A 57242-nucleotide genomic window follows, 5' to 3' on the forward strand; every position below is an offset into this window, starting at 1 on the left:
CTGCTGAAAGAGACCGCAGAGAAGTATAAAGAAGCGGAATAATGCAGAAGGCCGACAACGTTGTCGGCCTTTTCTTTCACTATTCAGCAGACGCGTCGTCTGCAGATTCCTCACTGAAGGCCAGCGGCCAGCCGCCGAGACGCTTCCAACGATTTACCAGCTCACAGAACAGCGTGGCCGTCTGTTCGGTGTCATACAGCGCCGAATGCGCTTGCGTACTGTCAAAATCCATCCCCGCCGCTTTACACGCCTTCGCCAACACCGTTTGTCCCAGCACTAAGCCGCTTAATGCCGCGGTATCAAAAGTGGCAAAAGGGTGGAACGGATTGCGCTTCAGGCTGGCACGTTCAGCAGCCGCCATGACGAAGTTGAGATCGAAGGTGGCATTGTGCGCCACGATAATCGCGCGATTGCAGCCGCTGTCTTTAGTGCCTTTGCGCACCATTTTAAAAATTGCATGCAGGGCTTCATATTCGCTGACCGCGCCGCGCAGCGGATTGGTCGGATCGATCCCAGTAAACGCCAGTGCCGCAGGATTAAGAATGGCACCTTCAAACGGTTCTACGTGGAAATGCAGCGTTTCATCACGATGTAACCAGCCGTCTTCGTCCATTTTTAGCGTTGTGGCGGCAATCTCTAGCAAGGCATCGGTTTGCGCGTTAAAACCGGCTGTTTCGACGTCGATCACGACAGGATAAAAACCACGGAAGCGTTGGTGGAGAGCGTTTAAAGCGTTCGATTCAGACATCAGGATCTCATGGCAATAAATAGGGCAGCGCGCATTATGGCAAAAATTGCAGGAGGGTGCAGCAGGAGAGGGAAGTCAGCCCGCAAATAAGCAGGCTGACAATCGGCATTAGTTGCCGAGGCCGTGACCGGCATGTTTGTTTTCGATCAGCTCAATTTTGTAGCCGTCTGGATCTTCAACAAAAGCAATAATAGTGGAACCCCCTTTCACCGGGCCCGCTTCACGCGTGACGTTGCCGCCCGCGCTGCGGATGCGCTCGCAGGTGTCCGCTACATTGTCCACGCCCAGCGCGATATGACCGTAAGCATTGCCGAGATCGTATTTGTCCACGCCCCAGTTGTAGGTCAGCTCAATTACCGCGCCTTCACTCTCTTCGGTGTAGCCCACGAAAGCCAGGGTGTATTTGTATTCGGTATTTTCGCTCTGACGCAGCACGCGCATGCCCAGCACACGGGTGTAAAAATCGATGGAACGTTGCAAATCGCCAACGCGTAACATGGTGTGAAGTAAACGCATAACATCCTCTTTTTCAAAACGTCATCAGGGAATGACAAGACCACTTAGTATATACCCTGATGAAAAAACACTGCCGGACATTCTGCCCGGCAGTCTCGGTCTTACAGGGTTGGATAATCGGTATAACCTTCCGCGCCGCCACCATAGAAGCTTTCCGGACGCTGCGGATTGAGTGGCGCATCTTGTTGCAGACGTGCCACCAGATCCGGGTTAGCGATAAAGTCGCGACCAAACGCCACGGCATCAATCAGGCCGCGCGCAATCAGATCGTCGGCCTTTTCAACGGTATAAGCGCCGGCGCCAACGATCACGCCAGGGAACAGCGCGCGCACTTTCTCACGGAAGGCATCGCTATAAGGCTGTCCACCCGCCCAGTCAGGCTCCGACAAGTGCAGATACGCCAGGCCACGTTTGCCCAGTTCGGCGATATACCACAGCGCGGCTTTCTCTTCTTCCGGGCCATTTTCCAGATTCTGGAAGGCCCCGATTGGCGAAATGCGGATACCAATACGATCGGCAGACCAGTTGGCAATCGCCGCATCCACCACTTCGAGCGCGAAACGGCCACGCTTCTCAATTGAACCGCCATATTCATCGCTACGCTGGTTAGATTCTGGCGCGAGGAATTGATGCATCAGATAACCGTGCGCGGAGTGCAGCTCAAGCAGGTCAAAGTCCGCTTCACGCGCGTTGAAAGCCGCCTGACCGAAATCTTTCACAATCTGCTGGATTTCGGCCACTGACAGCTCGCGAGGCAGCGAGGTGTCTTCACGATAGACGCTACCGTCTGCCGCACGCAGAGACGTACGCGTGCCGGCGGCCAGCGCAGTTGGCGCCACCGGGGCTTTGCCTTCGGGCTGTACGCTGTTATGTGAAATACGGCCGGTATGCCACAGCTGCACGGCGCTATGACCGTTTGCGGCATGAATGCCTTCGTTAATCACTTTCCAGGCGGCAATTTGCTGCTGAGTGTGCAGACCCGGCGCACCGGCATAACCTTTCGCCTGGAAAGAGATTTGGGTGGCTTCGGTGATGATCAAACCGGCGCTGGCACGCTGCTGATAATACTCCGCCATCAGTGGAGTAGGGATATCACCCGGCTCAATGCTGCGCAGGCGCGTCAACGGGGCCATGAAAATGCGGTTAGGTACGGTAATCGCGCCCACTTTAAGGGGAGAGAATAACTGTTTGCTCGCCATGTAAGTTGCTCCAGGAAGACCGGTCGTCTAGCGACTGCGGTTTAAAAAAAATCAGTGATTTAAAAGCCACTGTTCGATGGTTTCAAGCGCCAGACTGATTGGGCCAGGCTCTCGGGAAATCTTGCTCTGCAAACTGGCGCCTAACCACAGCAAATAACAGCGCTGCGCCAGCTGATGCGGCGTTTGATTGAACGGCAACGGCTGTTCAGCCGCGGCCTCGCTCAAGCAGCGCGTATAGGCTGCGATGATGGCATTGGCGTTGAGCTGTAAAGCATCACGCATGGGTTCAGACAGATCGCACACTTCAGCCGACAGCTTGACGCCAAGGCAGCCAACAATATGACCTTGCTCGATAAACAGCGTTTCGCCATGGCGAAAATGCTGTAACAGACGTTCTCTCGGTGTTAGCCCGGATTGGTTGAGCTGCTGCTCGATCTGCTGCAAGAAGTTGGCAAAGTAGCGCTCGATTAGCGCAACGCCAAATGCCTCTTTCGAACCGAAGTAGTGATAGAAAGAGCCTTTGGTGACTTCCGCCAGCGTCAGCATCTCATTCAGGCCCATGCCGGTAAAACCACGCTGCAAACAAACCTGCTCGCCAATGGCGAGCAGATGTTCACGAGTATCATTGCGTTGCAGCGTCTTAGTCATGGGTCGCAGGTTATTAGACCAGTCAGTCTAACGCAACCCTTGAGTGGAGTTTTGGCACGATCTGATCATGTCCAACTGCGGCTGGTACGCTTGCGTCTGGATATTGAACATGCCCAAAACGGTATGGAAAAGATTGTCTTGCGAGACCTTATTATCGGCAGCTTGCTGGCGTAAACAGTTTTCATTGATGTGATTAGCTGCGGCGTAACCCGGCGACATCCACATCAGCAGTGGAATATGCGTTTGTTGCGAGGGGGCAAACAGATAGGGCGCCCCGTGCAGATACATACCGCGCTCGCCAAGCGATTCGCCATGGTCGGAGAGATAAACCAGCGCCACGTTAAAGCGATCGCTCAGACCTTTCAGTTTATCAATGGTACGGCTCAGCATATCGTCGGTATACAACAGCGAATTATCATAGGTATTTACCAGCGCCTGATGATCACAATCCTGGATCTGATTGCTATCACACGTTGGCGTAAAGCGGCGGAATTCAGCCGGATAGCGCTGATAGTAAGCGGGACCGTGGCTGCCCATCTGATGCAGCACGATAATGCCGTCGTTATGCAGACTCGCAACGTAGTTATCCAAACGATGCAGCAGCACATCATCCTGACAGAAACCATCGTGGCAATATTGCGGCAGATTCCACTGTGTCATATCGCTGTGCGGCACCCGGTCACAGGCACCTTTGCAGCCACCATCGTTCTCGCGCCACAGTACGCTCACGCCAGCATGGGCAAGGATGTCGAGCACGCCTTCCTGATGATGCGCCAGATTGGCGTCATAGTGTACGCGCGGCATATTCGAGAACATGCAGGGCACTGAAATAGCGGTTTCTGTGCCGCACGAGGTGGCATTGGGATAATAGATGACCTGCTGTTTTTTCAGCTCCGGGTTAGTTTCGCGCGTGTAACCGCCAAGGGAGAAATTCTCTGCGCGCGCGGTTTCACCCACCACCAGCACTACCAGCGTTTTCTTTTGGGCGGCGCTAATGAGCGGGCCCTTACGCGCATCCTGACCTATTTTCACCAACGCCTGATTACCCAGTAGATAGCGCTGATCGACATAGTGACCGCCGCCACTGAGGATATTGGCGGGCGTGACCATTTTTATCAGGCCTTTATTGTTGCGAATCAAGGAGGCGTAATCTTTATAAAACAGCACCGCCATCAGCAGGATCAACAAGATTGCGCCCAATGCACCGACCAGGCGCTGCACCAGATTCCACCACCAACGTTGTCCCTTACTAATCCTCACGATACACAGCAATGCTGCCGGAACCAGGCCCATGACCAACATCCATACTAAATAGTGAACGCTGATTAACGCCCCAGCCTCCTGCCGATCGGACTCAAACACGTTTTGCATCATATTGGTGTCAATCACCGTGCCAAAACTGTGCATAAAGTAGTTGGCGGCAGCGCTGATGATCACCAGCACAATCAGCACTGGCTTGCGGATATAAGGCCAGGCAACGAGGGAGAAAATCATATAAAAAGCCGCGGTCAGAACCAGCGGGATACTGGCGGCGAACAGATACGCGTGTGGGCGATCGTAGACGATCATCTCCCAGGCGTGGAGCAGAAACAGGGCGTTCAATACTAAGGCGAAGAACAGCGCAGCAATAAGATTAAATCCGCTGGTGCTGCACTGGAATATGTTCCTGAATTTCATGAAAACTCAACGGTAAGTTGTAATGTGACAATCGTATGAAGACATTATGAGGAAAACCTTAACCACAGCTAAACAGACTTATTTTAGACCTTTTGTAGGTTGGCTATTTGGTAAACAGCGGTTACCGGCTGCGGCTGGCGTATTGATTATGCGCAATTAGCGTTTACTCTTTGTACTATGTCATTAAGCTGTTATCACTGTGCTGCAAGTTGTTAACCCCGGAGTTGATGTGGCTGAGCAATTAGAGTTCTTCCCCGTTCCTAGCCCGTGTCGTGGCGTTTGCCAAAGTGACGCGCGTGGCTATTGTCGTGGCTGTTTGCGCAGCCGGGAAGAGCGCTTTAACTGGATGAAGTTCAGCGACGCACAAAAACGCGATGTGCTGCGGCTATGCCGACAACGCTGGTTACGACTGCAGCGTCAGCAGAAAGTGGATGAAGATCATGATCCTCAACAACCAGAGCTGTTTTAAGAAACCGATATTTTTCCTTTCCGTTATACTCCCGCCTTCGTCATCTGGATTCGTATTTGAGGGAGTTTAACCATGTTGAAACCGCAAGCTATTGCACCGCAGGGACCGTCCTTTTCACCGCTGATTGCGGGATACTGGCGCTTAATGGAGTGGGGCATGACGTCACAGCAGCTGGTGCAGTTTATTGAGCACCACCTTGCACTGGGCATCACCACCGTTGATCACGCCGACATTTACGGTGATTACCAATGCGAAGCCGCCTTCGGGGCCGCGCTGCGTCTTGCACCTGGATTACGCGAGAAGCTGCAAATTGTCACCAAATGCGGCATCGCGACGCGCGCTAAGCCAGAACATCACATCGGTCATTACAATACGGATGCCAGCCATATTTTGCACAGCGCGGAAAATTCGCTGCGCCATTTGAATACGGATTATCTCGATTTATTACTGATTCACCGCCCGGATCCGCTGATGGATGCTGATGAAGTTGCAGAAGCCTTTATCGCCCTGCATCAGAGTGGCAAAGTGCGCCATTTCGGCGTGTCCAACTTCACTGCCTCGCAGTTCACGCTGCTGCAATCGCGTTTACCGTTCAGTCTGGTCACCAACCAGCTGGAGATTTCACCGCTGGAACAAACGCCGCTGCTGGACGGTTCGCTCGATCAGTGTCAGCAGAATCGCATCCGACCGATGGCATGGTCTTGCCTCGGCGGCGGTCGACTGTTTAACGATCCCCATTATCAGCCGCTGCGCGATGAGCTGGAGCAGGTGAAGCAGGAAATTGGCGCCAGTAATATCGAGCAGGTGGTGTACGCGTGGGTGATGAAATTGCCAAGCCGTCCGTTACCGATTATTGGCTCAGGCAAAAGTGAACGCGTCAGCGAAGCGGTTGCGGCGTGCCAGCTCACGCTTGATCGTCAGCAGTGGTTCCGCATTCGTAAAGCCGCGATCGGTTACGATGTGCCCTAAAGCGTAAAGCTGCGTCAAATTACGGCAGCCTGGCTGAAAGCAGTCCAGGCTTACAGAGCATCTAACCGTAAGGAGACGTTATGAAGAAAACCCTCATTGTTATGCTGACCCTGGCCTGCGCCGCTGGCGCGCAGGCTGCTTCAGAAGACGTCACGCTGCATGAAACCACGGCGCAAGGTATTGGCGCAGCGATTGGCAAAGTCACCATTAGCGAAACACCGTATGGCCTGCAATTTACTCCGGCGTTAACCGGCCTCAAACCGGGGATTCATGGCTTTCATGTCCATGCTAAAGGCAGCTGTGAGCCGGGCGAATCCGATGGCAAAACGGTGGCGGCCGGTGCGGCTGGTGGTCATCTCGATCCGCAAAACACCGGCAAGCACCTCGGGCCCTATGCCGATGGTCATCTGGGCGACTTACCCGCGCTATTCGTAACGGAGGATGGCAAAGCGAGTTATCCTGTCGTTGCTCCGCGTATTAAATCCCTCAGCGAAATCAAAGGTAAAGCCTTAATGGTGCATGTGGGCGGTGACAATCATGCCGACCATCCACAGCCGCTTGGTGGCGGTGGCGCACGTTTTGCCTGCGGCGTCATCTAACCTCACGGGCGGCAATGGATATGTTGTCGCCCTGATTGTTCCGTTTGTAAAAAGTTGACCCATTTTCCCGCTACACTCCGCGTTTTTTCCGTCCTATGATATTGATTCAGGAATAAAACGCTCAGGGGCAGGAATGAAAACGCGTGGGATGATGCTGTTATGTTTATTGTTGGTGGGATGTGATCAACCAAATGACACACAGCTGCGTCTGGAGGCCGGTCGGCAATTACAGTGGACGGTAGACACCAATCCACTTCGGGCCAGCTGTGAAGATATTGCCCGTGGTCGTGAATGGTTAACGCATCGCACACTTCAACGTCTGGAAGCCAAAGGGTGTCAGAATGTATTGCGCAGTGCCAGCGAGACCAATTTCATCAATACCGCCATTTATCGTCACGGCATAACAGTGGTATGCGGTGGTATCAGCGGCAAGAGTTTTACTGGCACGCTGTTAAATCGTCGTTTTATCTACTCTTCAGAAGAGAAGGCGTTGGTGCTGGAACCGAAGTTCGATCAGGATAAAACCCGGTTTGAAGGGCAAAAATCACTGCAACAACTGCAGGAAGATTTTGAGCGCCAAACCACGCAATATTGCCAGTAATTAATCAGGTACAGCCTGCGCCAGCTGGCCCAGCGAACAGCGTAATCGCCACAAAATGCCGGCTAAGGTATTTGCTTCGTTTTCCGGCTGCTGCTGCAGTTGATCAATCATGGTGTCCAGTTCATCTAACGTGGCCTGTAGCGCGGTGTGATGGACACCACGCAGGCTCATAATACGTTGTAAATCTTGCAGGCTGCTGTCGCGCATGTGCGCCAGGGTGTGCGATGTCGGCTGCCATTCGCGCAGTTGCCAGACAATATGCGAACAGTTGAGCAGCACCACGCCCCAGCGCAGCAGCCAAACGCGCGCCTTTTCATCACGGCTGTTACTCAACTGGCTAATGTGATGATAAATCTGCGATTCAAAATGGCTCTCACTCAGACGCGGATGGCGACGTAGCTGATCGAGAAAGGCATGTCGCAAGGCACGAATATGGCGACGGCTGCGGCGGGCATCAGAACTGGGGCGCAATACCTGAAATGCCACCCAGGCCAGCAGCACGCCACATACCTTCGCTATATTGTCATTGAGAAAGCTTTGATAATCCCAGTCCGGGGGATTGGTGACGGCAATAAACGATCCCATAAAGACAATGAATTGCCCCCACATACCCGCGCGCTTCTTCTGCTGCAATTTAAATAGCTGCAGGGTGATAAGCAGCGGGAACAGCACCAGTAAAAACTGCCAGAGCGCGCTGATTTGCACCATCAAGCCGAACTGCAGCACAAAACTAAACACCGACAGCCACAGTAAGGTTTTCAGCAGCAGCGATACGCTGCCGCTGGGTGAAGGTGCGGAAGAGTAAAGTACGCAGGCGATGGCGGTTAGCGTCAGGGCGGCGGCGCCGGAATCCCATTGCGTGGTGATCCAAAATGCGCAGCCCAACATGATAACGCTAAAAGTGCGCAGCGCGCTCCAGCCCGCTTCGGCGCTGTCGCTTTCACGCGCCAGCGAAGGCGCGTAGGGCGGCTGAAAACGCGTGTCTGCGTCGGCGCGCTCAATCAGACGAATCCAGCGATTAACATTGAGGTACACCCAGCAGAAATAGCGCAGGCGCTGAACAAACGCGCGTTGGCGAAAATCACCACTCGCGGATGGCGTGATTCCGCGCAGAATCAGGGCTAGCCGATATTTGTCACATTGTGGTTGTGCCAGCTCGTGCAGCAGTTGCGTGATGGCGTTGTAGAGTTCAGGCGGTGCATCCGGCCAGTTAAGCAGCATGCGGCGCAGGCTGGAGAGCACGCTGGTAAGGCGCAGCTGCTGATGCAGCACATAGTTCAACACGTTGTTCTGGCGGCGGAAGCGATAGTGGCTCCAGAATGCCTGAATGCGCAGCAGGTTCATGGTGAGAATCTGGCTGATGACGTTCTCATGTGCGGTGCGCACGTTATCGGTACTGCCCTGCTGCAGTAGTAGCACCGCATGATCCAGTAAGCGTGCGTGCATCTGACGAAGCGAGCTCATCAATGCATTGCCATCGGAGGTGCAGGGAAGAATCATCATCATTAATCCGGCGCACAGAATGCCGGAGATCACCTCGCAGACGCGCGCCTGAGCGATATCCCATAACTGAGTGACGTCGGTGATGTTTACGCTGCTAAACGCAATAATGGCGGCGGTGTAACCCGCCAGCGAGAATGCGTAAGCCACGTTGTTTTGATAGTGATTGGCGATTCCAGTGCAGAACGCCAGCCAACCGGCCATAAAAAAGGCGAACAGCCAGGGCTCATTCAGCGTATGTCCGGCAATCAACAGCGCAGCGCTGGCACCGAGTAAACTACCCACAATACGCCCCAGACTTTTACTGATTGCGCCACCCACGGTGGGAAAACTGATCACCGCCGCCGACGTCATCGCCCAATAAGGTTCGTCGAGTTGCAGCGCATAAGCGAGGGTTAATGCCAGACACATCGCGATGCCATTGCGCAGCGCATAGCGCCATTCGCCACCGGTTGCTTTTATCCACGGCAAATTTTGCCATGCCAGCCACTGAAAATTCATGGAGGCCTCAGTGGACGATAGAGATGGTGCAGGTGGTGCCCGCTACCAGCGGCACGCCATCCGGCAGTGCATCTAAGCGAATGCGCACCGGCACGCGCTGCGCCAGGCGTACCCAGGGAACGTTGGGTTTGATATCTGGCACCAGTCCGCCATCGCTGGTCACGCTTTGGTCGTAAATGGCACGCCCGATGCTCTCCACTTTGCCCTGCAATCTGGCGCCGTTGCTGTACAACACAATGTGCGCGACCGCGCCGGGCTGAATATGGCGCAGCTTGGTCTCTTCGAAATACCCCATCACGTAATAAGAGTGGCTATCCACCAGTGCAAACAGCGGCGTGCCGGCGGTTGCATAGTTGCCGGTGCGCAGCGTCAGGTTGCTGATCCATCCATCGGTCGGGGCGGTCACGCTGGTTTGATCGAGATTCCAGCGCGCCTGATCGAGGCTGGCCTGGGCCGCTTTTGCGGTCGCCGTGGCGGCATTAGCGGTTAAACGTGCAGCATCCATATCTTCGGCAGAAATGACATTACGCGGCAGGCTGGCACGGCGATTGGCTTCATGCTGAGCTTTGGCGAGATCGGCCTGCGCTTTGGCTAATTGCGCTTCAGCGTTGGCGACAGCAATTTGCCAGGGCACCGGATCAAGCTTGAGCAAGGTGTCACCTTTATGCACAAACTGATTGTCGCTGACGTTGAGCGCAATGATGCGTCCTGACACTTCCGGCGTAATATCGACCAGTTCGGCGCGCACTTTGCCGTCACGCGTCCAGGGCGATTGCATATAGTAATTCCACATCCACCATCCCGCGAGTAGGGCCAGAGCAAAGATCACTACGGTTGAAAAATACTTAAAAGGGTTGAATTTCATAGTGATTTATCCGAGGCTCAGTAACCATAATGCGCCAGCGACGCAAAGTACAAACAGGGAAAGATCCATTAACGTGGGATGCCAGACATCGCCGGAGTAGATCCAGCCGCGCAGCAGCGGGTGGATGAGTAGCCAAAAGAAGAAACCGAGCAGCACCGCTTTAAACAACGGTGGAAAAAACAGCGAGGCGCCGAATACCAGATCGGTAAGCGGTGCGCTGGGGGAAAAAGCGGTTAGGGACACGTGTCATCATCCTTTTTGACCGGGATTCATCTAAATAGAGTCTAGACAGCAAGCATATGCGCTGGCCTGATATTTGTAATTTGCCAGGTAAACTCGCAGAATAGTGTAAAACCTGGCTTAATAGCTAGCAAGCTAATTATAAGGAGATGCAATGGATACGCCCTTGGGAACCGATCTGTCTCGCCTGGTGCGCATTTGGCGCGCTTTAATTGATCAACGTTTGAAACCGCTTGAGCTGACACAAACACACTGGGTGACGCTACACAACATTCATCAACTCCCGCCAGAGCAGTCACAGATTCAGCTGGCGAAGGCGATTGGCATTGAGCAGCCTTCTTTGGTGCGCACGCTGGATCAGCTGGAAGAGAAGGGCTTAATCACCCGCGCTACCTGCGCTAACGATCGTCGTGCTAAGCGCATTAAGCTGACCAAACAGGCCGAGCCTATTATTGAGCAGGTTGAAAATGTGATTGATGCTACGCGCGATGACATTCTATCCGGCATCAGCCTGGAAGAGATCAATCAGATGGTGACGCTGATTGCGCGACTGGAAAAAAACATTCTTGAGTTTCACAACCGCGAGAAATAAAAAAACCGACGCCCGGCGTCGGTTTTTTTTTATCAGCATGCTTAACGCGGTGAAACGGTCACCTGGCTGCCGTTTGACGCCATGACGACGCGCTGGCCAACCGAGTAACGGGTGGCAGCTTGTTTCTGCACCACCATAATCGTGTTGCCATCATCCTTACGGATTTCCAGCTCTACACCATCAGACTTATTAACCGCACCCTGCACGCCCTGACCGGCTACGCCACCGAGCACGGCACCGCCAGCAGTGGCCAGGCTACGTCCGCTGCCGCCGCCAATGGTGTTACCGAGGAAACCACCCAGTACTGCACCACCAATCGCGCCAATCACGTTGTTTTCATCACCGCCCTGGATTTTAACCGGACGAACCGATACCAGCGTACCGTAAGAAACACTTTGTACTTGTTTAGCTTCGTTGGCGCTATAAACGTCACCGGAAAGGGTGCTGTCGTTGGCACAACCTGCCAGAGTTAAGCCGGTCAACGCCACGGCTACAAAACGCTTAATCATCAGAACGCTCCTTAATGCATAAAAACGCCATATATCTCATCCTGTACTGCAAACAGTATAAGACAGAAAACTGGCAATTGACTCTAAGTCCGTATAAAACGCGGCTGGGGCGAAGCATAGACCATTCCGCCTCAACAAAAATTCAATTACGTGACGAAAATATTTTTGAGCTGGAATGCACTGCGCAGCAGCGCTGAAAAGCGGAATTTTATCATAGAATTAGCCCCGGTAATTTGCCAGGCTTAAGCCAGATGATATTAAGGGAGTGAATCGCGATGAAATCAGGGCGCTATATAGGCGTGATGTCCGGCACCAGCCTTGACGGTGTGGATGTAGTGCTGGCGGCGATTGATGGACAGATGGTGGCGCAGCAGGCCAGCTATTGCCACCCGATCCCGCAGGAACTACGTCAGCAGGTGCTGGCGATCTGTCAGGGACAAACGCTAACGTTGTCGCAGCTCGGTCAGCTGGATACGCGGCTGGGCAAGCTGTTTGCTGAAGCGGTATTAACCTTAATGCACCAGCAATCGCTGGAGGCCAGCGATATCATGGCGATTGGCTGTCACGGGCAAACGGTGTGGCACGAGCCACAAAGTGATGCGCCCAATACGCTACAAATTGGTGATAACAATCAGATTGCCGCCGCAACGGGCGTCACCGTTATCGGCGATTTTCGCCGCCGCGATATGGCGCTGGGCGGTCAGGGTGCGCCGCTGGTCCCCGCCTTCCATCAGGCGCTGCTGATGGACAGCGTGGAACGTCGCATGGTGCTCAACATCGGTGGCATCGCCAATTTGTCGCTGCTGATACCGGGCCAGCCCGTGCGCGGCTTTGACACCGGCCCCGGCAATATGCTGATTGATGCCTGGATTTGGCGTAATAAAGCGTTGCCTTACGATAAAGATGCCGCCTGGGCACGCAGTGGCAACGTGGTGCCGGCGCTGCTGGAGTTGATGCTCAACGATCCCTGGTTTGCGCTGCCGGCACCGAAAAGTACCGGGCGTGAATACTTCAATCTCAGTTGGATAGAACAACAGCTGCAGCGTTTCCCTGCGCTGGCACCGCAAGACGTTCAGGCCACGCTCAGCGAGCTGACGGCCTTGACGATAGCGCAGCAGGTACAGCTCAACGACGGTTGCGATCGACTGCTGGTGTGCGGCGGGGGCAGCCGCAATCCGCTACTGATGGCGCGCCTGGCGACCTATCTGCCGGGTACCGAAGTCGGCACCACTGACGCAGCCGGCATCAGTGGTGATGATATGGAAGCACTGGCCTTTGCCTGGCTGGCATTTCGCACCTTGAACGGTTTAGCAGGCAACTTGCCTGCAGTAACCGGTGCGCGAGAAATGAGTGTCCTGGGCGCCATTTATCCCGCCAATCCACGGCCCCTTCGTTAAGAGGTAAACATGAAGAAAATCGTCATTCTGTTGAGTAGCGTCGCGCTATTAAGCGGTTGCGGCATGCTGCATAAACAGGAACAAACACCGCAGCAGCTGCATTATCAGTGCGGCACCTTACCGTTAACGGTTACGCAGGATAATGCGAAGCAGCAGGTGAGTTTTATTCTGGATGGCAAACCGCTGACGCTGACGCAAACCGTTTCGGCATCTGGCGCGCGCTATAGCGATGGTAATTACGTCTTCTGGTCAAAAGGCAATGGCGCTTTTGTTGAACGTAATAACAAAATCGTGATTAATGATTGTGAACTGCAGAGCGCGGATATCTCCGTCAAGTAAACGTTAGGGAACAAGAAACAGCATGAGCGACAGTGACAGCTTGCAAAACATTGCCCATTTGCGTCGTGAATATACCCGCGGCGGGCTACGGCGTAAAGATCTGCCAGATAATCCTCTGGCGCTGTTTGAACAGTGGTTGCAGCAGGCCTGCACCGCACAGTTGCCCGATCCCACGGCAATGACGGTAGCCACCGTTGATAGTAGCGGACAGCCGTATCAGCGCATCGTCTTGCTCAAGCATTACGACGAGCAGGGCATGGTTTTTTACACCAATCTTGGCAGCCGTAAAGCCCTGCAACTGGCCGATAATCCGCGCATTTCACTGCACTTTCCGTGGCATTTTCTCGAGCGTCAGGTGATGGTGCTGGGTGAAGTGGAGAAGCTATCCCCGCTCGAAGTGCTGAAGTACTTTAGCAGCCGCCCGCGCGACAGCCAGATTGGAGCCTGGGTTTCAAAGCAGTCGAGTCGTATTTCTGCACGCGGTGTGCTGGAAGGTAAGTTCCTCGAGCTAAAGCAGAAGTTCCAGCAGGGTGACGTGCCGCTGCCCAGTTTCTGGGGCGGTTACCGTGTTAAATTCCACAGCGTGGAGTTCTGGCAGGGTGGTGAACATCGCCTGCACGATCGCTTCCTCTACCAGCGCGCGGACAATGGCTGGACGATTGACCGTTTAGCCCCGTAAAACTGCGTTTTATCCCCTTTCAACGCTGGCGCAGTTGGCGCCAGCGCTTTATGCTATAGCCCTCTTTTTTCGTCTCCGCACGTCAGCGGAAAGCTGTGTACCAGCCTAGGTGCAGTCTGATCAATTTGGAGTCAGTGATGACCAGCAGTAACCTGATACAACAATTGCAAGAAAGGGGCTTAGTCGCCCAGGTAACGGATGAAGAAGCGTTAGCAGAGCGACTGGCGCAAGGGCCAATTGCACTCTATTGCGGCTTCGATCCTACCGCTGATAGCTTGCATTTGGGCCATCTGGTGCCGCTGCTCTGCCTGAAACGTTTTCAGGATGCCGGACACAAGCCGGTCGCGCTGGTGGGTGGTGCCACTGGTCTGATTGGCGATCCCAGCTTTAAAGCAGCAGAACGTAAACTTAACACCGCTGAAACCGTGGGCGAATGGGTCGACAAGATCCGCAACCAGGTCGCGCCATTCCTTAGCTTTGACTGTGGCGATAACAGCGCCATTGCTGCCAATAACTATGACTGGTTTGGCGGCATGAATGTGCTGACTTTCCTGCGCGACATCGGTAAGCACTTCTCGGTAAATCAGATGATCAACCGCGAAGCGGTGAAACAGCGTCTGAACCGTGAAGATCAGGGCATCTCATACACTGAGTTCTCCTACAACCTGCTGCAGGGTTATGACTTTGCCGAGCTGAATAAGCGTCACGATGTGGTGCTGCAGATTGGCGGTTCCGATCAGTGGGGCAACATTACCTCAGGTATCGACCTGACGCGTCGTCTGCATCAGCAGCAGGCGTGGGGATTAACCGTACCGTTGATTACCAAATCAGACGGCACTAAGTTCGGTAAAACCGAAGGTGGCGCGGTATGGCTCGATGCGAAGAAAACCAGTCCGTATAAGTTCTACCAGTTCTGGATCAATACGGCGGATGCGGACGTGTATCGCTTCCTGAAATTCTTTACCTTCATGAGCATTGAAGAGATCAATGCGCTGGAAGAAGAGGACAAAAACAGCGGCAAAGCGCCACGCGCGCAGTACGTGCTGGCTGAGCAGGTGACGCGTCTGGTGCACGGCGAGAGCGGCTTGACCGCAGCAAAACGCATCACCGAAAGTCTGTTCTCCGGCAGCCTGAGTGCCATGACCGAAGCTGACTTCGAGCAGCTGGCGCAGGATGGTATGCCAACCATTACGCTGACGGCAGCAGACGATCTGCAGCAGGCGCTGGTCGCTGCTGAACTGGTGCCATCGCGCGGGCAGGCACGCACCATGATCGGCTCTAATGCGGTAGCGCTGAATGGTGAAAAGCAGTCAGACGCCGAGTACCGTTTTAGCGAAAGCGATAAACTGTTTGGACGCTTCACGTTGTTGCGTCGCGGTAAAAAACATTACTGCCTGATAAACTGGCAGTAAGCGTTCAGGGCCGGCATCCGGCCCTTTTTTATGGCAAGGCAGTACAGGGCAAAATGAAAAATATTCTCGCAATTCAATCTCACGTTGTTTACGGACACGCGGGTAACAGCGCCGCCGAATTCCCGATGCGCCGCATGGGCGCAAACGTTTGGCCGCTGAATACCGTGCAATTTTCAAATCATACACAGTACGGTCACTGGACCGGCACCGTGATGCCCGCCACGCATTTAACTGACATTGTTAAAGGTATTGCGGCAGTTGACCGCCTGAAGACCTGTGATGCGGTGCTGAGCGGCTATTTAGGTTCAGCGGAGCAGGGCGAACAGATTCTGGAGATCGTGCGTCTGGTTAAAGAAGCCAACCCGAATGCGTGGTTCTTCTGCGATCCGGTGATGGGCCATCCGGAAAAAGGCTGCATCGTGGCGCCGGGCGTGGCGGAGTTCCACTGCAAAATGGCGCTTCCCGCCAGTGACATCATCGCGCCGAATCTGCTGGAGCTGGAAATGCTCAGCGGCCATGAAGTCGCTAACGTCGAGCAGGCGGTAGTCGCGGCCCGTGAACTGATCGGCAAAGGGCCTAAAGTAGTGCTGGTGAAGCATTTGGCGCGTGCCGGACGTCGCAGCGATCGTTTTGAGATGCTGCTGGTGACCGCCGAAGAGTGCTGGCACATCAGTCGTCCGCTGGTGGACTTTGGCGTCCGTCAGCCGGTGGGCGTTGGCGATCTCACCAGCGGCCTGCTGCTGGTCGATCTGCTGCACGGTAAATCGCTGCAGGATGCGCTCGAGCACATCACCGCAGCGGTGTATGAAGTGATGCTGAAAACCCACGAAATGGGCGAGTACGAATTACAGCTGGTAGCAGCGCAGGATGCGATTGCCAAACCGACGCAGCACTTCGCGGCTGAAAAGCTGTAACCCTCTTCAGGCCGGTTTTTTACACCGGCCTTACTCGGTTAAACCAAACCTTCCGCCTGCAACGCCGCCTGCACTGCCGGGCGCTCCGCGACGCGACTGAACCAGGCTTCCAGCGCATCCAGTCCAGCCAAATCCAGCTTGATGGCTTTAGCCCAGCGGGTCACCACAAACAGGTAAACGTCGGCGACGGTAAAGCGTAATCCCAGCAGCCACTGCTTATCCTGCAAAGCCTCATTCACCGCCTGATACTTCTTCTCCAGCTGCGCGCGCACAATGGCTTTGTACTCTTCTGGTGTATCCGCACGGAACAGCGGGCTAAAGCTTTTATGCAATTCACTGCTCACGAAGCTAAGCCATTCCAGTGTGTGATAGCGCGTCAGGCTGCCGGTGGGCGCCAGCAGATTACGATCCGGCTTGAGATCGGCCAGATATTGCACAATTGCGACACCTTCGGTCAGGATGCTGCCGTCATCAAACTGCAACGCAGGAACTTGTCCTTTCGGGTTAATTTGCCAGTAATCCTCTCCCTGCTCGGTAACCTTCTTCTGCAGATCGACGTTCACCTGAGTAAAATCCAGTCCACATTCAAGCGCGACAATATGCGGCGACAGTGAACAGGCGCCGGGCTTGCAATAGAGTTTCATCATGGCTTCTCCTTGAGTGTTGTGGTGATCGAAGCAGCATAAATCTGCCAGTAATTTTTACCAGTGACAGCGATCAGGATTTGCGGTCACCCTTGAGGTTTTGTTCAGCAAAGCATGGCAGTAAAGGCAGTTTTTCGAGCGCAAAATTCCAAAATTGCCTCACCTTGGGTGTCATATTCTTTACGCGTTGCGTCACCAACTGTACGGGAAGCGGGGTCGGTTCCCATTCAGGAAGTAAACGCTGGAGTGTGCCACGGTGGATATCATCGATAACCTGATACGACAACAGGCGTCCGATTCCGTGAGCATTACGCAGCGCTTCCCGCTGGCTCTCCACGTCGTTGACGCGCAGGCGCGGGTTAATGCGGACACGCAGATCCTGCGCAAAACGCCATTCGCGCGTATGCAGCAAACTCGCCACTAACGCATGCTGAGCGAGTTCAGCGGGATGGGTGGGGATGCCGGCTAGCGTTAGATAATCGGGGCTGGCAACCAGCGTTGAGCGTACGCTACCAACCTGACGCGCCACCATGGAGGAGTCCTGCAATTCGCCAATGCGCAAGGCGATATCCAGGCCGTTTTCAATCAGGTCCTGATAGCTATCACTTAGCACCACTTCAATCTGCATCTCGGCATGCTGCTGTAAGAAGCTGCTCACCAGCGGCATAACATGATGGCGACCAAACTGCACCGGCGCAGTGATGCGCAATAGCCCATGCAGGCCACTATGGTGAGCGCTGTCCAGCGCACGCTGATAGTCGCTCAGCAGGCGTTGCGCCTGTTCAAACAGCTGCCAGCCTGCTTCAGTAGGCGCCAGCTGACGCGTAGTGCGTTCAATCAACGTGGTGGCCAGACGCGCTTCCAGCGTGTTAAGGGTGCGGGTGATCACCGGCGGCGAGCGCTGGAGCAGACGTGCGGCACCGGCCAGGCTACCCTGCTGAATCACCGCGACAAACACCTGTAGCTCATCGAACCTGTCCATGATTATTCCACTCTGATTAACAGTGACGGGTCATGATGAAGTTAAGTGAGCAAAAAGCGAAGTGTGTTAGACGGAAAAGCGTAAAGAAAAGAGCAAAGAGAGTGGAATAGCGAGGGCAAGAAAAAGCCGGGACTCGCCCGGCTATTCATTTACTGATTCGCGTTCGCGCGTTTCAGTTCAGTCTGCGTATCATCCTGCGTCATGCGGTTCAACAGTGGGGCGGTGAACAACATCACCAGCGCAATCACGCCTGTTGCGATACCAATCTGCTGGAATACCTGGCTGTACACTGCCAGTGAAGCATGCGGATCGGTGACATCGCTGGGTACGGCCATCAGATTCGCCACTTTACCGGCAATCATTGCCGCACCGGCGGTAGTCAGGAACCATGATCCCATGATGAAGCCCATCAAGCGCTGCGGAACCAGCTGGGCAACCATCGCCAGACCCAAACCAGAGATCATCAGCTCGCCGATACTCTGCAGCGCATAGCTAAGGATCAGCCAGTTAACAGAAACGATGCCGGCTTCGTTGGCAAATTTGGCACCAAACGGCAGCACCAGGAAGGCTGCAGAACACAGCACCATACCGAAGGCAAATTTGTGCGGCATCGGCATTTTGTCGCCGAGTTTGTTATACACCGCGGCCAGAATCGGGCTCGCCAGCATAATCCAGAACGGGTTCAACGCCTGGAACTGCTCCGGCTCAAAGGTGATGCCCAGAATCGCGTGCTCAACGTTACGAATAGCGAAGAAGTTAAGTGAAGTCGGCATCTGCATGTAGAGCACGAAGAACACAATCGCTTCGACCATCAGCAGGAAGGCAACAATCATCTTACGGCGCGCTGCGCCCTTCAATGCGAAGGCTTCTTTAGCAAAGATCAACACAATACCTGCCGCGATCACACCCAACGTCATACGCGCGATGCTTTGGTGATGCAGCAACCACGCCGCCAGCGCCACCAGCGCCACCACGCCAACCAGCGTCATCAGCAGTTTGCCGACCTGCAGCGGGGCGAAATCCGGCTTGGAGCCGTAGTTTTTCACCAGGCGCTGGCAGAACATGAAGTTCAGTAGCGTGATGACCAGGCCCACCACCGACAGCGAGAACGCCGCGCCCCAGCCATATTTCGCAGCCAGCCACGGTGTCAGCATCATTGAGAACAGCGAACCAATATTGATCGACATGTAGAACATGGTGAAGGCACCGTCGAGGCGCGCGTCATCTTTCTCATAGCAGGTCGAAAGCAGGGAAGAGGGGTTGGCTTTAAATAAGCCGCTACCGACGGCGATGGTCGCCATGCCGATATAGACCATTGAAGTATCGTGGCCAGAAAAGGCAATCAGCGCGTAACCCAGCGCCAGCACAATCACCCCAAGGACAATCACGCGTTTGGTACCCAGTACTTTATCGCCAAGCCAGCCGCCGATAGCGACTAAACCATAAACCAGGGCGCTAAACGAGGTGAACAGCGTAATGGAATCCGCTTCGGACATTCCCAGCTGTTTAACCAGGTAAACCGCCATGATGGCTTGCAGACCGTAGTAACCAAAACGTTCCCATAGCTCGATGGAGAAGATCAGATAGAACGCTTTCGGTTGCTTAAAAGCGTTGAGGCTTGGCGCCCCGTCAGTGTGTTTGTTTGCAGTTGACACTTGTACCTCAGTTTTAACATAGCCTGTTTTGTGACAGGAATTAAGTCTGCGTCGGGCTGGGTAATCCCGCGCAACATTGTTATTAGAAAGGAAAAACGGCGACTAATTTGGCTGAATCACGCCATCAGGGCAAGCATTTTTTGCACGCTGAAATACTTGTCATAGGTAGGGTTAATGCCGTTATACAAAGTTGTAAATCAGTGTTAAATCTTGCTGCGTGGCATTATATCAGGATAAAGATGCTAAATGCAGATCTGGAAGATCATTTTCCTGATATAAACTGCTCAGGCAGGCTTTATTAGAATATATCGCTGGAGGTTATGATTTATACAGATAATATTATTATCTCTGTTCACAATGTAAGCATAATAGCTTGATTGGTGAGCGTAATAAGCAGTCAAAAGATTCCAGAACGCTAATTTGTTGATCCTGCGCACAAAACCGCGAATTAATTAAAAGGGTAAAAGAAGTAAACGTTTGCCTGGCTGACAAGTGACGAATAATCGCGCGATTGATGCTGCGTTTTGCCAGATAAAAAAGCAGTAATAAGTGCAATCGTCAGCAACGCCGTCAGCATAAATCGCCATTTTTGGCCCTTAGACAGCCCGGCCGCTTTGCTGTAACCTCGCTTTTTCCCTGAAAGGACGTAGTCATGACGAAGTCGATTCGTGTCGCCCTGATTGGCGATTATCGTGCCAGTGCCGTAGCGCATCAGGCGATTCCTCCTGCCGTAGAACTCGCTGCAAAAACCCTCTCCCTTGATGTCAGCGCCGACTGGATTGCCACGCCTGAGCTCGATCAGCACAATCTCGCCGATTACCAGGCGAGCTGGCTGGTGCCGGGCAGCCCTTATTTGAATGATGAAGGCGTGTTTGCTGCGTTGCGCTGGGCACGTGAAAGCGCTAAGCCGTTTTTGGGCTCGTGCGGGGGATTTCAGTACGCCATCGTTGAATACGCGCGCAATGTCTTGGGCTGGGAAGATGCCACCCATGCCGAAACCGATCCTGGCGGTCGTTGGGTGATTGCGCCGCTGGCCTGTTCGCTGGTGGAACAGCGCGGAACCGTCACCTTTGCGCCGGGATCGCGTATCGCCCAGGCTTACGGTGCCTTGCAGAGTGATGAAGGTTACCACTGTAATTTTGGCGTCAATGCCGAATTCAGTGAGGCGCTGGCAACGCAAAATCTGCGCATCACTTCATGGGATTTGGCGGGCGACGTGCGCGGCATTGAACTGATCGATCATCCGTTCTTTGTCGCGACGCTGTTCCAGTCTGAGCGCGCGGCGCTGCAAAATCGGTTATCGCCGCTGGTGGTTGCCTGGCTGCAGGCGGCCGCAGGCTAAACCTGCACCTGACAACAATCGCGGAAAACACCCGTAGGGTCGCCATTCATGGCGACCGTTATTACAAGAGCTGCAACAACGGCTTACGATCCCGCCCCGATTGGTGATAGCTGTGGATTGCCTCGCGCCACTGCACCAGCGGGAAAATCGCTACCTCACCGCAATGACTGGTGCGTAACAGTGGCCAAAGCGTGCAAAACAGCTGTTGCCAATCCTGCTGCGCTAATCCTTCAAGCGTATGCCGCACGTGGAACCAGTGCAGCGCCGGGCAGGGCGCATTCACCCGCACCGGCTTGCCGCTCAGCACGCCGTAGGCAACAAATTGTGCCTCGGCGGGCAGGGCGTGCCAAATCAACTGACCGATCTCGCCACCTACTGCATCAAACACCACATCGCACTGCTGTGCGACGGCGGCGATCGCTTCACGCTGGGTTTCGCGCAGTGATGTGATACCTAACGCCTGCAAAAGCGAAGCATGTTGCGGCGCACGGTGCACCACGGTGATAGCGGCCGCGCCCCATTGGCGGGCCCACTGCGCAAGTAATAAAGCACAGGCGGAACCGCCCGCGGTGATCAGCACGCGTTTAGCTGTAGGCGGCCATTGCTGCAGCATCAACAGCGCCGCCAGCGGATTAATATAGGCACGCGCAGCCAGCGCACTGTCGATGTCACAAGGTACCGGCACGGCCATGTGTGGGTCACAATCAATATAACGTTGCCAGGTGCCGGTGCTACGCAGCGGCAGCACGCGCTGGCCGAGTAAAGAGGTGAAAGCGGCGGGCGCCTCAATGACTGTGCCCACGCCTTCATACCCGGCGACCTGCGGCGGTATAACGCGATGGCGATAAGCACCGGTAACCGGAATCAGGTCGGACGCATTGATGGGAGCAAATTGCATCGCGACGCGCAGCAGACCCGCAGCGCGAGGCAGTAAAGGGGCGGATTCAAGAGTGAGGACGCGAGCGGGATCGCCAAACTGCCGATAAACCAGCGCAAGATTGCCCGTGGTTATCGGCAGTGAGTCAGAGTTCGGTTTTGGCGTCGAACTCACACAAATCTTCAATCAGGCAGGAACCGCAGCGCGGCTTGCGCGCCACGCAGGTGTAACGGCCATGCAGAATCAGCCAGTGATGGCAATCGACCTTGAACGCCGAGGGCACCACTTTCAGCAGCTTATCTTCCACTTCTTCCACATTTTTACCTGGCGCAAAACGGGTGCGATTACTGACGCGGAAAATATGGGTGTCGACGGCGATAGTCGGCCAGCCGAAAGCGGTGTTCAGCACCACGTTAGCGGTTTTGCGGCCCACGCCAGGCAGCGCTTCCAGTGCCGCACGATCTTCCGGCACTTCGCCTCCGTGCTGTTCCAACAGGATGCGGCAGGTCTTGATGACGTTTTCGGCTTTGCTATTAAACAGGCCGATGGTTTTGATGTACTCCTTTACGCCATCAACGCCCAGCGCCAGTATCATTGCCGGCGTGTTTGCCACCGGATAGAGCTTCGCGGTGGCTTTATTAACGCTAACGTCTGTCGCCTGAGCCGATAGCAACACCGCAATCAGCAACTCAAACGGCGAGCTGAAGTGTAATTCCGTAGTGGGATGCGGATTTTCATCACGCAGGCGCGTGAGGATCTGCGCGCGTTTCTCTTTATTCACACCGCTTTCCCGGTTGCGCCTTGCGGCTCGGCTTCAGGAGCGGCGGCGCGAGTAGCGGCGCGCTGTTTCATCTTCTGGTCAATCAGGTATTTGGCCGCCAGCAGCATGCCGAGACCAATAAAGGCGCCCGGTGGCAACATCGCCAGCAGCATTGGCGAATCAAAGTGCACCACTTCAATGCGCAGCGCTTTGGCCCAAGGGCCAAGCAGCTGATCTGCGCCGTTGAACAGCGTGCCGCTGCCAATCAGTTCGCGAATCGAACCCAGCGTTACCATCGCGCAGGTCGCGCCCATGCCGATGGCAAAACCATCCAGCGCGGAGAGCGGAATGCTGCTCTTTGAGGCGACTGCCTCAGCGCGACCCACCACGATGCAGTTGGTGACGATCAGCGGAATAAAGATGCCGAGTGACTGGTACAACCCATAGGCATAGGCGTTGATCAGCATTTGCACACAGCTCACCACTGAGGCGATGATCATCACGTAAATCGGGATACGGATTTCCGCGGGCACCCAACGGCGCGAGGCGGAAATCGAGCTGTTGGTGATGGTGAGCACCAGCGTGGTCGCCAGGCCTAAACCGAGGGCGTTAGTGGCGGTAGAGGTGACTGCCAGCAGCGGACACAGGCCAAGCAGCTGGACCAGCGCGGAGTTATTTTTCCACAGGCCGCCGACCAGTAAATTCTTCGCTTCACTCATTTGCATCTCCACATTCAGGCAGCGAAGCGAGCTTCGCGGGCAGTGTTTCAATTAGCAGCGCGGTACGCTTAGTGGCATTTACCACGGCGCGCGGTGTAATGGTTGCGCCGGTAAATTGGTCGAATTCACCGCCGTCTTTTTTCACCGCAAAATTTTTGTCATCAGCGCCATGGATCACTTTGCCATTAAAGCTGTTGATCCAGTCTGAAATACGCAGTTCGATTTTATCGCCTAGGCCCGGCGTTTCATGATGCTCAACCACACGTACGCCCAGCACTTTACCGTGAAAATCGGCCCCGACTAACATTTGAATCGCACCAGAATAGCCGTCTGGCGCGGTGGTCTCAAGCGCTGCAGCGACGGGCTGATCGCCTTTGCGTGCTAAATAGAGATGATGTGGCCGGTCATTCCCCAGCGCAGCGGCATCCGTTACCAGAAAACACTCCTGCTGAATGTGATTGTCGTACAGATCGGTTGGCACCACCTGATCTAACAGATTTTTCTGTTGCAGCGCAGTTTGATGCTCCACCGTGGGCTTGGTGACATAGTTGACCACCGCCGTTACCCCGGTGGTGATCACCGCGAAGGCTGCCAGCGTTACCGCATTTTTACGAATAGCGTCGATCATCTTCAATCCTTGCGATGGCCGTAAACGCGCGGCTGAGTGTAGTAATCAATCAGCGGCACGCAAATATTGGCCAGCAGCACCGCGAAGGCGACGCCATCCGGATAGCCGCCAAAACTGCGAATCAGCCACACCAGTAAACCAATCAGCGCGCCGTAAATCAGACGTCCACGATTGGTGGTCGAGGCGGTTACCGGATCGGTGGCAATAAAGAACGCACCGAGCATGGTGGCGCCGGAAAACAGGTGAATCAGTGGTGAATTCAGCGACTCCGGCGAGAACAGCCAGCCTAGCGTGGCGCAGAATGCCAGCGAGACGAGGAAACTGACCGGGATGTGCCAGCGAATGGCATTTTTCGCCAGCAGCACTACGCCGCCCAGCAGATAACCGAGGTTAACCCATTGCCAGCCAAGGCCGGCTAACACGCCGGTGTAAATCGGTTCGGCTAACAGCTGCTCGGCGCTGTGTCCGGCGCGCAGCCCGGTTTTAAACGTATCCAGCGGCGTCGCCTGGCTGACGCCATCTACGCCAAGCTGCAGCTGCTGCATGGTTTCACCCGCCAGCGTGTGGTGGGTGAAGATCATGCTGAGCGAATCCATCAAGCCGGGTTTAATCGCCTGCAAGCTATCAGGCGGCAGCCAACTGGTCATTTGTACCGGGAAGGAGATCAGCAGCACCACATAGCCCACCATCGCCGGGTTGAACGGATTTTGCCCCAAACCGCCGTACAGCTGCTTGGCAATCACGATGGCGAAAATCGTCCCCAACACCACCAACCACCAGGGCGCAAGCGGCGGCAGACTAATGCCGAGCAGCAGCGCGGTGAGCAGGGCGGAATTATCAGACAGCGTTGGCACCACCGGCGTTTTGCGCAGGCGCAGTATTGCGCCTTCGGTTGCCCATGCGGTCGCCGTTGCCAGCAACACCTGAATCAGAAAGCCGACGCCAAAGAAATACCACTGTGCGGCCATGCCCGGCAACGCCGCCAGCACCACCAACAGCATGATATTGCCGGTGCTGCGGCGGTTGTGGGTATAGGGAGAACTTGCAATACGAAAAGCCATTTATTCCTCAGTCGTCGAAGGCTGCTGCTGCGCTTTACGCGCTTTGGCACGGGCGACCGCAGCGGCAATTGCCGCTTTGCGTGGGTCGGCGGAGTCAGGAGAGGCAGCAGCCTCCACTTCAGGAGAAGATGTTTCAGTCTGCTGCGCGGCGGCAGCGGCGGCTTTTTTGGCTTTCGCACGCGCAATCGCTGCTTCAACGGCGGCTTTACGCGGATCGACCTCAGCGGCAGGCGCAGCGGCTTCGGGCTCAGCCGGCGCAGTGTCAGCAGCTGGCGCGGCAGCGGCGGCTTTTTTCGCTTTCGCGCGCGCAATCGCCGCTTCGACTGCGGCTTTGCGCGGATCGACCTCAGCGGCAGGCGCAGCGGCTTCTGGCTCAGCAGTCGCAGTGTCAGCAGCTGGCGCGGCAGCGGCGGCTTTTTTCGCTTTCGCACGCGCAATTGCTGCTTCCACGGCGGCTTTGCGCGGATCGACCTCAGCGGCAGGCGCAGCGGCTTCGGGCTCAGCCGGCGCAGTGTCAGCAGCTGGCGCGGCAGCGGCGGCTTTTTTGGCTTTCGCACGCGCAATCGCTGCTTCAACGGCGGCTTTGCGCGGATCGACCTCAGTGGCAGGTGCAGCGCTTTCCGGTGCAGCCGGTGTGGTTTCAGCCGCTGGTGCGGCAGCTTTCTTCGCCTTGGCGCGGGCAATCGCCGCTTCCACCGCCGCTTTACGCGGATCGCCTGACTGGCGGCTCAGCGCCTGGGTTTCAGCTTGTTTCTCGGCCTGCTGCGCCAGAGCTTGTGCGTGACGCGCTGCGCGCTCTGCCGTTGCTTGCTCGGGTGTTTTTTCCTGACGCGCTTTCACACGCGCCACGGCGGCATCACGTTCACCCTGATCGCTACGTGCCACGCGCTGTTTGGCCTGTTCATGACGCGCTTCACGCGCCTGTTTTTCACGCTCTAAACGTGCCAGACGGGCTTCAAAGCGGGCTTTAGCTTCGGCGGTACGTTGCGCTTCAAGGTCGATGGCGCGCAGTTCGGCCTTCTCCTGGCGATAATATTGCACCAGCGGAATATTGCTGGGGCAGACATAGGCGCAGGCGCCGCACTCAATGCAATCATCGATATTATGCGCGCGTGCTTTATCGTGATCGCCGCCTTGGCTGTACCAGAATAGCTGCTGCGGCAGCAGTTTCGCCGGGCAGGCATCCGCACAGGCGCTGCAGCGAATGCAGGATTGTTCGTCCTGATCGTTGCCCATCTCGCTGGCGGAAGGCGCCAGAATGCAGTTGGAAATTTTCACCAGCGGCACATTCAGTGATGGCAGGGTAAAGCCCATCAGCGGACCGCCCATGATCACCATTTGGCGTGAACCCGGAGTGAAACCGGCATGTTGTAGCAGATGGCTCACCGGCGTGCCGAGACGTCCCCAGACGTTGCGCGGGCGGGCCAGCGCTTCACCGGTCAGCGTCACTACGCGTTCGGTAATCGGTTCACCGTCAACGATGGCGCGTTTCACCGCCCACGCGGTGCCGACGTTTTGCATCAGCACGCCAATATCGGTGGATCGTCCACCGTGTGGCACTTCAAGGCCGGTGAGAATCTGAGTGAGCTGTTTGGCCCCGCCAGAAGGATACTTGGTGGGGATAACGCGAATCTGCAACTCACGATCGCCGCCCAGCGCCTGCTTAAGTGCGGCAATCGCTTCAGGCTTGTTATCTTCAATGCCAATCAACACGCGTTCGGCCTGTAGCACCCACGCCAGAATGCGGCAGCCTTCCAGCACTTCGGCGGCGCAATCCTGCATTAAGCGGTCATCGGCGGTGATATAAGGCTCGCACTCGGCAGCATTAATGATCAGCGTTTTAACGCCGCGCAGGCCGCCGCGCAATTTGGTGGCGGTCGGAAATCCTGCGCCGCCTAAACCGGCGATGCCGGCATTGTGGATGCGTTTAACGGCATCTTCACGGGAGAGCGCGCGGTAATCGGGCTGTGGATCAAGCGTGGTCCAGCGATCTTCACCGTCGGCACGCAGAAAAATGCACAGCTCAGATAAACCAGAAGGGTGCGCCGTCATGTGCGGCGCAATCTCTTCAATGGTACCGGAGGTGGGCGCGTGCACCGGCAGCATGCGTCCGCCGCCAAACGTCAGCGGCTGACCGCGCAGCACTTTGTCACCCGGTGCAACACAAATCTCGCCTTCATGACCGATGTGCTGTTTTAACGGAATGATGAAGCGATCGGGCAGCGGTAGCTGACTGAGCGGCGTACCGTTTGACTGGGTTTTCATTTCCGGCGGATGAATGCCGCCCTGAAAATCCCACAGCTTCTCTTTGCGGAACAGGTTTAACAAATTAAGCATGGGTTTCTACCGGGATCACCCGTACAGGAATGGTGTCGAGATTCCACTTCCAGTTCGCCGTGGTGGTGGCCACTGGGCGCATCTCAATACAGTCGGTTGGGCAAGGCGCAACACAGAGATCGCAGCCGGTGCAAACGTCGCTCAGCACGGTATGCATGGCGCGCGTGGCACCCACAATCGCATCAACCGGGCAGGCCTGAATACATTTGGTGCAGCCGATGCAGTTGGCTTCATCGATCCAGGCAACAGTACGAATCGGTTCCAATACGTCTGCGCCGCCGTCCAGCGGTTGCGGTTCAACGTTGAGCAGCGATGCCAGCTTCAGCATGGTTTGCTCGCCGCCCGGCGCGCATTTATTGATTGCTTCACCGTTGTTACCCACCGCATCCGCGTAAGGACGGCAGCCGGGATAGCCGCATTGTCCACATTGGCTCTGCGGCAAAATGGCATCGATTTGCTCAACAATCGGGTCTTCTTCCACCTCGAAGCGACGCGAGGCGTAACCGAGCAGGGCGCCAAATACCAGGCTCAGCGCAGCGAGTACCGCAATAGCAATCCAAATCGCAGTCATTAGAATTTCACCAGCCCGGTGAAGCCCATGAATGCCAGCGCCATCAGACCTGCGGTAATCAGTGCGATCGAGTTGCCTTTAAAGGGCGCGGGCACATTAGCCAGCACCAGACGTTCGCGCATGCCCGCGAACAGCACCATCACCAGCGAGAAGCCGAGTGAAGCACTGAAGCCATACAGCGCGGCTTGCAGGAACGTGTGATTCAGGTTGACGCTCAGCAACGGCACGCCCAGCACCGCACAGTTGGTGGTAATCAGCGGCAGGAAGATGCCGAGCAGGCGATAGAGTGACGGACTGGTTTTGCGCACCACCATTTCGGTGAACTGCACCACGACCGCGATCACCAGGATGTAGGCCATGGTGCGCAGATAAACCAGATCGAGCGGCACCAGAATCAGGTGATTGACCAGCCAGGCGCAGATCGCCGCCAGCGTAATCACGAAAGTGGTGGCAAGTCCCATGCCAATGGCCGTTTCCAATTTTTTTGACACGCCCATAAAGGGGCAGAGGCCGAGGAATTTGACCAACACGAAGTTGTTCACCAGCACGGTGCCAATAAAGAGAAGTAAGTAATCGGTCATTTTTTAACCTGGGAAGCCGAAAGGCGTCTATTATCCGGAATTGAGAGCTGCATCTCAACCTTCACGCGGTTTGTGTGGGGGTTGAGAGCACTCAGAATTAAATTGCTGACGAAACTCCCGCCATTACGACTGGATAAACGTCTGTTTAACCCGCTGTGAGCGTTTGAAATAGGGGACAAACACCGCAGCGGCCAGCAGTGACAGCAGTAACGTCTGAATCGCTTTACCATCCGCAACCGGGGTAAAAGCGAAGGTTTTTAGCGCCAGCAAAACCGTCATCAACAGCCACAGGATGTAGTGGCGCGGTAAACGGCGGGAGCGTTTACAGAAAATCCAGCAAACCCAAATACTGTAGGCCCAAACGACGGCGGCGGTGAGCAGCGACACTGACCATTGCGTCAGCAGCGTGCCGTGTGAAAACAGCGTGGGGCGCAATTCGGGGTTGAACAACGGGCTCAGATACATTGCTACCACAAGGGCACTGGTTAACATCGTCATAATCAGCCACGCCAGCGGCAGCAACAGCCAGCCAGCGATACGTGGCGGGAAAACCTGTTCGGTCATCGAGAAGATCCTGTTTACAGAAAAGAGGGCGATGCAGAGCGTATCATGTCCAAACGGGGCACGCCCGACCTGGACAACGCAAAAGCGCAGATAAAGCGGGGATAAATCAATTAGATCACGTAACGCCAGACGGTTTTTGGCACCCGGCCAAGATCGTACAGACGTCCGCCGGAGACCAATTCAGCACGTCGATGGTCGGCAGCGCGATACATATTGATGATCTCGTTATCATCAGTCAGGGAATAATTAAGATGGTCGTAGAGTTTTTCCAGACTATCGAGATTATTCACTTTACGAAATTTCATCAGGTAATCTAACGCAGTCATGATTGCCATTTAAAAATAAAGTACTCGGAAGTGCCCAAGTATAGGGAGCACGCAGCCAGAGTCCATACGCTGGACTTAAAAAAATACAAAATTCAGACAACATGCGCTAATTCGCTCATGAAACGACACTTTTTTGGCTTTTTAGTCATTTAAACGCGCATTTAAAGGGCAATTTAAGCCACTTTTAGGCCCGTCAGCGGTGGGGTTGTTAGAAAATCTCACAGCGTTTATGCGTTATTAATATGGCCGCTGTTTATCCGTCTCTATAATAGTATTTCACGACCGTAATGCGGCTGAATCCATTATTTATTCCTGACTGGTCAGCAAATTTATGTACACGCCATGAAACACCAAATCACAATGTGTGCGAATAATCACAAAACTAATAATTGTTGTTGTGCTCAGGCAGTAACCATTCTTTACGCATCTGCTGTAATCGTTTCCAATGGTGTGATGCATAAGCGATTCTGTTTATTACATTTATTTAACCACCTTCGCTTTGATCTGCAGGCATTTTGTCCATAAGTCTGCTGCCACCTATGCATTGCTCGTTGCCGTAACTCCTTTAATTCACTCTGATTTGTGAAGTATGTCGCGCTTGTTTACGCGCTTTTCAGCCAGGCTTAATTCGCGTTTTGTACCCCTACAACACACTCCCTTCAGAGGAATGAAATCATGTGGAAACGTTTACTCTTGACTGCCATGGTGAGCTCGGCACTCAGTACATCGGTGCTGGCTGCGGATATGACCGTGGGCTTCTCACAGGTTGGCTCGGAATCTGGCTGGCGTTCAGCGGAAACCAACGTGGCGAAAAGTGAAGCGCAGAAGCGCGGTATTACCTTGAAAATCGCCGATGGTCAGCAGAAACAGGAGAACCAAATCAAAGCGGTACGCTCCTTCATTGCGCAGGGCGTTGACGCAATCTTCATTGCGCCAGTGGTGCAAACGGGTTGGGAACCGGTGCTGGAAGAAGCCAAAGACGCCAAAATCCCGGTGTTCCTGTTAGACCGTGCCATCGTGGTAAAAGATAAATCCCTGTATATGGCGGTGGTCACCGCTGACAACGTGCTGGAAGGCAAGTTGATTGGTGACTGGCTGGTGAAAACCGTCGCGGACAAAAAATGTAACGTGGTAGAGCTGCAAGGCACGGTTGGCGCCAGCGTGGCGATTGATCGTAAGAAAGGCTTCGCCGAGGCCATCGCCGGCCACGACAACATCAAAGTGATTCGCTCGCAGTCCGGTGACTTTACCCGCAGTAAAGGTAAAGAGGTGATGGAGAGCTTCATCAAGGCGGAAAACAACGGCAAGAACATCTGCATGGTTTACGCGCACAACGATGATATGGCGATCGGCGCCATCCAGGCGATTAAGGAAGCTGGCCTCAAGCCAGGCAAAGATATCCTCACCGGTTCGATTGACGGTGTACCGGATATCTACAAAGCGATGCTGGCCGGTGAAGCCAATGCCAACGTGGAGCTAACGCCAAACATGGCCGGTCCAGCCTTCGACGCGTTGGAGAAATTCAAAAAAGACGGCACGCTGCCGCCAAAAATCATCAAAACAGAATCGAAACTGTATCTGCCAGATTCCGCGCAGGCGCAGCTCGATACCAAAAAAGGCATGGGTTACTGATCCCCGCGACCGCCCTTCGGGGCGGTTTTTGATGACGTAAGGCGAGGTAGAACCTGATGAGCACCTCCGATGAAGCCGCACTGCTGACTATTAGCGGCGTCAGCAAAGGTTTTCCTGGCGTAAAGGCGCTGGATAATGTCTCGTTCAGCATCCGCAAGGGCGAGATTATGGCGCTGCTGGGCGAAAATGGCGCGGGTAAATCCACGCTGATCAAAGTGCTGACCGGCGTTTACACCCGGGATGCCGGCACAGTTACGCTGAATGGCAAGGCGATTACGCCACACAATACCGCTGATGCGCAGGAGATGGGCATTGGCACGGTTTATCAGGAAGTGAATCTGCTGCCGAACATGTCGGTGGCGGATAATTTGTACATTGGTCGCGAACCGCGGCGCTTCGGCATGATTGATCGTAAACGCATGGTGCGTGATGCCGACCTCTTGATGCGTAATTACGGCTTTGTGCTGGATGTGACGCGCCCGCTTGGTCACTTCTCGGTGGCCATGCAGCAGATTATTGCGATTTGCCGCGCGGTGGATCTTTCGGCGCAGGTGCTGATTCTGGATGAACCGACTGCCAGCCTCGATGCCAACGAAGTCGAGATGCTGTTTACCCTGATGGCGCAGTTAAAAGCCAAAGGGATGAGCCTGATTTTTGTCACCCATTTTCTCGACCAGGTTTATCGCATTACCGATCGTATAACCGTGTTGCGCAACGGCCAATTTATTGCCACACGCGATACCGCCACGCTGCCGCAGATTGAACTGATCAAACTGATGCTGGGGCGTGAGCTGCTGGAAACCGCCTTACAGCGGCAGGGCAGCACGCTACGCAGCAATCAGCCGGTGGTGTCGTTTGAGGATTACGGTAAAAAGGGCACCATTGAGCCGTTCAACCTGCAGGTGCGACCGGGCGAAGTGGTGGGTCTGGCGGGCTTGCTGGGATCTGGCCGGACGGAAACCGCTGAAGTGCTGTTTGGCATTCGCCGTGCCGATCGCGGCACCGCGACCATTAAAGGCAAGGTGCAAAACATTCGCACACCGGCGAAAGCATCGCGCCTCGGCATGGGCTTCTGTCCGGAAGATCGTAAAACTGACGGCATTATCGGCGCTGCTTCGGTACGCGAAAACATCATTCTGGCGTTGCAGGCGCAGCGCGGCTGGCTGCGACCGATTAAGCGCCGTGAGCAGCAGGAGATTGCTGAACGCTTTATCAAAAGTCTCGGTATTCGCACACCGCATGCCGATCAACCGGTCGAGCTGTTGTCCGGCGGTAATCAGCAGAAGGTGCTGCTATCGCGCTGGCTGGTGACAAAACCCCAATTCCTGATCCTCGACGAGCCGACGCGCGGCATTGATGTGGGCGCGCACGCTGAGATCATTCGCTTAATTGAGACCTTATGCGCCGACGGACTGGCGCTGCTGGTTATCTCCTCTGAACTCGAAGAGCTGGTGGGCTACGCCGATCGCGTGTTGATCATGCGCGATTTGAAGCAGGTGGCGGAAATCCCGCTGGAGCAGCTGTCGGTGGCTTCAATCGTCAACGCCATCGCCGATGGAGGAGCACAACATGCTTGAATCGCCTATGACACATGATAAACCCGAACGGCGTAAGCCGAAGCTGCCGCCCGGTATGCCGCAAATTGTGGCGCTGATTCTGGTGCTGCTGGTAGATAGCCTGGTGGCGAATAACTTTTTCGCCATTCACATTCAGGATGGGCGCCTGTTCGGCAGTCCGATTGATATCCTTAATCGTGCTGCGCCGGTCGCTCTCCTGGCCATCGGCATGACGCTGGTGATTGCCACCGGCGGCATCGACCTGTCAGTGGGCGCGGTAATGGCGATTGCCGGCGCCACGGCCGCCACCTTAACCGTGGCCGGACATAGCTTGCCGTTCATTATTCTGGTGACGCTCGGCACTGGCCTGGCCTGCGGTTTGTGGAATGGCGTGCTGGTGGCGCTGTTAAAAATTCAGCCATTTGTCGCCACCTTGATCCTGATGGTCGCCGGGCGCGGTGTGGCGCAGCTCATTACTCAGGGACAGATTGTCACCTTCAATAGCGACAGCCTGGCGTGGTTCGGCAGTGGTTCACTGTGGCTGCTGCCAGTGCCGGTGTGGATTACGCTGCTGGTGGCGTTAGTGGTGTGGCTATTGACGCGCAAAACCGCCCTCGGGCTGTTTATCGAAGCGGTGGGCATTAATCTGCGCGCGGCGCGTAATGCAGGCGTTAACGGTTGGCTGGTGGTGATGTCGACCTATGTGATCAGCGGCATGTGTGCGGCGGTGGCGGGCATGATCGTCGCGGCGGACATTCGCGGCGCCGATGCCAATAACGCCGGTTTGTGGTTAGAGCTGGATGCGATTCTGGCAGTGGTGATTGGCGGCGCCTCGCTGATGGGCGGACGTTTCAATCTGGTGCTGTCACTGATTGGCGCGCTGATTATTCAGTCGATGAATACCGGTATTTTGCTGTCCGGCTTCCAGCCTGAACTCAATCAGGTGGTGAAAGCGGTGGTGGTGATGTGCGTACTGCTGCTGCAGTCGCCTCGCTTTATTGCCATGTTGAAACGGAGACGCCCGAAATGATTAAACGTCATCTGCCCTTGATGATTACGCTGTTGGTATTTGTGGCGGGTTATCTATTTTGCCTGAGCCAGTTTCCCGGCTTCGCTTCAACGCGCGTGATCTGCAATATTCTGACCGATAATGCCTTCCTTGGGATTATCGCCGTGGGGATGACCTTCGTGATTTTGTCCGGCGGCATCGATTTGTCGGTGGGTGCGGTGATTGCCTTTAGCGGGGTGTTTCTGGCGCGGGTGATTGGTGATTATCATCTCGATCCGCTGCTGGCATTTGCACTGGTATTAGCGATGGGCGCGCTGTTTGGCGCGATGATGGGCTGGCTGATCGATGCGCTGAAAATCCCAGCCTTTATCATTACGCTGGCGGGGATGTTTTTCCTGCGCGGCTGTAGCTATCTGGTGTCAGAGAATTCGATTCCCATTGACCATCCGCTCTATAGCACGCTGTCGAGCCTGGCGTGGAAGATACCGGGCGGTGGTCGCCTCAGTTTACTGGCGGTCATTATGCTGGTGGTGGTGATCGGCGGCATTATTCTGGCGCATCGCACGCGCTTTGGTAATCAGGTGTACGCAATTGGCGGCAGCCTGGCCTCGGCGCAGCTGATGGGTATTTCAACCCGCGCGACCACCATCAAGATTTACATGTTATCGACCACGCTGGCGACGCTGGCAGGCATTGTGTTTTCGATATACACCTCGGCGGGCTATGCGTTAGCGGGATTGGGCGTAGAGCTGGATGCCATTGCCTCAGTTGTGATCGGCGGCACCTTGCTGTCTGGCGGCGTGGGCACGGTCCTGGGCACGCTGTTCGGCGTGTTAATTCAGGGATTGATTCAAACCTGGATTAACTTTGATGGCACCCTGAGTTCGTGGTGGACCAAGATCGCCATCGGGATTCTGCTGTTTGCCTTTATCGCGCTGCAACGCTTGCTGACCGTGATGTGGGATCGCCAGCAGAACGCGCCGGTTAAGCGTTTAACCTCTTAGGTACTAAACACCATTGTTTCTGAAACATCGTAGGGTGGCCATTTATGGCCACCTGGTTTGCCTTGTGGCTGTGGGATTGGGTGCTCCGGCCAGGAAAGGCCAGCCCGATCGCAAAGAAACCCTGCATCCATGCAGATCGGCCTCGCCCTCCTGGCTCGGACGCTTTGCTCTTCGGGCTGGTCTTTCCTGACCTCGTGGATAATGTCATCGCTGTTTTAGCACCCACCTTTCCCTCACCCCAGACCTCTCCCGCACACGGGAGAGGGGGCCGATTGTTGTTGGGTGGGAAATCACAGCATTAACTGAACGGTTCCTTCTCCCGCTTGCGGGAGAAGGTTAGGATGAGGGGAGTATCGCAGAGGACTAAATCAACGTGCCAGGCGGTAATAGGCTTCATTCCAGCGCAGCGCATCTTTAAATGCTGGTAAGCGCGTCTCCTCATCAATCACCAGCACTTCAATGCCATTTAGCTCGCCGTAAAGATACATATCATCTAAATCCAGCGCCTGGCTGAACACCGTATGGTGCGCACCGCCGGCCAAAATCCAGGCTTCAGAGGCGGTGGCCAGCGACGGCTGCGCACGCCACAGCGCACGCGCCACCGGTAGTTTTGGCAACGGTTTTGGCTGCTCAATGGCATCCACCACATTCACCAGCAGACGGAAACGATCGCCAAGGTCAATCACGCTGGCATTCACCGCGCGTCCAGCAGGCGTGGAGAAGATCATGCGCGCCGGATCGGCTTTATCACCAATGCCGAGGAACTGCACATCAATCAGCGGCTTCTCCTCTTTGGCGATGGACGGGCACACTTCCAGCATGTGCGAGCCCAACACCAAATCGTTGCCAGGTGAGAAGTGATAGGTGTAATCCTCCATAAATGAGGTCCCGCCCGCCCGTGCGCCCGCTTGTACCTTGAGGATGTGCAGCAGCGCGGCAGTTTTCCAGTCACCTTCACCGGCGAAGCCGTAACCCTGGCCCATCAAGCGCTGCACCGCCAAACCAGGCAGCTGCGTCATGCCGTGTAAGGTCTGGAAGTTGGTCGTGAAAGCTTTGCATCCTTCGGCCTCAAGGAAGCGCTTCAGCCCCAGTTCGATACGCGCCGCATCCAGCACATTTTGCCGCTTGTCCCCGTTTACCGCGGCAGCAGCGGTAAAGCGATATTGGCTCTCATATTCGTCGATTAGCGCGTTGACGTCGCCGTCGCTGACGCTATTAACCACCTCGACCAAATCACCGACGCCCCAGCCGTTCACCGAATAGCCGAACTGAATCTGTGCCGCCACTTTATCGCCTTCGGTCACCGCCACTTCACGCATATTGTCGCCGAAGCGAGCCACTTTTAGCTGCTGGCTAGCCTGTTTGGCCAATGCCGCATTGATCCAGCGGCCAATGCGCTGCTGGCTGGTTTTATCCTGCCAGTGGCCGGTCACCACGCTGTGTTGCAGTCCCATGCGCGCGCCAATAAAACCGAATTCGCGACCGCCGTGCGCGGTTTGGTTAAGGTTCATAAAGTCCATATCCATACTGTCCCACGGAATCTCCGCGTTGAACTGGGTATGGAATTGCAACAAGGGTTTATTCAGGATACTCAGGCCGCCAATCCACATTTTGGCTGGAGAAAAGGTGTGTAGCCAGGTAATGATGCCGACGCACTGATTGTCGTGGTTGGCGTCGCGGCACAAGGCCAGCGCTTCGTCCGGTGACTTCACCAGCGGTTTTAGCACCAGTTGCGTCGGCAAGGTCCCGGCCTGGTTCAATCCGTCCATCACCTGGCGAGCGTGCTGCTCCACCTGACGCAAGGTTTCCGCGCCGTAAAGGTGCTGCGTGCCAATAACAAACCACACCTGTTGTGCGTTGTGCTGTTCCATAAAATCTCTCCTTTACTGAGCGGATGCGGTGCGTGCGGCATACTGCGGTTCAGCGGCCTGGCACCATTGTTGATAACGTTGATAAAGCTGCTGATAAACCACAACGCGCTCGGCGTTGGGTTGCAGCGTCACATCAATCGGACTTGCCATCACCTGCTGAGCGTCAGGCACGTCGGCATACACGCCCGCCGCTACGGCGGCAAAAATTGCGGCACCCAGCGCGCAACATTCGTCAGAGGCGACGATATCCAGCGGACGGTTCATTACATCGCAGCAAGCTTGCATGATGGCGGGGGATTTGCGTGCAATGCCGCCGAGCGTCAGGATGCTCTGCACCGGAATCTGCTGCTGCTCGAAACACTCCATAATGGCGCGCGCGCCAAAGGCGGTGGCGGCGATGAGGCCACCAAACAGCGCAGGCGCATCGGTACCGAGATTGAGGTCGGTAATCACCCCTTTTAAGCGCTGATTAGCATCCGGCGTGCGGCGGCCGTTGAACCAGTCCAGCACCACCGGTAGGTGATCAAGCTGTGGATTGGCGGCCCAGGCTTCAGTGAGATTGCGGATCAGATCTTTTTGCAGCGCGGCCAGCTGCGGCTTGAGTTCAGGATGCTGCTGCGCGGCCTGTTGCAACGGCCAGCCCAGCAGGCGGCTGAACCAGGCATAAATATCACCAAACGCCGATTGTCCAGCTTCACAGCCGATCGCGCCCGGCACCACGCTGCCATCAACCTGGCCGCAAATGCCTTTAATGGCGCGGTCGCCGACGGTGTCGCTGTCGGCAATCAAGATGTCGCAGGTTGAGGTACCAATCACCTTCACCAGCGTATAAGGCTGTGCGCCAGCACCAACGGCACCCATATGGCAGTCAAAGGCGCCGCCCGACAAGACCACCTGTTCAGATAAGCCGAGGCGCTGCGCCCACTCGCTGCTCAGCGTGCCGACCGGGATATCGGCGGTCCAGGTTTCAGTGAAGAGCGGGGAGTCGAGCTTTTCGCTCAGGATCGGATCGAGCGCGTTGAAGAAGTCAGCCGGCGGCAGGCCTTGCCATTCCGGATGCCACAATGATTTATGTCCGGCTGCGCAGCGCCCACGTCGCAGTTGCGCGGGGGCGGTGGTGCCGCTGAGTAACGCCGGCACCCAATCGCACAGTTCCACCCAAGACACTGCCGCGTCACGTACCGCAGCATCTGCGCGTGACACGTGCAGTATCTTGGCCCAGAACCACTCCGACGAATACACGCCGCCAATATAGCGGGTGTAATCGTTGAAACGACCGCTACGACACAGCTGATTGATCTCTTCGGCTTCCTCAATCGCGGTGTGATCTTTCCACAGCACAAACATCGCATTCGGATTGCTGGCGAACTCAGGACGCAGCGCCAGCACGTTGCCATCGCGATCGATAGGCGCCGGTGTGGATCCGGTGGAATCGACGCCGATGCCGACAACGGCAGCGCGCTGCTCCGGTGTTAATGCCTTCACCACCGCCACAATCGCCTGTTCCAGCGCATCAATGTAGTCCTGCGGATGATGGCGAAAGCGGTTGCTATGGGGATCGCAGAATTCCCCGTTGGCCCAGCGAGCGTAGTTTACCACCGCTTTTTCCAGCTCTTTACCACTGTGGCAGTCCACGGCCAGCGCGCGCACCGAGTCACTGCCAAAATCCAGCCCAATTGTTATGGTGCCAGCACCCATTGGGATTCTCCTGTGTGAGTTATCTGGCTCTATCCTGGAAGGGTGGCGCATAAGCGGTTAGTCATCAGCGGCTGAGAATATGCACTTTTCTGCCATCGGCGACGTTGTGTGATCCATAGCAAAAGTTAATGGCCGGTTAAATTCGCTGTATATATGGAGAATTTTGTCATCGTTTTAGGATGTGATACCGCTCTACATTTTTCCCCGTCATTCCCGCTACAACTAGCCCAGCGTTTGCACAGCCTTTGCACAACCGCTGCGCTAACGCACTGATTTTCAGCCTTACCCTATGAATAAATTTGATTGGTAGCGTTTACACCGATTGGTTAATAACAGCCAAAAACATCATTGTGCCGGAGAGCATCATGCATAAATTCACTAAAGCGCTGGCGGCGGTTAGTCTCGCCGCGGTTATGTCACAATCCGCTATCGCCGAGACCATGAAACTCGGTTTCCTCGTTAAACAACCGGAGGAGCCCTGGTTCCAGACAGAATGGAAATTCGCTGATAAAGCGGGCAAGGATCTCGGTTTTGAAGTGATCAAAATTGCGGTACCTGACGGCGAGAAAACCCTCAATGCCATCGATAGCCTGGCCGCCAGCGGCGCCAAAGGCTTCGTCATCTGTACACCGGATCCCAAGCTCGGTTCGGCGATTGTCGCCAAAGCGCGCGGCTACGGTCTGAAAGTAATCGCGGTAGATGACCAATTCGTTACTGCCAAAGGCAAGCCGATGGATACCGTGCCCCTGGTGATGATGGCGGCGACCAAAATTGGCGAGCGTCAGGGACAAGAGCTCTATAAAGAGATGCAGAAACGCGGCTGGGATGCGAAAGAGACCGGCGTAATGGCGATCACGGCTAACGAGCTCGACACAGCACGTCGTCGTACCAGCGGTTCAATGGACGCCCTGAAAGCGGCCGGATTCCCGGAGAAACAGATCTACCAGGTGCCGACCAAATCCAACGATATCCCAGGCGCATTTGACGCCGGTAACTCGCTGCTGGTGCAGCATCCGGAAGTGAAACACTGGCTGATTCTTGGCATGAACGATAACACCGTGCTGGGCGGCGTGCGCGCCACCGAAGGCCAGGGCTTTAAAGCACCGGACGTCATCGGTATCGGCATCAACGGCGTGGATGCGGTGAGTGAGCTGTCGAAAGGTTCTGCTACCGGTTTCTACGGCTCGCTGCTGCCAAGTCCGGATGTGCACGGTTATAAGAGCAGCGAGATGCTCTACAACTGGGTCACTAAAGATCAGGAACCGCCGAAGTTCACCGAAGTCACCGATGTGGTGCTAATTACCCGCGATAACTTCAAAGCCGAACTGGATAAGAAAGGGCTGAAGTAATCCCATCTCTCCCAAAACAATACTAACAGGTAGCCAAAATAATTCGCGTTGCAGCAAGGCGGCAAGCGCGCTCAGCCCGAGGTAAGTGACTGGGGTGAGTGGGCGCAGCCAACGCTGCTGCGGCGCGAAGTATGAAGGCTTAGAGGAGTTACCATGAACACTGATCAAGCCTTTCTGTCGTTTCATGGCATTAGCAAGACCTTCCCTGGCGTAAAGGCGCTGCAGGACATCTCATTCAGCTGCCGTGCCGGTGAAGTGCATGCGCTGATGGGGGAAAACGGTGCCGGTAAATCGACGCTATTGAAGATCCTCAGCGGCAGCTATCAGCCGAGCGGCGGTGAGATTCGCATCAAAGGCCAGCCGAAGAGCTTCAACAATACGGTGGATGCGCTGGATGCCGGCGTGGCCATCATTTATCAGGAGCTGCATCTGGTGCCGGAAATGAGCGTGGCTGAGAACATCTATCTCGGCCAGCTGCCGCACAAGCGTGGGCTGGTGAATCGCAAACTGCTGCGCTACGAGGCAGGTTTACAGCTGCAAAATCTGGGGATGAATATCGATCCGGATATGCCGCTGAAATATCTGTCGCTGGGTCAGTGGCAGATGGTGGAGATCGCCAAAGCGCTGGCGCGTAATGCGCGCATTATCGCCTTTGATGAACCCACCAGTTCGCTCTCGGCGCGCGAGATCGACCATCTGTTCCGCGTTATTCGCCAGCTGCGCGAGCAGGGCCGCACCGTGCTGTACGTGTCGCATCGCATGGAGGAAATTTTTGCGCTCAGTGATGCCATTACCGTGTTCAAAGATGGCCGCTATGTACGCACCTTCACCGACATGAAAAATACCCATCATGACGATTTAGTGCAGGCGATGGTGGGGCGCAATCTGGGGGATATTTACGGTTACGCGCCACGTGAATTGGGCCCGGTGCGTCTGCAGCTGGACGCGGTGGAAGCGAAAGGCGTGCGAATGCCGATTTCACTGACGGTGCGTGCCGGTGAGATCGTCGGCCTGTTTGGGCTGGTCGGCGCGGGGCGCAGCGAACTGATGAAAGGGCTGTTCGGTGCCACCAAACTGCGTGGCGGCACCGTGACGCTGGATGGCAAAAAGCTCAACATTCGTCAGCCGATTGATGCGATTCGCGCTGGCATCATGCTGTGTCCGGAAGATCGTAAATCTGAGGGCATCATTCCGGTGCATTCGGTGCGCGATAACATCAACATCAGCGCGCGCCGTCACAATCTCACCGCGGGTTGCCTGATTAAACCGAGCTGGGAGGCGAAAAACGCGGATATCCATATTCGTTCGCTCAACATCAAAACGCCCGGTCCGCAGCAGCTGATCATGAACCTGTCGGGTGGCAACCAGCAGAAGGCGATTCTCGGTCGCTGGCTGTCGGAAGAGATGAACGTGATTCTGCTGGATGAGCCAACGCGTGGCATTGACGTCGGCGCCAAACATGAAATCTACAACCTGATTTACCAGCTGGCGAAGAAGGGAATTGCGGTGCTGTTTGCCTCCAGCGATCTACCGGAAGTGATGGGTTTAGCCGACCGCATTCTGGTGATGCGCGAAGGTGAGATCGCCGGTGAACTGCCCCACGATACGGCCACAGAGCAGCTGACGCTCAGCCTGGCGATGCCAAAAACCACTCAAGCGGCCGCCGTGGCCTGATGTAAAGGAGATCCATAATGGCTTCATCTACCACTTCCAACACGCCACCGGCGCAGCGCAATGGGCTGCAGCTGGGGCGGATTTGGGACAACTTCGGCATGCTGGTGGTGTTCGCGCTGCTGTTTATCGTCTGTGCCATTTTCGTGCCGAACTTTGGTTCGATCATCAACATGAAAGGTCTCGGCCTGGCGATGTCGATGTCCGGCATGGTGGCGTGCGGCATGCTGTTCTGCCTGGCTTCCGGTGATTTTGACCTCTCGGTAGCCTCGGTGATTGCCTGCGCCGGCGTCGTGACCGCGGTGGTGATCAACATGACCGAAAGCCTGTGGATTGGCGTGGCAGCAGGTTTGCTGCTCGGCATGGCCACCGGCTTTATTAACGGTTTTGTTATCGCCCGACTGAAAATCAACGCCTTGATCACCACGCTAGCGACCATGCAGATTGTGCGCGGCCTGGCTTACATCTTCTCCGACGGTAAAGCGGTGGGCATTGAAGACGAGCGCTTCTTTACCCTCGGTTACGCCAACTGGCTGGGCGTGCCTGCGCCTATCTGGCTGACCATTGCGACCATGGTGCTGTTCGGTTTCCTGCTGAACAAAACCACCTTTGGCCGCAACACGCTGGCGATTGGTGGCAATGAAGAAGCCGCGCGCCTCGCCGGCGTGCCGGTGGTGCGCACCCGTATCATCATCTTTATCTTGTCCGGTTTAGTCTCAGCGGCGGCAGGTATTATTCTGGCTTCGCGCATGACCAGCGGCCAGCCGATGACCTCACTCGGTTACGAGTTGATTGTGATTTCCGCTTGCGTGCTGGGTGGCGTTTCGCTGAAAGGCGGCATCGGCAAAATCTCCTACGTGGTGGCGGGGGTATTGATTCTCGGTACGGTTGAGAATGCGATGAATTTATTGAATATCTCGCCGTTCTCACAGTATGTGGTGCGCGGTTTGATACTGTTAGCGGCGGTGATTTTTGACCGCTACAAACAGAAAAATAAAGCCGCCTGATAACCCCGGCTGAGCGCGCCTGATCAAGGGCGCGCTCAGCGCATTTCACGCGAAAAGTGAGGGCACTATGTACCACCGTGAACCCCCGAGTGAGCAGCAGAACCCCTTATTGCCGGGTTATCCCTTTAACGCCTGGCTGGTGGCGGGGTTGACGCCGATTAACGCCAACGACGCGCTGGATTTCTTTATTGACCGCCCGCACGGCATGAAAGGCTACATCCTCAATTTGACCATTAAAGGTCAGGGGCGCGTGTTTGATGGCGAATCTGCCTTCGACTGCGAACCGGGAGATTTGCTGCTGTTTCAACCGAAAACGCCGCACTATTATGGCCGCGCGCCCGATAGCCCGTGCTGGTTCCACCGCTGGGTCTATTTCCGTCCGCGTGCCTACTGGGCCGACTGGTTGCAGTGGCAGGATGAAAGCCAGGGCGTTGGCCGCTTGCGCCTCACCGAAGCGCAGCGTGCCGAGTTTGATCGCCTGTTCGCCAGCATTGAGCAAACGCATAATTCCGGACGCCGTTTCGCCGAAGAGCTGGCGATGAACCTGTTAGAACGTCTGCTGTTGCGCGCAGTGGAAGAAGATCCGCGTAGCCATCAGCAGATTCGCGATCCGCGCGTGATTGAAGCCTGCCAGTACGTCACCAATCATCTGGCGGGTGAAGTGAAGATTGAAGAGGTAGCGCGCCATGTGTGTTTGTCGCCGTCTCGCCTGGCGCATCTGTTCCGCGAGCAGATGGGCATAAATCTGCTGCGCTGGCGAGAAGACCAGCGGGTGATCCGTGCCAAACTGCTACTGCAAACCACCCAGGAACCGATCGCTTCGGTTGGTCGCGAAGTGGGTTACGATGACCAGCTCTATTTCTCGCGCGTGTTCCGCAAGCGGGTGGGCGTAAGCCCCAGCGACTTCCGCCGCCGCAGCCAGGATGCGCAGGATGCCTTGGTGGCGCATGAGAGCTGGCAATCCGCACGGAGTGCTATTTCCTGAGTTTTCAGGTGATTCCGCCTTGTTCTTACAGACCGATTCGTCTTAAATCAGTCTGGTAACGAACAAGAGGAATGAGAATGAGCGATAAACTACGTGTCGGCCTAATCGGCTACGGTTTTGCCAGCAAAACCTTCCATGCACCCTTGATCGCCGGTACGCCGGATGTTGAGCTGGCGGCGATCTCAAGCAGCGATGCCAGCAAAGTTCATGCTGACTGGCCGTCAGTGCAGGTGGTTTCCGATCCACAGGCGCTGCTGGACGACCCGACACTGCAACTGATTGTTATTCCGACCCCGAATGACACCCATTTCCCCTTAGCCAAAGCGGCACTGAACGCCGGTAAACACGTGGTGGTTGATAAACCGTTTACCGTGACGTTGTCACAAGCGCGTGAGCTGGATGCATTGGCAAAAGCCAAAGGTTTGCTGCTGTCGGTGTTCCATAACCGTCGCTGGGACAGTGATTTCCTGACGCTGAAAAATCTGCTCAACGAAGGAACTCTGGGCGAAGTACGCTACTTTGAATCGCACTTTGATCGCTTCCGTCCGGAAGTGCGCCAGCGCTGGCGTGAGATGAAAGGCGCGGGCAGCGGTATCTGGTTCGATCTTGGACCGCACGTGCTGGACCAGGCGCTGCAGCTGTTTGGCACGCCAGTCGCCATCAACGTGGATATGGCCGAACTGCGTCCGGGCGCGCAAACCACCGATTACTTCCATGCGGTGCTTACCTATCCAACGCGTCGCGTGGTGCTGCATGCCAGCATGCTGGTGGCGGCGGAATCGGCACGCTTCGTGGTGCACGGCACCCGTGGCAGCTACGTCAAATACGGTCTGGATCCGCAGGAAGATCGGCTGAAAGCGGGTGAGCGTCCGCCACAGGAAGATTGGGGCTATGACATGCGCAACGGCACGCTGACGCTGGCGGAAGGCGATGTGATGGTGGAGAAAGAGTTGCTGACATTGCCGGGTAACTATCCGGCGTACTATGCCGGCATTCGCGATGCCATTGCCGGTACGGGTGCGAATCCGGTACACGCGGAAGAGGCGATTCAGGTGATGGAGTTGATCGAGCTGGGCTTGCAGTCCGCCGAAAAACGCCAGACGATGTCGTTGCGGTAATCGCTTACTACCTTTCCGTTGGGAACGCTGATACTCGCTTTACTCCCTCACCCCAACCCTCTCCCGCATGCGGGAGAGGGAATGTTTTAGCCCGCTACGCGTGTGCGCAGCGCTGCTTTCTCTGCATCATTCAGAAACGCGATGGTCACGCCATTATCCTGTGCCTGACGCATCTCTTCAGCGCTCAATCCCGCCTGTGGCGCCGCCACTTCGTATTCATGAGCCAGTTCAACGCCCTGAACCGCCGGATCGTCAGTGTTGATGGTCGCCAGAATGCCGTGTTGCAGGAAGGTTTTCAGCGGATGATTGCTCAGCGACGACACGGTGCTGGTCTGAATATTCGAGGTCAGGCAAGATTCAATCCCAATACGCTGCTCGGCGAGGAAATCCATTAGCGCGCGATCTTCAATCGCCTTGACGCCGTGACCGATACGCTCAGCGCCCAGTTCACGAATCGCTTGCCAAATGCTTTCCGGACCCGCCGCTTCACCGGCGTGGACGGTAATGCGGAAGCCCGCATCGCGTGCCCGATTAAAGTGGCTCAGGAATTCGCTGCCCGGGAAGCCTAACTCATCGCCGGCCAGATCGACCGCAGTGATGCCATCGCGATGCGCCAGTAAGCCTTCCAGCTCACGCAGGCAGGCTTCCTCGCCAAAAGTACGGCTCATGATGCCCGTCAGGCGAACATCGACGCCGTATTGCGCAATACCGGCACGCACGCCGTCAATCACCGCTTCAACCACGCCGGCAATCGGCAGGTTGTGGGTCATCGCCATATAACCTGGTGAGAAGCGCAACTCCGCATAATGGATACCGGCACGCGCCGCATCCTCGACGTTTTCCAGCGCAATGCGACGGCAGGCATCAAGATCGCCCAGCACTTTCACGCCCCAATCCAGTTTCTGCAGGAAGCTCACCAGATCCGGCTCGTTGGCGGTGACCTGCACATGCGGACGCAATGCATCGAGTGAATCGGCGGGCAGCGCGAGATTATATTGGCGACCTAAATCGAGAATGGTTTGTGCGCGAATATTGCCATCAAGGTGGCGGTGGATATCGGTGAGGGGGAGTTTAAGATCAATCATGGCGCACTCGCTTCAGTTTCATAAAGTGCAGAGGATTATAAAAACATCTTGCGCAACAGCGCCAGCGATTTGCGCAAACAGTAAAACGGATGCTGAATTAATCAGCATCCGTCGCATTTTAGAACGATTTTAACCCGGCGATCAGACGATCCAGCCCGTCATCCAGTTTGCTACGCGGGCAACCGGCGTTGAGACGCAGATAACCGCGACTCGCCGCACCGTAGGTTGAACCGGGCATGATCGCCACCTTGTATTGATGTATCAGACGCTGTTGTAGTGCCTGTTCGTCCATGCCAAGTGGATTGAGATCGATCCACGCCAGATAGGTGGCGGCCGGTGGCTGCCAGTTGAGCGGCGGACACGCGGCATTCAGGCGCTGAGCGATGTGCTGCATATTGCCGCGCAGATAATGGCGCAATGCATCCAGCCACGGCGCGCCATTGCGATAAGCGGCAATGGTCGCGGCAACCGCCATAACCGCCGGTGAGGACAAGCCATCCTGCTGCTTCAAAGCGCGGAACCACGCCTGACGATCGCGCTCGTCAGGAATGATGCCCCAGGCGCCGGTCAGCGCCGGAATGTTGAAGCTCTTGGAGGCCGAGGTAAATAGCACCCAATCAGATGCGGCAACCTTGCTCCACGGCGTATGACGCACATCACCCAGCACCATATCCATATGAATTTCATCGCTGATGACCTTGACGCCGTGCCGCTCGCACAGCATCGCCATCTGCTGCAACTCCTGCAATTGCCACACTTTTCCTGTTGGGTTATGTGGACTGCAAAGCAGCATCACTTTGCAGCGCGGCCGTGCCAGTAACGTCTCCAGCTTTGCCATATCACAAACCCATTCGTTACCGTGACGCTGCAGCGGCAGCTCCAGTACGCTACGTTGATTGCCATTGATGGTGTGGTAGAACGCATCGTAGGCGGGCGTGTGGATCAGCACTTCATCGTCAGGCTGCGTCCAGTGGCGCAACAGCTGCGCCACCATATAAATCACTGACGGGCCATAAACCAATGATTCTGCCGGGACTTCAGTATTAAATCGGCTGCGCATCCAGTGCTGCAGTGCGGCGAGAAAATCATCATGCTGCCAGCGGCTGTAACCGAAAACACCGTGGTCGAGTCGCTGCTGTAGCGCCTCGATGATGCAAGGCGCGGTGGCGAAGTCCATATCGGAGATGGTGAAGGGCAGTAAGTCCGCCACGCCGAAGCGGTCGGCGACAAAATCCCACTGCGTGCACCAGCTGCCGTGGCGATCGACCACGCGATTGAAAGCGAAATCCTGCATCATTACACCGTTGCGCTCATCAGGTGCGCCATCTCATCTTTCACCGACTGTACCTGCGGCCCCATCACCACTTGCAGATTGGTGGCATTGACATGGACCACGCCAATCGCGCCGTTGGCTTTCAGTGTCGCATCATCCACCTTGCTCATATCGACCACGGTAATACGCAGACGCGTCAGGCAGTTATCCAGCGAAGCGATGTTTTCAACGCCGCCCAGTGCCGACAGAATCGCTGGCGTATTAAAGCCAGATTTCCCCACGCTGGCACGGCTGACCTGCTGAGCCACGCTGTTGGTCTCGATTTCGCGGCCCGGCGTTTTGATATTGAAGTGACTGATAGCAAAGCGGAAGATGGCGTAATAGCCCACGAACCACACTGCAGCAATCACCGGCACCCAGTACCATTTGGTCGAGAGGCCGTGCAGTACGCCGAACACGAAGAAGTCGATGACGTTGCCGTCGGTGTTACCGATGGTCACGCCAAGCATCGCCATCACGGTAAAGCCTAAACCGGTCAACAGCGCGTGGATGAGATACAGCACCGGCGCGACGAACAGGAACAGGAACTCCAGCGGTTCAGTGGTGCCGCCTACTACGCAGGCCACCACGCCAGAAATCAGCAGCCCTTTAATTTTATGACGATTTTCCGGACGGGCGCAGTGATACATGGCTAAAGCCGCACCGGGCAAACCACCGAGGAAGGCCGGCATTTTACCCTGAGACAGGAAACGCGTGGCGCTCTCGGCAAAGCCGTGCGTATCCGCACAGGCCAGCTGCGCCTGGAAAATGGTTAACGCGCCGCTGACGCTTTTCCCGCACACATCCAGCGTGCCGCCGGCATCGGTGAAGCGAATGATCGCCACCAGAATGTGCTGTAAACCAAACGGCAATAGCAAACGTTCACCGGTACCGAAGATCATTGGGCCAAATTCACCGGCGCTGTTGATTACCCAGCCAAGACCGGTAATCGCGCGGGCGAAGAAAGGCCAAATCAGCGGAACCACTAAGCCCAGCACGCCCATTGCCATTGCCGTGACGATCGGCACAAAACGCGTACCGCCGAAGAAGGCCAGCGCATCCGGTAGGCGAATGTTGTGGAAACGCTCGTGCAGCCAGAACACCACGATGCCGACGATCACCGCGCCGAGAATCCCGGTGTCAATCGATTGAATGCCGAGGATGTTTTGCACGTTGTTGGCTTTCAGCACCGCCGCATCGGTGGTCGGCAGAATGCCATTGATATTGAGCCAGAAGTTGATACTCAGGTTCAGCACCGCATAACCGACAAAACCGGCAAACGCCGCTACGCCTTTATTCTCGCGCGCCATACCGAGTGGAATGGCAATCGCAAACATTACCGGCAGATAGCTGAAAGCAAATGACCCGATTTTCGCCAGCCAGATAAACAGGTATTGCAGGAAAGGCTGATCGAGCAGAGGAATCAGCGTCAGAACGTCGTGGCTGCTGAGCGAACTGCCGATCCCCAGCAAAATGCCGCAAAACGACAGCAGCGCAACGGGCAACATAAAGGTTTTACCCAGACTTTGGAAAAACTCCCAAAGTGACATTTTCGGGCGGGTGGCGGACATAGGATCTCCTGGCAAAAAAGTGAAAGGCTTCAAGGTGGTCAAGGATGATAAAACGTTTTACCACTTTTTTTTGTGGCTATAATCACAAAGAGTGACTAATCGCAGACTTTATTTTTGATGAAATCAGTGTAACGTTTTATCTCTTTGTTTTTGCTCGTCGGTAACGGAACACTATGTCCCAGCAGAAAACCACTATTCATGATGTGGCATTGGTCGCCGGGGTTTCGGTCTCTACCGTGTCGTTGGTGTTATCAGGAAAAGGGCGCATCTCGCCCGCCACCGCCACACGCGTCAATCAAGCGATTGAGCAGCTTGGCTATGTACGAAATCGCTCTGCATCCATCTTGCGCGGCGGAGAAAGTGGCGTCATCGGCTTGATTGTGCGCGATCTTAGCCAGCCCTTTTATGCCGCAATGACCGCCGGACTCAGCGAAATACTGGAGCAGCAGGGCAAAGTGCTGGTGTTGACACAAAGCGGTCAGCATGGACAGCATCTTAAACGCTGTTTTGACACACTGGTGGCGCAGGGAGCGGAGGGCATTGTGCTGGGCGGCGCGGTGGCGCAGGCGGAAACGCTGGTACCGCTAGCACAAGAGCAGAACATCGCCTTGGTCTGCGCCGCGCGCGCCAGCAGTTTGGACAATGTCGATTCGTTACGTCCCGACAACAGCCAGGCGGCACGCATCGCCACCGAATATCTGATTCGCCAGGGTCATCAGCGTATCGCCTGGATGGGCGGATTAGGATCGTCACTGACGCGAGCGGAGCGGATTGGCGGCTATTGCGCTACCTTGCTGCAATATGGCTTGCCGTTTCGATCCGACTGGATCATTGAGTGCGATGATCGCCAGCAAAGCGTGTCGGCGTTGACGCTGGCATTGCTGCGCCAGCATCCCGGCATCACCGCAATTCTGGCGCATAACGGCAGCACCGCGCTCGGCTGTTACTTCGGGGCGTTACGCTGTGGGCGAACCTTTGGCGAAGGCGCGGTAGACAGTTATTACACCCAGCAGCTGGCGCTGGTGGGCTTCAACGACGATCCGCAGCGAGAATTACACGATCCCACCATGACTTTTGTCAGTAGCGAAGCGCGGGATGTGGGGCGGCGTGCAGCGGAGAGAATGTTGCAAAGGCTGCTGCAGCCAGAGGCGGAAATTCAGAGTTTGATCGTACCGCCGCAATTGATGCGCGGAGAAGCGTAAGGGCGGCCAGGCGGCCGCCCACAAGAGATTACTCCGGCATACCTTCGCTGGTTGGCGCACCCAGCATATAGCGTGACAGGAACTGCTCCAGCGTCATCTTGTCGCCATTCATGGTGACCTGACCGTTGCCGTACTGCAGGCTGGTGACGATGTTGTCATCCTGCTGCTGTGTCAGACGGAACATCTGGCCCATCGCGGCTAAGCCTTTCACCTGCTGATCCGCCAGCTTCTGCGCATCATCGCCCTGATATCCCTCCGCCAGACCGACATGACGCATGGTTTCCGTGGCCATCGGCATATTGATGGTCAGTTTACCGTCGAGGTTTTTCAACACGCGATCTACCGCGGCACCCAAACTCTGCGCTTCACCGGTCACGGTGGCCGGATCGTTAAAGCCCAGGTTCAGATTGAAGCTGCTCTCGCCCTTGTCATTTTTCCAGCTCAGCGGCGCAATGCTTAAGGTTGGCGAGCCTTTTAACAGCGTTGGCAGGTTATTACGCAGGATGGTTTGCACGCTGGCCTGATAGCGAATCGGATCTTCCGCTACGCCCGGCTGGCTTAGCAGATCTTGCATCTGGGCGTTGTAGGTGTCGGAGAAGGCTTTCACTGCCTGCGCATCGAATTGCGCGAAGGTCATCGCCAGTTTGGCTTCACCAAATGGCTGCTTCTGCAGGGTAATTTTGTCAACGTTCACGTCCAGCTTGCCGCCAATCTTGCCCTCTTTATTATCAAAGGAAGAGGTGGTTTTCAGCTTCTCCAGCGAGAGACCTTCCTGGCCGTTGATGCTGGCGTTTAGCTTATCCAGAGAGATGGATTGATCGCCAACGCGCACGCCTTCCGGGCTGAGATGCGTATCGCCGCTGAGTTTCAGGCCATTCAAGGTGAACAGCACCGGCATGTCGACCTGATTTTTACTGGTCACCGCGATGCTGGAGAAGTCGCCGTCCAGACTAACCTTATCGCCTTTGCTATCGGCGCTGATATTCAGCGAACCGCCGTTGGTCGCCAGACGATCGCCCGTTTGCGCATTGTTGTAATCCACCGCCAGCAGCGTGAGATCGGTATCGGTCGCGCCACTGTAGCCCACGCGCGTATCGGCATTAACCAGCGATTTACCGTTGGTCAATTCAAACAGTTTCTTCACCGCATCGGTGTTTTCCAGTTCGGTATGCACTGATGCCATACTTGGGATCAGGCTGCCACGTTTCAGCTGGGCTAACGGGAAAGGACCGTGATCGATGGTCTCGTTCAGCACGATGCTTTGACCAGGCTTCAACAGCGGATTGTCATTGGTTTGCGAGCTGGCCTGCACCACCAGTTTGGTCTTGCTGCTGAACACGCCACGCTGATAATCCTGATAGCTCAGCGTCAAACGGCTATTGGGCGCGTAAGCATTCAGCTGCGCATTGGCATTCTGCAACATCTCATCCATGTGGCTTTCCAGTTGTTTACCGGTAAACCATGAAGCACCAGTCCAAATCACGCCGAGCGCCACAATCACACCTACGGCAACCTTGGTCTTTTTCATCGCTGTGTCGTCCTTATCCTTGCGTCCGCACGCCGCTGGTCGGTGCGCGACGGGTGAAGAAAAACGCCCGCAGGCGTTTTAAATTAATAGTTTGAAAGAATAGCAGTTAATGCTGCAAGCGTCAGCCGGATCAGTCCAGCGTATTAAACACGCGCGCCAGTCGTCCGGTACCTGCTGCGCTCACCGGTGACTCGTTGGCGGCGACAAAACAGGATTCACCCGGCTTCAGCACCAGTTGTTGACCAGACTTCTCAATCACCGCCTGGCCTTCGATACAGAACAGCAGGGCAGCACTGTTTTGCGCCAGGGCCTGCGGCGCAGCTGACAGCGCATGGATAGCGAAGGCAAAATCCTCCACTGGAATCGGGAAGTTCAGCGTTTCGCCGTCGCGCTGCGGTTGCGTCAGCAGCGTCGCCGCCGGTTTTGCATGGAATTTCAGGTTAGCCAGCAATTCCGGGATATCGATAAACTTCGGCGTCAGACCGGCGCGTAGCACGTTATCGGAGTTCGCCATCACTTCCAGCGCCACGCCTTTTAAATAGGCGTGTGGCGTTTCGGCGAACAGGAACATCGCTTCGCCCGGCTGCAGCGTGATCACATTCAGCAGCAGCGGGGAAAACAGGCCGCTGTCATCGGGATAATCGGCGGCAATGGATTTGATGGTTTGCCACGGCTCGCCTTCACGGGAATTGAGCGCCGATTTCAACACGCCAATCGCGCGTGATTTAGCCTCATTTTTCAACGACAGCAGGGTGGCGAACAGTTTTGCCAGATTGGCTTCGTTGGCATTCTCCAGGAAGTGGGCGATTTGCGGATGCGCGCCAGCGACCGGTTCCAGCAGCGAGACAATCTCATGCAGCTCGCGGAAACCGTTCATCGCCTGGAAGGGCGTCAATGCATACACCAACTCCGGCTTATGATTGGCATCTTTATAGTTACGTTCGGCGGCGCTCAGTGGAATGCCGGCGGCATTTTCTAGCGCAAAGCCCTGCTCGGCGGCGGCTTTACTTGGATGCACCTGAATCGACAGCGGCTGTTCGGCACACAGCACTTTAAACAGGAACGGCAGCTCGCCAAAACGCTCAGCGACGGCTTTGCCCAGCGTGGCCACTTTATCCGCATCGATCACATCGCGCAGCGAACGCGCTTCACCGTTTACGTCAACGGTGGAAGGACTTTTTGGGTGCGCGCCCATCCACAGCTCGGCCATTGGCAACCCCTGCGGATTTTCGATGCCGTAAAGTTTGGTCAGCGCAGTTTTGCTGCCCCAGGCGTAATTTTGCAGCGAATTGTTCAATTTTTGCATCGTTTACCCTTAATAACCGTAAGTAAATAAGCGTATTAAAGCAGAAAGTGCCATAGAAAATACACGAACAAGTGCAATAAACGCGATAGGCTCGCATAATGTTAAATTCTTGTATGTGACAATCTTGCTCGCTCAACGGCGTCGCGGGAAGGCGTTTAGAGCGGAAACCTCAAAATCTGAGCTAAGGAGACGTAGTCATGGCAGCCAATCGCATTGAAAAAGACTCAATGGGACCGATCGAAGTACCGGCAGATAAGTTGTGGGGCGCACAAACCCAGCGTTCGCTGGAACATTTCAAAATCTCAACCGAGAAAATGCCGGTGGCATTGGTGCACGCGCTGGCGCTGACCAAGCGCGCCGCCGCGCAGGTTAACCAGGATCTCGGCTTGTTACCGGCCGATCGTGCTCAGGCGATTCTCAAAGCCGCCGACGAAGTGCTAGCTGATAAGCACAGCGACGAATTCCCGCTGGCGATTTGGCAGACCGGCTCCGGCACGCAAACCAACATGAACATGAACGAAGTGCTGGCCAACCGTGCCAGTGAAATTCTCGGCGGCGAGCGTGGCATGTCGCGTCTGGTGCATCCGAATGATGACGTGAATAAAAGCCAAAGCTCCAATGATGTGTTCCCCACCGCCATGCACGTGGCCGCGGTCATTGCCGTGCGGGAGCAGCTGATTCCGCAGATTCACGTGTTGAAAAAGACGCTGAGTGAGAAATCCGACGCGTTCAAAGATATCGTCAAGATTGGTCGTACCCATCTGCAGGATGCGACACCGTTAACGCTCGGTCAGGAGATCTCCGGCTGGGTGGCGATGCTGGAGCACAATCTTAAGCACATCGAAAACAGCATTCCGCACGTGGCGGAATTGGCGCTGGGCGGTACCGCGGTCGGCACCGGCCTGAACACCCATCCGGAGTACGCGGTGCGCGTGGCACAAGCGCTGGCCGATCTGACCAAACAGCCGTTTGTAACCGCACCAAACAAGTTTGAAGCGCTGGCAACCTGCGATGCACTGGTGCATGCGCACGGCGCGCTGAAAGGCCTGGCGGCCTCGCTGATGAAAATTGCCAATGACGTGCGCTGGCTGGCCTCTGGTCCACGTTGCGGCATTGGTGAACTGGCGATCCCGGAAAACGAGCCAGGCAGCTCGATCATGCCCGGCAAAGTGAACCCGACGCAGTGCGAAGCGCTCACCATGCTGTGTTGCCAGGTGATGGGTAACGATGTGGCGGTGAACATTGGCGGTGCGTCCGGCAACTTTGAGCTCAACGTGTTCCGTCCGATGGTGATCCACAACTTCCTGCAGTCGGTGCGCCTGCTGGCCGACGGTATGGACAGCTTCAATCACCACTGCGCGATTGGTATTGAGCCGGTGCGCGAGCGTATCGATCAGTTGCTGAACGAGTCGCTGATGCTGGTTACCGCGCTCAACACCCATATCGGTTACGACAAAGCGGCGGAAATCGCCAAGAAAGCCCATAAAGAGGGCCTGACGCTGAAAGGCTCGGCGCTGAAATTGGGTTATCTCACTGAAGAGCAGTTCGACGAGTGGGTACGTCCGGAGGAGATGGTTGGCAGCATGAAGCAGTAATCTGCCGCTAACTGTTATGAAGGCCGTTCATCTGAACGGCCTTTTTTACGCCAGTCGATCGCTCCACAAATGCAGGCGTGGAATGATCAAATGCAGCGGTTCGGCCAGCGGTTTATGGCGATACGCGACGTTATCTGCATCATAATTCAGTAACTCGCCCAAAATGGGTACCTGCGTCTTATCGCGGCACAGCACCAGCAGCGGAGAAGGGCAGGCAAGCTGTACCTGCTTCTTCTCGCTGGCGCGCCACACGCGGGCAATCGGTTGTACCTTCACCGGACGTTTGATTTTCAGCTTCGCTCCCGCAGGCAGCGCGAGAATCGCTTCCAGCTCTTGCTGCACTTTTTCCGCCCACTGTTCACGCGTCCACGGCGCCTGAGCGCGATTGGCTTTCAGACTGCGCTCCAGCTGCTCAACCACCGCATCACGCGTCACGTTTTTGATGATGTTTTTATTTGCCCAGCCAAAACGCAAACTGTCTGGCGAATTAAGCAGCGTCACGCTGCGGTAGGCGTTTAGGGTGATTAAGCCGCGCAGATGCTGGTGGACAAACTCAAAGCGCGCCTCGCTTGGCAAGCCCGACTCCACGGTAATGAGCTGTTCCAGCCGCTGCTTCAAGGTGTTGATCTCGGCCACCTGCTGCGTGATTTGCGCATGCATTTCCCCCTCGGCCTGGATGCAAATCGCGCCCGGCAATCGCACCGCGGCTTTAGTGCTGAGCTTTTCCGATTGATGCTGCATAAATAGGCGGCAGTAGTGCGCCAATGCCATTTCGCGCGCGGTTTTACCGAGATGCTGCGTTACGGCGATGCGTTCAATTTCATCGTGCTCACGCCCTTTTTCAATTTCCGGCAGGCTGAAAACCCGTGCAATCAGCAGCGGTTGCTGTTCAATCTGCTGACGTAAGGCACTCAACGCCGCTTCCAGCGCGTTCACGCATTCATGTAAATCGGCAACTAAATCATAGCGGGCCATAAAATGCCTCCATAGTTACAACATACTTTTTAGTGTACTGGCTCGGGTGCTAATCTGCCAGTGCAGCGCAAGGAATTCGCTAAGCAGGGGAAGAGGGGATTTTTCCTGCTGGATTAACGTGTTATAACAATGCTTTGCCTGCTAACGGAAAATTGTCGTGCAGCCTCTGCCAAAGCCACCTGTTCCCGCCATTATTACGCTTGGATTAGTGCAAATCCTTTCATGGGGCGGATCGTTCTATTTAATGGCGGTGATGGCCACTCCGATCGTGGCGGAAACCGGCTGGTCGCAGCAGTGGGTGTATGGCGCGCTGTCGCTCGGTATGTTGATTTCGGGTTTGCTGGCCCCGCTAAGCGGCCGACTGATTTCCCGCTCTTATGGTCGCGTATTGCTGGCAGCGAGCGGGGCGGTGATGGCGATCGGTCTGGTGATCATGGGCCTCAGCCATCATCTGCTGCTGTTTCTGTTTGCCTGGCTGATTATCGGCATTGGCATGGCGATGGGCTTATACGATGCGCTATTCGCCACGCTCGGCACACTGTACGGCGGGCAGGCGCGCGGCGCGATTACCGGCATCACGCTGATCTCCGGTTTTTGTACCACCCTGGTTTGGCCGGGCACCGCGCTGCTGATCCACTGGCTGGAGTGGCGTGGCGCCTGTTTTGCCATCGCCGGAGTATTGTGTCTTTCTGTGTTGCCCGCCTACCTTTACGCACTGCCTGCGCCCGCAGCGAAAATCGCTACCAGCAAGCCGACATCAGCCGCGCACGGCGATGCACTTGCCCCGGCGCTGTTCTGGTTGCTGTGCAGTATTTTCACCCTCGCATCGGTGATCATGACGGCGATTTCGGTGCAACTGATTACCTTGCTGCAAGCCAGCGGGCATACGCTGGCATCGGCTTTAGCGATCAGCGCCATTCTTGGTCCCTGTCAGGTGGGCTCGCGCATTGTCGACATCGCCTTTAAGCGCGGACATCCCATCTGGACCACTTTCTTCTCGGTGGGATTGGTGGCGCTGGGCCTGCTGCTGCTGGCGTGTTATCCGCAGTTTGCCGTGCTGAGCATGGTGCTGTACGGCGCCGGAAATGGGCTGCGGGCAATAGTGCGGGGAACTTTACCGCTGGTAATGGTCAAACCAGAGGCTTACGCGATTGTGGTTGGGCGCATGGCGCGTCCCGCGTTGATTGGCCAGGCATTAACGCCGCTGGTTGGCGGCTATGTCTTTGAGCACCTCGGCGCCAATGCCACGCTGTGGCTATTGTGTCTGTTGGCGTTTATCAACGTGCTGCTGGTGATGGTGTTGAAGCAGAAATTGCCACACGCCAGCCCACAGTCGGAAAGGGGAGCGATAAATTAAGCAGCCTGTGCGCTTCTACCCGCTTAAATGGGGAATACGTGCCTGGATCACGGGCGCTGGCTTCTAAAAAGCAACAGTGTTTGTTATATTTATTGCTCATTGATTACTCACTGTCGCGGCATAAAAACAACAAGATAACCGCAACTCAGGATATTGAAATGCTTGATTACCGCTTCCCGACAGCTTTGCAGATGGTTTTGAGCGTAGCGATGGCGGAGCAACTGGGCAAACGCTCGACCAGTGCCATATTGGCGTATGGTCTTGAAGCGAACCCCAGTTTCATTCGAAAACTCATGGTTCCGCTCACGCGCGACGGCATCATCGTCTCGACGCTTGGCCGCACCGGCTCAATTCACCTGGGTCGTCCGGCCGCTGAGATAACGCTGCGCGACATCTACACCTCGGTGATTGAAGATAAAAAGCTCTGGGCCTCGCGTCCCGATGTCGCCCCGCGTTGTCTGGTCAGTGCTAACCTGTGTTGGTACTTTAAATCCATTGCGGAAGAGGCTGAAGAAGCGTCGCTGAAGGTGCTGGAAACCCGCACCGTGGCAGACGCGCTGGCCGAGCTGAAGCATAACGACACCAGCAACTGCGAAGAGCTGCCCGATGTCGAACTCGCCGATCTGTGTAAGAAAGGCCGCTAAAACCGCACCAATCCCGTAGGGTCGCCATTCATGGGGACCTTTTTTTATTGCTCCGAGCGCCACACATAAAAAAATCCGGGCACATCGGCCCGGATTGTTCATCACACATTTAACTGTTACGCGGTCTGCACTTCCGCTTGCGGCTGCTTGCGTGTCACCAGCTTACGCAGCGTCACATAAAACACTGGCGTCAGGAACAGCCCAAACAGCGTCACGCCCAGCATCCCAGAGAACACGGTAATCCCGGTCACGCCGCGCACTTCCGCACCTGCACCTTCACCCAGAATCAGCGGAATAGTACCGGCGATAAAGGCAATCGAGGTCATGACGATGGGACGCAGACGCA

56 protein-coding genes (2 of these 56 cut by a window edge) are annotated in these 57242 nt (G+C 55.6%); 25 read left to right on the forward strand and 31 right to left on the reverse strand.

Going from position 1 to position 57242, the window contains the following annotated elements:
* Positions 1–42, forward strand: the 3' end of a protein-coding gene (locus WH298_RS18340) for a Grx4 family monothiol glutaredoxin (protein WP_175501675.1). It extends 294 nt beyond the left edge of the window; only the last 42 of its 336 coding nucleotides appear in the window; its start codon lies beyond the left edge, outside the window; the stop codon is at positions 40–42.
* Between the two features lie 37 nt (positions 43–79).
* On the opposite strand, the gene rnt is transcribed toward WH298_RS18340, so the two are convergent.
* From rnt to eptA, 5 genes are all read right to left on the reverse strand, one after another.
* Positions 80–748: a ribonuclease T gene (gene rnt / locus WH298_RS18345; protein WP_049851815.1), complete on the reverse strand. Its 669-nt coding sequence runs from the start codon at positions 746–748 to the stop codon at positions 80–82.
* A gap of 108 nt (positions 749–856) precedes the next feature.
* Positions 857–1264, reverse strand: a complete 408-nt coding sequence (gene gloA, locus WH298_RS18350) for a lactoylglutathione lyase (protein WP_007892766.1) — start codon at positions 1262–1264, stop codon at positions 857–859.
* A gap of 101 nt (positions 1265–1365) precedes the next feature.
* Entirely contained in the window at positions 1366–2463 is a 1098-nt protein-coding gene (gene nemA / locus WH298_RS18355) for an alkene reductase (protein WP_180823503.1), read from the reverse strand.
* Between the two features lie 51 nt (positions 2464–2514).
* Entirely contained in the window at positions 2515–3111 is a 597-nt protein-coding gene (locus tag WH298_RS18360) for a TetR/AcrR family transcriptional regulator (RefSeq protein WP_180823504.1), read from the reverse strand.
* Positions 3112–3138: 27 nt separating this feature from the next.
* The gene (gene eptA, locus WH298_RS18365; RefSeq protein WP_180823505.1) at positions 3139–4788 is read right to left on the reverse strand and encodes a phosphoethanolamine transferase EptA; all 1650 of its coding nucleotides are present in this window, start codon (positions 4786–4788) and stop codon (positions 3139–3141) included.
* Between the two features lie 229 nt (positions 4789–5017).
* Here eptA and WH298_RS18370 point away from each other — a divergent pair, with 229 nt between their 5' ends.
* The 4 genes from WH298_RS18370 (at position 5018) to WH298_RS18385 (ending at position 7426) form a co-directional block, all read left to right on the forward strand.
* Positions 5018–5257, forward strand: coding sequence for a DUF1289 domain-containing protein (locus WH298_RS18370; protein WP_036621998.1), 240 nt, complete (start codon positions 5018–5020; stop codon positions 5255–5257).
* Between the two features lie 72 nt (positions 5258–5329).
* Entirely contained in the window at positions 5330–6226 is an 897-nt protein-coding gene (locus tag WH298_RS18375) for an aldo/keto reductase (RefSeq protein WP_180823506.1), read from the forward strand.
* An 80-nt stretch (positions 6227–6306) separates the two neighbouring features.
* A complete protein-coding gene (sodC, locus tag WH298_RS18380; protein ID WP_180823507.1) occupies positions 6307–6825 on the forward strand; it encodes a superoxide dismutase family protein in 519 nt (172 codons plus the stop codon).
* Between the two features lie 133 nt (positions 6826–6958).
* Positions 6959–7426: a hypothetical protein gene (locus tag WH298_RS18385; protein WP_049851809.1), complete on the forward strand. Its 468-nt coding sequence runs from the start codon at positions 6959–6961 to the stop codon at positions 7424–7426.
* Here the strand turns inward: WH298_RS18385 and WH298_RS18390 are convergent, their stop codons facing one another.
* Genes WH298_RS18390 through WH298_RS18400 form a run of 3 tightly spaced genes read right to left on the reverse strand, consistent with a single transcriptional unit; the run spans position 7427 to position 10535 of the window.
* Positions 7427–9427, reverse strand: a complete 2001-nt coding sequence (locus WH298_RS18390; RefSeq protein WP_180823508.1) for an FUSC family protein — start codon at positions 9425–9427, stop codon at positions 7427–7429.
* Positions 9428–9434: 7 nt separating this feature from the next.
* Complete coding sequence (locus WH298_RS18395; RefSeq protein ID WP_007892781.1) at positions 9435–10292, reverse strand: efflux RND transporter periplasmic adaptor subunit; 858 nt, start codon at positions 10290–10292, stop codon at positions 9435–9437.
* 6 nt (positions 10293–10298) lie between these two features.
* Positions 10299–10535: a DUF1656 domain-containing protein gene (locus WH298_RS18400; RefSeq protein WP_007892782.1), complete on the reverse strand. Its 237-nt coding sequence runs from the start codon at positions 10533–10535 to the stop codon at positions 10299–10301.
* A 151-nt stretch (positions 10536–10686) separates the two neighbouring features.
* On the opposite strand from WH298_RS18400, the gene slyA reads away from it, so the two are divergent.
* Positions 10687–11124, forward strand: coding sequence for a transcriptional regulator SlyA (gene slyA / locus WH298_RS18405; protein ID WP_007892783.1), 438 nt, complete (start codon positions 10687–10689; stop codon positions 11122–11124).
* A 41-nt stretch (positions 11125–11165) separates the two neighbouring features.
* Here slyA and slyB read toward each other — a convergent pair whose 3' ends face one another.
* On the reverse strand, positions 11166–11633 hold the full coding sequence (gene slyB, locus WH298_RS18410; protein ID WP_007892784.1) for an outer membrane lipoprotein SlyB: 468 nt from the start codon (positions 11631–11633) through the stop codon (positions 11166–11168).
* A gap of 275 nt (positions 11634–11908) precedes the next feature.
* Between slyB and anmK the strand changes: the two genes are divergently transcribed.
* From anmK to pdxY, 5 genes are all read left to right on the forward strand, one after another.
* On the forward strand, positions 11909–13030 hold the full coding sequence (anmK, locus tag WH298_RS18415) for an anhydro-N-acetylmuramic acid kinase (RefSeq protein WP_180823509.1): 1122 nt from the start codon (positions 11909–11911) through the stop codon (positions 13028–13030).
* A gap of 9 nt (positions 13031–13039) precedes the next feature.
* Positions 13040–13369 carry an MliC family protein gene (locus WH298_RS18420; protein ID WP_180823510.1) on the forward strand — a complete coding sequence of 110 codons (330 nt, stop codon included), beginning with the start codon at positions 13040–13042 and terminating at the stop codon, positions 13367–13369.
* Between the two features lie 22 nt (positions 13370–13391).
* Positions 13392–14048 (forward strand): pyridoxamine 5'-phosphate oxidase, encoded by a 657-nt coding sequence (gene pdxH, locus WH298_RS18425; RefSeq protein ID WP_180823511.1) that lies wholly within the window; start codon positions 13392–13394, stop codon positions 14046–14048.
* A 137-nt stretch (positions 14049–14185) separates the two neighbouring features.
* Positions 14186–15460, forward strand: coding sequence for a tyrosine--tRNA ligase (tyrS, locus tag WH298_RS18430; protein WP_007892793.1), 1275 nt, complete (start codon positions 14186–14188; stop codon positions 15458–15460).
* Between the two features lie 53 nt (positions 15461–15513).
* Positions 15514–16374, forward strand: a complete 861-nt coding sequence (gene pdxY / locus WH298_RS18435) for a pyridoxal kinase PdxY (RefSeq protein ID WP_007892795.1) — start codon at positions 15514–15516, stop codon at positions 16372–16374.
* Between the two features lie 38 nt (positions 16375–16412).
* Here pdxY and gstA read toward each other — a convergent pair whose 3' ends face one another.
* The 3 genes from gstA to dtpA form a co-directional block, all read right to left on the reverse strand.
* On the reverse strand, positions 16413–17018 hold the full coding sequence (gene gstA / locus WH298_RS18440) for a glutathione transferase GstA (protein ID WP_180823743.1): 606 nt from the start codon (positions 17016–17018) through the stop codon (positions 16413–16415).
* Between the two features lie 73 nt (positions 17019–17091).
* Complete coding sequence (locus WH298_RS18445; protein ID WP_180823512.1) at positions 17092–18000, reverse strand: LysR family transcriptional regulator; 909 nt, start codon at positions 17998–18000, stop codon at positions 17092–17094.
* Positions 18001–18149: 149 nt separating this feature from the next.
* The gene (dtpA, locus tag WH298_RS18450) at positions 18150–19655 is read right to left on the reverse strand and encodes a dipeptide/tripeptide permease DtpA (protein WP_007892800.1); all 1506 of its coding nucleotides are present in this window, start codon (positions 19653–19655) and stop codon (positions 18150–18152) included.
* Between the two features lie 652 nt (positions 19656–20307).
* On the opposite strand from dtpA, the gene WH298_RS18455 reads away from it, so the two are divergent.
* A complete protein-coding gene (locus WH298_RS18455; RefSeq protein ID WP_180823513.1) occupies positions 20308–20997 on the forward strand; it encodes a CTP synthase C-terminal region-related (seleno)protein in 690 nt (229 codons plus the stop codon).
* 61 nt (positions 20998–21058) lie between these two features.
* On the opposite strand, the gene WH298_RS18460 is transcribed toward WH298_RS18455, so the two are convergent.
* The 10 genes from WH298_RS18460 to ydgT all read right to left on the reverse strand — a co-directional run bounded on the left by WH298_RS18460 (position 21059) and on the right by ydgT (position 29421).
* A complete protein-coding gene (locus WH298_RS18460) occupies positions 21059–22048 on the reverse strand; it encodes a zinc-dependent alcohol dehydrogenase family protein (RefSeq protein ID WP_422616037.1) in 990 nt (329 codons plus the stop codon).
* Complete coding sequence (gene nth, locus WH298_RS18465) at positions 22020–22655, reverse strand: endonuclease III (RefSeq protein ID WP_180823514.1); 636 nt, start codon at positions 22653–22655, stop codon at positions 22020–22022. The genes WH298_RS18460 and nth overlap by 29 nt, the downstream gene beginning before the upstream one ends.
* Positions 22652–23353, reverse strand: a complete 702-nt coding sequence (locus WH298_RS18470) for an electron transport complex subunit E (protein WP_007892805.1) — start codon at positions 23351–23353, stop codon at positions 22652–22654. Before WH298_RS18470 ends, nth begins: the two co-directional genes overlap by 4 nt.
* Complete coding sequence (gene rsxG / locus WH298_RS18475) at positions 23346–23981, reverse strand: electron transport complex subunit RsxG (protein ID WP_180823515.1); 636 nt, start codon at positions 23979–23981, stop codon at positions 23346–23348. The genes WH298_RS18470 and rsxG overlap by 8 nt, the downstream gene beginning before the upstream one ends.
* A 2-nt stretch (positions 23982–23983) precedes the next feature.
* Positions 23984–25042, reverse strand: a complete 1059-nt coding sequence (rsxD, locus tag WH298_RS18480) for an electron transport complex subunit RsxD (RefSeq protein ID WP_007892807.1) — start codon at positions 25040–25042, stop codon at positions 23984–23986.
* Positions 25043–27379 (reverse strand): electron transport complex subunit RsxC, encoded by a 2337-nt coding sequence (gene rsxC, locus WH298_RS18485; protein WP_180823516.1) that lies wholly within the window; start codon positions 27377–27379, stop codon positions 25043–25045. It lies immediately after the preceding gene.
* Positions 27372–27950, reverse strand: coding sequence for an electron transport complex subunit RsxB (rsxB, locus tag WH298_RS18490; RefSeq protein WP_007893772.1), 579 nt, complete (start codon positions 27948–27950; stop codon positions 27372–27374). Before rsxB ends, rsxC begins: the two co-directional genes overlap by 8 nt.
* Positions 27950–28531: an electron transport complex subunit RsxA gene (gene rsxA, locus WH298_RS18495; protein ID WP_007893776.1), complete on the reverse strand. Its 582-nt coding sequence runs from the start codon at positions 28529–28531 to the stop codon at positions 27950–27952. The genes rsxB and rsxA overlap by 1 nt, the downstream gene beginning before the upstream one ends.
* A 123-nt stretch (positions 28532–28654) precedes the next feature.
* Positions 28655–29095 carry a DUF2569 domain-containing protein gene (locus WH298_RS18500; RefSeq protein ID WP_007893779.1) on the reverse strand — a complete coding sequence of 147 codons (441 nt, stop codon included), beginning with the start codon at positions 29093–29095 and terminating at the stop codon, positions 28655–28657.
* A 110-nt stretch (positions 29096–29205) separates the two neighbouring features.
* Positions 29206–29421 (reverse strand): transcription modulator YdgT, encoded by a 216-nt coding sequence (gene ydgT / locus WH298_RS18505; protein WP_036622212.1) that lies wholly within the window; start codon positions 29419–29421, stop codon positions 29206–29208.
* A gap of 675 nt (positions 29422–30096) precedes the next feature.
* On the opposite strand from ydgT, the gene ytfQ reads away from it, so the two are divergent.
* Genes ytfQ through yjfF form a run of 4 tightly spaced genes read left to right on the forward strand, consistent with a single transcriptional unit; the run spans position 30097 to position 34622 of the window.
* The gene (gene ytfQ, locus WH298_RS18510; RefSeq protein WP_007893793.1) at positions 30097–31053 is read left to right on the forward strand and encodes a galactofuranose ABC transporter, galactofuranose-binding protein YtfQ; all 957 of its coding nucleotides are present in this window, start codon (positions 30097–30099) and stop codon (positions 31051–31053) included.
* Positions 31054–31109: 56 nt separating this feature from the next.
* Entirely contained in the window at positions 31110–32630 is a 1521-nt protein-coding gene (locus WH298_RS18515) for a sugar ABC transporter ATP-binding protein (protein WP_180823517.1), read from the forward strand.
* Complete coding sequence (gene ytfT, locus WH298_RS18520) at positions 32623–33639, forward strand: galactofuranose ABC transporter, ATP-binding protein YtfT (protein ID WP_007893797.1); 1017 nt, start codon at positions 32623–32625, stop codon at positions 33637–33639. The genes WH298_RS18515 and ytfT overlap by 8 nt, the downstream gene beginning before the upstream one ends.
* The gene (gene yjfF / locus WH298_RS18525) at positions 33636–34622 is read left to right on the forward strand and encodes a galactofuranose ABC transporter, permease protein YjfF (protein ID WP_007893799.1); all 987 of its coding nucleotides are present in this window, start codon (positions 33636–33638) and stop codon (positions 34620–34622) included. Before ytfT ends, yjfF begins: the two co-directional genes overlap by 4 nt.
* A gap of 368 nt (positions 34623–34990) precedes the next feature.
* On the opposite strand, the gene araA is transcribed toward yjfF, so the two are convergent.
* Both araA and WH298_RS18535 read right to left on the reverse strand, forming a co-directional pair.
* The gene (gene araA / locus WH298_RS18530) at positions 34991–36493 is read right to left on the reverse strand and encodes an L-arabinose isomerase (protein ID WP_007893802.1); all 1503 of its coding nucleotides are present in this window, start codon (positions 36491–36493) and stop codon (positions 34991–34993) included.
* A 12-nt stretch (positions 36494–36505) separates the two neighbouring features.
* Positions 36506–38191, reverse strand: coding sequence for a ribulokinase (locus WH298_RS18535; protein ID WP_180823518.1), 1686 nt, complete (start codon positions 38189–38191; stop codon positions 36506–36508).
* A gap of 365 nt (positions 38192–38556) precedes the next feature.
* Between WH298_RS18535 and WH298_RS18540 the strand changes: the two genes are divergently transcribed.
* The 5 genes from WH298_RS18540 to WH298_RS18560 all read left to right on the forward strand — a co-directional run bounded on the left by WH298_RS18540 (position 38557) and on the right by WH298_RS18560 (position 44321).
* Entirely contained in the window at positions 38557–39540 is a 984-nt protein-coding gene (locus WH298_RS18540; RefSeq protein ID WP_007893809.1) for an arabinose ABC transporter substrate-binding protein, read from the forward strand.
* A gap of 153 nt (positions 39541–39693) precedes the next feature.
* Positions 39694–41214 carry an L-arabinose ABC transporter ATP-binding protein AraG gene (gene araG, locus WH298_RS18545; RefSeq protein WP_180823519.1) on the forward strand — a complete coding sequence of 507 codons (1521 nt, stop codon included), beginning with the start codon at positions 39694–39696 and terminating at the stop codon, positions 41212–41214.
* Between the two features lie 17 nt (positions 41215–41231).
* On the forward strand, positions 41232–42218 hold the full coding sequence (gene araH, locus WH298_RS18550; protein ID WP_007893814.1) for an L-arabinose ABC transporter permease AraH: 987 nt from the start codon (positions 41232–41234) through the stop codon (positions 42216–42218).
* Between the two features lie 67 nt (positions 42219–42285).
* Complete coding sequence (araC, locus tag WH298_RS18555) at positions 42286–43203, forward strand: arabinose operon transcriptional regulator AraC (RefSeq protein ID WP_180823520.1); 918 nt, start codon at positions 42286–42288, stop codon at positions 43201–43203.
* 77 nt (positions 43204–43280) lie between these two features.
* Positions 43281–44321, forward strand: a complete 1041-nt coding sequence (locus WH298_RS18560; protein ID WP_007893818.1) for an oxidoreductase — start codon at positions 43281–43283, stop codon at positions 44319–44321.
* 86 nt (positions 44322–44407) lie between these two features.
* On the opposite strand, the gene add is transcribed toward WH298_RS18560, so the two are convergent.
* The 3 genes from add to malX form a co-directional block, all read right to left on the reverse strand.
* Positions 44408–45406 (reverse strand): adenosine deaminase, encoded by a 999-nt coding sequence (gene add / locus WH298_RS18565; RefSeq protein WP_180823521.1) that lies wholly within the window; start codon positions 45404–45406, stop codon positions 44408–44410.
* 118 nt (positions 45407–45524) lie between these two features.
* Positions 45525–46703: a MalY/PatB family protein gene (locus WH298_RS18570; RefSeq protein WP_180823522.1), complete on the reverse strand. Its 1179-nt coding sequence runs from the start codon at positions 46701–46703 to the stop codon at positions 45525–45527.
* Positions 46703–48289, reverse strand: a complete 1587-nt coding sequence (malX, locus tag WH298_RS18575) for a maltose/glucose-specific PTS transporter subunit IIBC (RefSeq protein WP_180823523.1) — start codon at positions 48287–48289, stop codon at positions 46703–46705. The genes WH298_RS18570 and malX overlap by 1 nt, the downstream gene beginning before the upstream one ends.
* A gap of 173 nt (positions 48290–48462) precedes the next feature.
* Between malX and malI the strand changes: the two genes are divergently transcribed.
* On the forward strand, positions 48463–49491 hold the full coding sequence (gene malI, locus WH298_RS18580; RefSeq protein ID WP_007893832.1) for a Mal regulon transcriptional regulator MalI: 1029 nt from the start codon (positions 48463–48465) through the stop codon (positions 49489–49491).
* A 28-nt stretch (positions 49492–49519) separates the two neighbouring features.
* Here the strand turns inward: malI and WH298_RS18585 are convergent, their stop codons facing one another.
* Positions 49520–51019: a YdgA family protein gene (locus WH298_RS18585; protein WP_180823524.1), complete on the reverse strand. Its 1500-nt coding sequence runs from the start codon at positions 51017–51019 to the stop codon at positions 49520–49522.
* A gap of 130 nt (positions 51020–51149) precedes the next feature.
* Entirely contained in the window at positions 51150–52325 is a 1176-nt protein-coding gene (gene manA / locus WH298_RS18590) for a mannose-6-phosphate isomerase (RefSeq protein WP_180823525.1), read from the reverse strand.
* Positions 52326–52522: 197 nt separating this feature from the next.
* Between manA and fumC the strand changes: the two genes are divergently transcribed.
* Positions 52523–53920, forward strand: a complete 1398-nt coding sequence (gene fumC, locus WH298_RS18595) for a class II fumarate hydratase (RefSeq protein WP_180823526.1) — start codon at positions 52523–52525, stop codon at positions 53918–53920.
* 45 nt (positions 53921–53965) lie between these two features.
* On the opposite strand, the gene tus is transcribed toward fumC, so the two are convergent.
* Positions 53966–54895, reverse strand: a complete 930-nt coding sequence (gene tus / locus WH298_RS18600; protein ID WP_180823527.1) for a DNA replication terminus site-binding protein — start codon at positions 54893–54895, stop codon at positions 53966–53968.
* Between the two features lie 157 nt (positions 54896–55052).
* Here tus and WH298_RS18605 point away from each other — a divergent pair, with 157 nt between their 5' ends.
* Both WH298_RS18605 and WH298_RS18610 read left to right on the forward strand, forming a co-directional pair.
* On the forward strand, positions 55053–56252 hold the full coding sequence (locus tag WH298_RS18605; RefSeq protein ID WP_180823528.1) for an MFS transporter: 1200 nt from the start codon (positions 55053–55055) through the stop codon (positions 56250–56252).
* A gap of 158 nt (positions 56253–56410) precedes the next feature.
* The gene (locus WH298_RS18610) at positions 56411–56896 is read left to right on the forward strand and encodes an RrF2 family transcriptional regulator (protein ID WP_007893848.1); all 486 of its coding nucleotides are present in this window, start codon (positions 56411–56413) and stop codon (positions 56894–56896) included.
* 116 nt (positions 56897–57012) lie between these two features.
* Here the strand turns inward: WH298_RS18610 and oqxB are convergent, their stop codons facing one another.
* A protein-coding gene (gene oqxB / locus WH298_RS18615; RefSeq protein ID WP_049851782.1) for a multidrug efflux RND transporter permease subunit OqxB crosses the window boundary here: on the reverse strand, positions 57013–57242 show its final stretch. 2923 nt of this gene lie beyond the right edge of the window; 230 of the gene's 3153 nt are visible here — the last part of the coding sequence; the start codon falls outside the window, past its right edge — the gene reads right to left on this strand; it ends in the stop codon at positions 57013–57015.

Source organism: Pantoea nemavictus (genome assembly GCF_037479095.1).
GTDB lineage: Bacteria > Pseudomonadota > Gammaproteobacteria > Enterobacterales > Enterobacteriaceae > Pantoea > Pantoea nemavictus.

Bases quoted from the DNA above. Each gene is read 5' to 3' on its own strand.
- araG (WP_180823519.1), top strand. From the start codon at position 39,694: ATGAACACTGATCAAGCCTTTCTGTCGTTTCATGGCATTAGCAAGACC.
- ytfQ (WP_007893793.1), top strand. From the start codon at position 30,097: ATGTGGAAACGTTTACTCTTGACTGCCATGGTGAGCTCGGCACTCAGT.
- tus (WP_180823527.1), bottom strand. From the start codon at position 54,895: ATGGCCCGCTATGATTTAGTTGCCGATTTACATGAATGCGTGAACGCG.
- pdxY (WP_007892795.1), top strand. From the start codon at position 15,514: ATGAAAAATATTCTCGCAATTCAATCTCACGTTGTTTACGGACACGCG.
- sodC (WP_180823507.1), top strand. From the start codon at position 6,307: ATGAAGAAAACCCTCATTGTTATGCTGACCCTGGCCTGCGCCGCTGGC.
- araH (WP_007893814.1), top strand. From the start codon at position 41,232: ATGGCTTCATCTACCACTTCCAACACGCCACCGGCGCAGCGCAATGGG.
- rsxD (WP_007892807.1), bottom strand. From the start codon at position 25,042: ATGGCTTTTCGTATTGCAAGTTCTCCCTATACCCACAACCGCCGCAGC.
- malI (WP_007893832.1), top strand. From the start codon at position 48,463: ATGTCCCAGCAGAAAACCACTATTCATGATGTGGCATTGGTCGCCGGG.
- manA (WP_180823525.1), bottom strand. From the start codon at position 52,325: ATGCAAAAATTGAACAATTCGCTGCAAAATTACGCCTGGGGCAGCAAA.
- WH298_RS18360 (WP_180823504.1), bottom strand. From the start codon at position 3,111: ATGACTAAGACGCTGCAACGCAATGATACTCGTGAACATCTGCTCGCC.
- pdxH (WP_180823511.1), top strand. From the start codon at position 13,392: ATGAGCGACAGTGACAGCTTGCAAAACATTGCCCATTTGCGTCGTGAA.
- gloA (WP_007892766.1), bottom strand. From the start codon at position 1,264: ATGCGTTTACTTCACACCATGTTACGCGTTGGCGATTTGCAACGTTCC.
- rnt (WP_049851815.1), bottom strand. From the start codon at position 748: ATGTCTGAATCGAACGCTTTAAACGCTCTCCACCAACGCTTCCGTGGT.
- WH298_RS18375 (WP_180823506.1), top strand. From the start codon at position 5,330: ATGTTGAAACCGCAAGCTATTGCACCGCAGGGACCGTCCTTTTCACCG.
- tyrS (WP_007892793.1), top strand. From the start codon at position 14,186: ATGACCAGCAGTAACCTGATACAACAATTGCAAGAAAGGGGCTTAGTC.
- fumC (WP_180823526.1), top strand. From the start codon at position 52,523: ATGGCAGCCAATCGCATTGAAAAAGACTCAATGGGACCGATCGAAGTA.
- yjfF (WP_007893799.1), top strand. From the start codon at position 33,636: ATGATTAAACGTCATCTGCCCTTGATGATTACGCTGTTGGTATTTGTG.
- eptA (WP_180823505.1), bottom strand. From the start codon at position 4,788: ATGAAATTCAGGAACATATTCCAGTGCAGCACCAGCGGATTTAATCTT.
- WH298_RS18455 (WP_180823513.1), top strand. From the start codon at position 20,308: ATGACGAAGTCGATTCGTGTCGCCCTGATTGGCGATTATCGTGCCAGT.
- WH298_RS18390 (WP_180823508.1), bottom strand. From the start codon at position 9,427: ATGAATTTTCAGTGGCTGGCATGGCAAAATTTGCCGTGGATAAAAGCA.
- malX (WP_180823523.1), bottom strand. From the start codon at position 48,289: ATGTCCGCCACCCGCCCGAAAATGTCACTTTGGGAGTTTTTCCAAAGT.
- nemA (WP_180823503.1), bottom strand. From the start codon at position 2,463: ATGGCGAGCAAACAGTTATTCTCTCCCCTTAAAGTGGGCGCGATTACC.
- WH298_RS18570 (WP_180823522.1), bottom strand. From the start codon at position 46,703: ATGATGCAGGATTTCGCTTTCAATCGCGTGGTCGATCGCCACGGCAGC.
- WH298_RS18395 (WP_007892781.1), bottom strand. From the start codon at position 10,292: ATGAAATTCAACCCTTTTAAGTATTTTTCAACCGTAGTGATCTTTGCT.
- anmK (WP_180823509.1), top strand. From the start codon at position 11,909: ATGAAATCAGGGCGCTATATAGGCGTGATGTCCGGCACCAGCCTTGAC.
- WH298_RS18445 (WP_180823512.1), bottom strand. From the start codon at position 18,000: ATGGACAGGTTCGATGAGCTACAGGTGTTTGTCGCGGTGATTCAGCAG.
- rsxG (WP_180823515.1), bottom strand. From the start codon at position 23,981: ATGATCGACGCTATTCGTAAAAATGCGGTAACGCTGGCAGCCTTCGCG.
- WH298_RS18385 (WP_049851809.1), top strand. From the start codon at position 6,959: ATGAAAACGCGTGGGATGATGCTGTTATGTTTATTGTTGGTGGGATGT.
- araC (WP_180823520.1), top strand. From the start codon at position 42,286: ATGTACCACCGTGAACCCCCGAGTGAGCAGCAGAACCCCTTATTGCCG.
- rsxC (WP_180823516.1), bottom strand. From the start codon at position 27,379: ATGCTTAATTTGTTAAACCTGTTCCGCAAAGAGAAGCTGTGGGATTTT.
- ytfT (WP_007893797.1), top strand. From the start codon at position 32,623: ATGCTTGAATCGCCTATGACACATGATAAACCCGAACGGCGTAAGCCG.
- WH298_RS18470 (WP_007892805.1), bottom strand. From the start codon at position 23,353: ATGAGTGAAGCGAAGAATTTACTGGTCGGCGGCCTGTGGAAAAATAAC.
- rsxB (WP_007893772.1), bottom strand. From the start codon at position 27,950: ATGACTGCGATTTGGATTGCTATTGCGGTACTCGCTGCGCTGAGCCTG.
- slyA (WP_007892783.1), top strand. From the start codon at position 10,687: ATGGATACGCCCTTGGGAACCGATCTGTCTCGCCTGGTGCGCATTTGG.
- WH298_RS18535 (WP_180823518.1), bottom strand. From the start codon at position 38,191: ATGGGTGCTGGCACCATAACAATTGGGCTGGATTTTGGCAGTGACTCG.
- WH298_RS18560 (WP_007893818.1), top strand. From the start codon at position 43,281: ATGAGCGATAAACTACGTGTCGGCCTAATCGGCTACGGTTTTGCCAGC.
- ydgT (WP_036622212.1), bottom strand. From the start codon at position 29,421: ATGACTGCGTTAGATTACCTGATGAAATTTCGTAAAGTGAATAATCTC.
- rsxA (WP_007893776.1), bottom strand. From the start codon at position 28,531: ATGACCGATTACTTACTTCTCTTTATTGGCACCGTGCTGGTGAACAAC.
- WH298_RS18420 (WP_180823510.1), top strand. From the start codon at position 13,040: ATGAAGAAAATCGTCATTCTGTTGAGTAGCGTCGCGCTATTAAGCGGT.
- WH298_RS18585 (WP_180823524.1), bottom strand. From the start codon at position 51,019: ATGAAAAAGACCAAGGTTGCCGTAGGTGTGATTGTGGCGCTCGGCGTG.
- WH298_RS18610 (WP_007893848.1), top strand. From the start codon at position 56,411: ATGCTTGATTACCGCTTCCCGACAGCTTTGCAGATGGTTTTGAGCGTA.
- gstA (WP_180823743.1), bottom strand. From the start codon at position 17,018: ATGAAACTCTATTGCAAGCCCGGCGCCTGTTCACTGTCGCCGCATATT.
- WH298_RS18540 (WP_007893809.1), top strand. From the start codon at position 38,557: ATGCATAAATTCACTAAAGCGCTGGCGGCGGTTAGTCTCGCCGCGGTT.
- slyB (WP_007892784.1), bottom strand. From the start codon at position 11,633: ATGATTAAGCGTTTTGTAGCCGTGGCGTTGACCGGCTTAACTCTGGCA.
- araA (WP_007893802.1), bottom strand. From the start codon at position 36,493: ATGGAACAGCACAACGCACAACAGGTGTGGTTTGTTATTGGCACGCAG.
- WH298_RS18500 (WP_007893779.1), bottom strand. From the start codon at position 29,095: ATGACCGAACAGGTTTTCCCGCCACGTATCGCTGGCTGGCTGTTGCTG.
- WH298_RS18515 (WP_180823517.1), top strand. From the start codon at position 31,110: ATGAGCACCTCCGATGAAGCCGCACTGCTGACTATTAGCGGCGTCAGC.
- add (WP_180823521.1), bottom strand. From the start codon at position 45,406: ATGATTGATCTTAAACTCCCCCTCACCGATATCCACCGCCACCTTGAT.